The 52964-nt window shown below is 70.7% G+C and carries 74 protein-coding genes (1 of these 74 running past the window's edge); 20 read left to right on the forward strand and 54 right to left on the reverse strand.

Annotated features, from left to right (window positions below):
- The first annotated feature begins 102 nt into the window (after positions 1–102).
- The gene (locus Van01_RS19515) at positions 103–981 is read left to right on the forward strand and encodes a PDDEXK family nuclease (RefSeq protein WP_239099171.1); all 879 of its coding nucleotides are present in this window, start codon (positions 103–105) and stop codon (positions 979–981) included.
- Between the two features lie 8 nt (positions 982–989).
- Here Van01_RS19515 and Van01_RS19520 read toward each other — a convergent pair whose 3' ends face one another.
- Positions 990–1493: a (deoxy)nucleoside triphosphate pyrophosphohydrolase gene (locus Van01_RS19520; protein ID WP_204009284.1), complete on the reverse strand. Its 504-nt coding sequence runs from the start codon at positions 1491–1493 to the stop codon at positions 990–992.
- 183 nt (positions 1494–1676) lie between these two features.
- Between Van01_RS19520 and Van01_RS19525 the strand changes: the two genes are divergently transcribed.
- The 4 genes from Van01_RS19525 to Van01_RS19540 all read left to right on the forward strand — a co-directional run bounded on the left by Van01_RS19525 (position 1677) and on the right by Van01_RS19540 (position 4200).
- Positions 1677–1982 (forward strand): 4a-hydroxytetrahydrobiopterin dehydratase, encoded by a 306-nt coding sequence (locus Van01_RS19525; protein ID WP_164447772.1) that lies wholly within the window; start codon positions 1677–1679, stop codon positions 1980–1982.
- Positions 1983–2021: 39 nt separating this feature from the next.
- Positions 2022–2384, forward strand: coding sequence for a PH domain-containing protein (locus Van01_RS19530; RefSeq protein WP_093405480.1), 363 nt, complete (start codon positions 2022–2024; stop codon positions 2382–2384).
- Between the two features lie 230 nt (positions 2385–2614).
- Positions 2615–3349 (forward strand): class I SAM-dependent DNA methyltransferase, encoded by a 735-nt coding sequence (locus tag Van01_RS19535; RefSeq protein WP_204009287.1) that lies wholly within the window; start codon positions 2615–2617, stop codon positions 3347–3349.
- Positions 3350–3477: 128 nt separating this feature from the next.
- On the forward strand, positions 3478–4200 hold the full coding sequence (locus Van01_RS19540; protein WP_204009295.1) for a SanA/YdcF family protein: 723 nt from the start codon (positions 3478–3480) through the stop codon (positions 4198–4200).
- A 9-nt stretch (positions 4201–4209) separates the two neighbouring features.
- Here Van01_RS19540 and ychF read toward each other — a convergent pair whose 3' ends face one another.
- Together ychF and Van01_RS19550 are read right to left on the reverse strand one after the other, a co-directional pair.
- Positions 4210–5295 (reverse strand): redox-regulated ATPase YchF, encoded by a 1086-nt coding sequence (gene ychF, locus Van01_RS19545; RefSeq protein WP_204009297.1) that lies wholly within the window; start codon positions 5293–5295, stop codon positions 4210–4212.
- 11 nt (positions 5296–5306) lie between these two features.
- On the reverse strand, positions 5307–5780 hold the full coding sequence (locus tag Van01_RS19550) for a hypothetical protein (RefSeq protein WP_204009299.1): 474 nt from the start codon (positions 5778–5780) through the stop codon (positions 5307–5309).
- 142 nt (positions 5781–5922) lie between these two features.
- Between Van01_RS19550 and Van01_RS19555 the strand changes: the two genes are divergently transcribed.
- The 3 genes from Van01_RS19555 (at position 5923) to Van01_RS19565 (ending at position 9391) form a co-directional block, all read left to right on the forward strand.
- A complete protein-coding gene (locus tag Van01_RS19555; protein WP_204009301.1) occupies positions 5923–7359 on the forward strand; it encodes a DNA-3-methyladenine glycosylase 2 family protein in 1437 nt (478 codons plus the stop codon).
- Positions 7360–7400: 41 nt separating this feature from the next.
- Positions 7401–7916: a methylated-DNA--[protein]-cysteine S-methyltransferase gene (locus Van01_RS19560; RefSeq protein WP_204009303.1), complete on the forward strand. Its 516-nt coding sequence runs from the start codon at positions 7401–7403 to the stop codon at positions 7914–7916.
- 647 nt (positions 7917–8563) lie between these two features.
- A complete protein-coding gene (locus Van01_RS19565) occupies positions 8564–9391 on the forward strand; it encodes a tyrosine-type recombinase/integrase (RefSeq protein ID WP_204009311.1) in 828 nt (275 codons plus the stop codon).
- A gap of 52 nt (positions 9392–9443) precedes the next feature.
- On the opposite strand, the gene Van01_RS19570 is transcribed toward Van01_RS19565, so the two are convergent.
- Positions 9444–9743, reverse strand: coding sequence for a hypothetical protein (locus Van01_RS19570; protein WP_204009313.1), 300 nt, complete (start codon positions 9741–9743; stop codon positions 9444–9446).
- Positions 9744–10108: 365 nt separating this feature from the next.
- Positions 10109–10513 (reverse strand): GntR family transcriptional regulator, encoded by a 405-nt coding sequence (locus tag Van01_RS19575; RefSeq protein ID WP_204009316.1) that lies wholly within the window; start codon positions 10511–10513, stop codon positions 10109–10111.
- 264 nt (positions 10514–10777) lie between these two features.
- Here Van01_RS19575 and Van01_RS19580 point away from each other — a divergent pair, with 264 nt between their 5' ends.
- Both Van01_RS19580 and Van01_RS19585 read left to right on the forward strand, forming a co-directional pair.
- The gene (locus Van01_RS19580) at positions 10778–12013 is read left to right on the forward strand and encodes a helix-turn-helix domain-containing protein (protein WP_204009318.1); all 1236 of its coding nucleotides are present in this window, start codon (positions 10778–10780) and stop codon (positions 12011–12013) included.
- A gap of 438 nt (positions 12014–12451) precedes the next feature.
- On the forward strand, positions 12452–12715 hold the full coding sequence (locus tag Van01_RS19585; protein WP_204009320.1) for a hypothetical protein: 264 nt from the start codon (positions 12452–12454) through the stop codon (positions 12713–12715).
- Positions 12716–12730: 15 nt separating this feature from the next.
- Here the strand turns inward: Van01_RS19585 and Van01_RS19590 are convergent, their stop codons facing one another.
- Entirely contained in the window at positions 12731–12967 is a 237-nt protein-coding gene (locus Van01_RS19590) for a hypothetical protein (protein ID WP_204009321.1), read from the reverse strand.
- A gap of 106 nt (positions 12968–13073) precedes the next feature.
- On the opposite strand from Van01_RS19590, the gene Van01_RS19595 reads away from it, so the two are divergent.
- The 5 genes from Van01_RS19595 to Van01_RS19615 are packed head-to-tail and all read left to right on the forward strand — an operon-like array spanning position 13074 to position 16618.
- Positions 13074–13238 (forward strand): hypothetical protein, encoded by a 165-nt coding sequence (locus tag Van01_RS19595; RefSeq protein ID WP_204009323.1) that lies wholly within the window; start codon positions 13074–13076, stop codon positions 13236–13238.
- Positions 13235–13678, forward strand: a complete 444-nt coding sequence (locus Van01_RS19600) for a DUF3307 domain-containing protein (RefSeq protein WP_204009326.1) — start codon at positions 13235–13237, stop codon at positions 13676–13678. The genes Van01_RS19595 and Van01_RS19600 overlap by 4 nt, the downstream gene beginning before the upstream one ends.
- A gap of 11 nt (positions 13679–13689) precedes the next feature.
- A complete protein-coding gene (locus Van01_RS19605; RefSeq protein WP_204009329.1) occupies positions 13690–13923 on the forward strand; it encodes a hypothetical protein in 234 nt (77 codons plus the stop codon).
- Positions 13920–14843 (forward strand): ABC transporter permease, encoded by a 924-nt coding sequence (locus tag Van01_RS19610; protein ID WP_204009332.1) that lies wholly within the window; start codon positions 13920–13922, stop codon positions 14841–14843. The genes Van01_RS19605 and Van01_RS19610 overlap by 4 nt, the downstream gene beginning before the upstream one ends.
- Complete coding sequence (locus tag Van01_RS19615) at positions 14843–16618, forward strand: helicase HerA domain-containing protein (protein ID WP_239099172.1); 1776 nt, start codon at positions 14843–14845, stop codon at positions 16616–16618. Before Van01_RS19610 ends, Van01_RS19615 begins: the two co-directional genes overlap by 1 nt.
- A gap of 341 nt (positions 16619–16959) precedes the next feature.
- On the opposite strand, the gene Van01_RS19620 is transcribed toward Van01_RS19615, so the two are convergent.
- The 7 genes from Van01_RS19620 to Van01_RS19650 form a co-directional block, all read right to left on the reverse strand.
- On the reverse strand, positions 16960–17310 hold the full coding sequence (locus Van01_RS19620) for a hypothetical protein (protein ID WP_204009335.1): 351 nt from the start codon (positions 17308–17310) through the stop codon (positions 16960–16962).
- Positions 17311–17544: 234 nt separating this feature from the next.
- The gene (locus Van01_RS19625; protein ID WP_204009337.1) at positions 17545–17928 is read right to left on the reverse strand and encodes a hypothetical protein; all 384 of its coding nucleotides are present in this window, start codon (positions 17926–17928) and stop codon (positions 17545–17547) included.
- Entirely contained in the window at positions 17925–18914 is a 990-nt protein-coding gene (locus Van01_RS19630) for a peptidoglycan-binding domain-containing protein (protein ID WP_204009339.1), read from the reverse strand. The genes Van01_RS19625 and Van01_RS19630 overlap by 4 nt, the downstream gene beginning before the upstream one ends.
- Before the next feature lie 10 nt (positions 18915–18924).
- Entirely contained in the window at positions 18925–19398 is a 474-nt protein-coding gene (locus Van01_RS19635; protein ID WP_204009341.1) for a hypothetical protein, read from the reverse strand.
- A gap of 9 nt (positions 19399–19407) precedes the next feature.
- Positions 19408–20700 (reverse strand): alkaline phosphatase D family protein, encoded by a 1293-nt coding sequence (locus Van01_RS19640; protein ID WP_204009344.1) that lies wholly within the window; start codon positions 20698–20700, stop codon positions 19408–19410.
- A 2-nt stretch (positions 20701–20702) separates the two neighbouring features.
- Positions 20703–22907 (reverse strand): hypothetical protein, encoded by a 2205-nt coding sequence (locus tag Van01_RS19645; protein ID WP_204009346.1) that lies wholly within the window; start codon positions 22905–22907, stop codon positions 20703–20705.
- A gap of 3 nt (positions 22908–22910) precedes the next feature.
- Complete coding sequence (locus Van01_RS19650) at positions 22911–24872, reverse strand: phage tail tape measure protein (RefSeq protein WP_204009349.1); 1962 nt, start codon at positions 24870–24872, stop codon at positions 22911–22913.
- Between the two features lie 92 nt (positions 24873–24964).
- On the opposite strand from Van01_RS19650, the gene Van01_RS19655 reads away from it, so the two are divergent.
- Positions 24965–25330, forward strand: coding sequence for a DUF732 domain-containing protein (locus Van01_RS19655; RefSeq protein WP_204009351.1), 366 nt, complete (start codon positions 24965–24967; stop codon positions 25328–25330).
- Here Van01_RS19655 and Van01_RS19660 read toward each other — a convergent pair whose 3' ends face one another.
- The 16 genes from Van01_RS19660 to Van01_RS19735 all read right to left on the reverse strand — a co-directional run bounded on the left by Van01_RS19660 (position 25331) and on the right by Van01_RS19735 (position 36849).
- On the reverse strand, positions 25331–25585 hold the full coding sequence (locus Van01_RS19660; RefSeq protein ID WP_204009789.1) for a hypothetical protein: 255 nt from the start codon (positions 25583–25585) through the stop codon (positions 25331–25333).
- Positions 25516–26088, reverse strand: coding sequence for a DUF7426 family protein (locus tag Van01_RS33130; RefSeq protein WP_239099173.1), 573 nt, complete (start codon positions 26086–26088; stop codon positions 25516–25518). The genes Van01_RS19660 and Van01_RS33130 overlap by 70 nt, the downstream gene beginning before the upstream one ends.
- Positions 26088–26846, reverse strand: a complete 759-nt coding sequence (locus Van01_RS19670; protein WP_204009354.1) for a phage tail tube protein — start codon at positions 26844–26846, stop codon at positions 26088–26090. Before Van01_RS19670 ends, Van01_RS33130 begins: the two co-directional genes overlap by 1 nt.
- Before the next feature lie 16 nt (positions 26847–26862).
- Positions 26863–27309 (reverse strand): minor capsid protein, encoded by a 447-nt coding sequence (locus Van01_RS19675; RefSeq protein ID WP_204009355.1) that lies wholly within the window; start codon positions 27307–27309, stop codon positions 26863–26865.
- A gap of 14 nt (positions 27310–27323) precedes the next feature.
- On the reverse strand, positions 27324–27623 hold the full coding sequence (locus Van01_RS19680) for a hypothetical protein (protein WP_204009792.1): 300 nt from the start codon (positions 27621–27623) through the stop codon (positions 27324–27326).
- A gap of 42 nt (positions 27624–27665) precedes the next feature.
- The gene (locus Van01_RS19685) at positions 27666–28007 is read right to left on the reverse strand and encodes a hypothetical protein (RefSeq protein ID WP_204009356.1); all 342 of its coding nucleotides are present in this window, start codon (positions 28005–28007) and stop codon (positions 27666–27668) included.
- 4 nt (positions 28008–28011) lie between these two features.
- Positions 28012–28404 carry a hypothetical protein gene (locus Van01_RS19690; protein WP_204009358.1) on the reverse strand — a complete coding sequence of 131 codons (393 nt, stop codon included), beginning with the start codon at positions 28402–28404 and terminating at the stop codon, positions 28012–28014.
- Positions 28405–28478: 74 nt separating this feature from the next.
- Complete coding sequence (locus tag Van01_RS19695; protein WP_204009360.1) at positions 28479–29066, reverse strand: hypothetical protein; 588 nt, start codon at positions 29064–29066, stop codon at positions 28479–28481.
- A 3-nt stretch (positions 29067–29069) separates the two neighbouring features.
- Positions 29070–29417: a cupin domain-containing protein gene (locus tag Van01_RS19700; protein ID WP_204009363.1), complete on the reverse strand. Its 348-nt coding sequence runs from the start codon at positions 29415–29417 to the stop codon at positions 29070–29072.
- Positions 29417–30421 (reverse strand): major capsid protein, encoded by a 1005-nt coding sequence (locus tag Van01_RS19705; protein ID WP_204009366.1) that lies wholly within the window; start codon positions 30419–30421, stop codon positions 29417–29419. The genes Van01_RS19700 and Van01_RS19705 overlap by 1 nt, the downstream gene beginning before the upstream one ends.
- 18 nt (positions 30422–30439) lie before the next feature.
- Positions 30440–31150: a hypothetical protein gene (locus Van01_RS19710; protein ID WP_204009369.1), complete on the reverse strand. Its 711-nt coding sequence runs from the start codon at positions 31148–31150 to the stop codon at positions 30440–30442.
- Between the two features lie 65 nt (positions 31151–31215).
- Entirely contained in the window at positions 31216–33162 is a 1947-nt protein-coding gene (locus tag Van01_RS33135; protein ID WP_239099174.1) for a phage minor capsid protein, read from the reverse strand.
- A 3-nt stretch (positions 33163–33165) separates the two neighbouring features.
- Positions 33166–34740 (reverse strand): phage portal protein, encoded by a 1575-nt coding sequence (locus Van01_RS19720; protein ID WP_204009382.1) that lies wholly within the window; start codon positions 34738–34740, stop codon positions 33166–33168.
- Between the two features lie 24 nt (positions 34741–34764).
- Entirely contained in the window at positions 34765–35016 is a 252-nt protein-coding gene (locus Van01_RS19725) for a hypothetical protein (protein WP_204009387.1), read from the reverse strand.
- Positions 35017–35045: 29 nt separating this feature from the next.
- Positions 35046–36332: a PBSX family phage terminase large subunit gene (locus Van01_RS19730; RefSeq protein ID WP_204009404.1), complete on the reverse strand. Its 1287-nt coding sequence runs from the start codon at positions 36330–36332 to the stop codon at positions 35046–35048.
- Positions 36322–36849: a helix-turn-helix domain-containing protein gene (locus Van01_RS19735; protein ID WP_204009409.1), complete on the reverse strand. Its 528-nt coding sequence runs from the start codon at positions 36847–36849 to the stop codon at positions 36322–36324. The genes Van01_RS19730 and Van01_RS19735 overlap by 11 nt, the downstream gene beginning before the upstream one ends.
- A 98-nt stretch (positions 36850–36947) precedes the next feature.
- Here Van01_RS19735 and Van01_RS19740 point away from each other — a divergent pair, with 98 nt between their 5' ends.
- Positions 36948–37352, forward strand: coding sequence for a hypothetical protein (locus tag Van01_RS19740; protein WP_204009414.1), 405 nt, complete (start codon positions 36948–36950; stop codon positions 37350–37352).
- 177 nt (positions 37353–37529) lie between these two features.
- Here the strand turns inward: Van01_RS19740 and Van01_RS19745 are convergent, their stop codons facing one another.
- From Van01_RS19745 to Van01_RS19860, 25 genes are all read right to left on the reverse strand, one after another.
- A complete protein-coding gene (locus tag Van01_RS19745) occupies positions 37530–37757 on the reverse strand; it encodes a hypothetical protein (RefSeq protein ID WP_204009417.1) in 228 nt (75 codons plus the stop codon).
- Positions 37754–38731: a tyrosine-type recombinase/integrase gene (locus Van01_RS19750; protein ID WP_204009433.1), complete on the reverse strand. Its 978-nt coding sequence runs from the start codon at positions 38729–38731 to the stop codon at positions 37754–37756. Before Van01_RS19750 ends, Van01_RS19745 begins: the two co-directional genes overlap by 4 nt.
- Positions 38732–38919: 188 nt before the next feature.
- Entirely contained in the window at positions 38920–39225 is a 306-nt protein-coding gene (locus tag Van01_RS19755) for a hypothetical protein (RefSeq protein ID WP_204009436.1), read from the reverse strand.
- Between the two features lie 59 nt (positions 39226–39284).
- A complete protein-coding gene (locus Van01_RS19760) occupies positions 39285–39545 on the reverse strand; it encodes a hypothetical protein (RefSeq protein WP_204009439.1) in 261 nt (86 codons plus the stop codon).
- Positions 39546–39561: 16 nt separating this feature from the next.
- On the reverse strand, positions 39562–40224 hold the full coding sequence (locus Van01_RS19765; protein WP_204009442.1) for a hypothetical protein: 663 nt from the start codon (positions 40222–40224) through the stop codon (positions 39562–39564).
- Between the two features lie 9 nt (positions 40225–40233).
- Positions 40234–40626 carry a response regulator transcription factor gene (locus Van01_RS19770; protein WP_204009445.1) on the reverse strand — a complete coding sequence of 131 codons (393 nt, stop codon included), beginning with the start codon at positions 40624–40626 and terminating at the stop codon, positions 40234–40236.
- A 3-nt stretch (positions 40627–40629) separates the two neighbouring features.
- Positions 40630–41478: a hypothetical protein gene (locus Van01_RS19775; protein WP_204009448.1), complete on the reverse strand. Its 849-nt coding sequence runs from the start codon at positions 41476–41478 to the stop codon at positions 40630–40632.
- Between the two features lie 11 nt (positions 41479–41489).
- Complete coding sequence (locus Van01_RS19780; RefSeq protein ID WP_204009451.1) at positions 41490–41843, reverse strand: hypothetical protein; 354 nt, start codon at positions 41841–41843, stop codon at positions 41490–41492.
- On the reverse strand, positions 41836–42048 hold the full coding sequence (locus Van01_RS19785) for a hypothetical protein (RefSeq protein ID WP_204009454.1): 213 nt from the start codon (positions 42046–42048) through the stop codon (positions 41836–41838). The genes Van01_RS19780 and Van01_RS19785 overlap by 8 nt, the downstream gene beginning before the upstream one ends.
- Positions 42045–42920: a hypothetical protein gene (locus Van01_RS19790; RefSeq protein ID WP_204009457.1), complete on the reverse strand. Its 876-nt coding sequence runs from the start codon at positions 42918–42920 to the stop codon at positions 42045–42047. Before Van01_RS19790 ends, Van01_RS19785 begins: the two co-directional genes overlap by 4 nt.
- Before the next feature lie 76 nt (positions 42921–42996).
- Entirely contained in the window at positions 42997–43281 is a 285-nt protein-coding gene (locus tag Van01_RS19795) for a hypothetical protein (protein ID WP_204009460.1), read from the reverse strand.
- A complete protein-coding gene (locus Van01_RS19800; protein WP_204009462.1) occupies positions 43278–43655 on the reverse strand; it encodes a hypothetical protein in 378 nt (125 codons plus the stop codon). The genes Van01_RS19795 and Van01_RS19800 overlap by 4 nt, the downstream gene beginning before the upstream one ends.
- Positions 43652–43873, reverse strand: a complete 222-nt coding sequence (locus tag Van01_RS19805; protein ID WP_204009464.1) for a hypothetical protein — start codon at positions 43871–43873, stop codon at positions 43652–43654. Before Van01_RS19805 ends, Van01_RS19800 begins: the two co-directional genes overlap by 4 nt.
- Positions 43873–44067 (reverse strand): hypothetical protein, encoded by a 195-nt coding sequence (locus tag Van01_RS19810; protein ID WP_204009465.1) that lies wholly within the window; start codon positions 44065–44067, stop codon positions 43873–43875. The genes Van01_RS19805 and Van01_RS19810 overlap by 1 nt, the downstream gene beginning before the upstream one ends.
- A complete protein-coding gene (locus tag Van01_RS19815; RefSeq protein ID WP_204009467.1) occupies positions 44064–44384 on the reverse strand; it encodes a hypothetical protein in 321 nt (106 codons plus the stop codon). Before Van01_RS19815 ends, Van01_RS19810 begins: the two co-directional genes overlap by 4 nt.
- Entirely contained in the window at positions 44377–46032 is a 1656-nt protein-coding gene (locus tag Van01_RS19820; RefSeq protein WP_204009470.1) for a UvrD-helicase domain-containing protein, read from the reverse strand. Before Van01_RS19820 ends, Van01_RS19815 begins: the two co-directional genes overlap by 8 nt.
- Positions 46029–47129, reverse strand: a complete 1101-nt coding sequence (locus Van01_RS19825; RefSeq protein WP_204009477.1) for a Rad52/Rad22 family DNA repair protein — start codon at positions 47127–47129, stop codon at positions 46029–46031. The genes Van01_RS19820 and Van01_RS19825 overlap by 4 nt, the downstream gene beginning before the upstream one ends.
- Complete coding sequence (locus Van01_RS19830; RefSeq protein WP_204009479.1) at positions 47126–47521, reverse strand: hypothetical protein; 396 nt, start codon at positions 47519–47521, stop codon at positions 47126–47128. Before Van01_RS19830 ends, Van01_RS19825 begins: the two co-directional genes overlap by 4 nt.
- On the reverse strand, positions 47518–47862 hold the full coding sequence (locus tag Van01_RS19835; protein ID WP_204009481.1) for a hypothetical protein: 345 nt from the start codon (positions 47860–47862) through the stop codon (positions 47518–47520). The genes Van01_RS19830 and Van01_RS19835 overlap by 4 nt, the downstream gene beginning before the upstream one ends.
- Positions 47862–48134: a hypothetical protein gene (locus Van01_RS19840; protein WP_204009483.1), complete on the reverse strand. Its 273-nt coding sequence runs from the start codon at positions 48132–48134 to the stop codon at positions 47862–47864. The genes Van01_RS19835 and Van01_RS19840 overlap by 1 nt, the downstream gene beginning before the upstream one ends.
- Complete coding sequence (locus Van01_RS19845) at positions 48131–48487, reverse strand: hypothetical protein (RefSeq protein WP_204009834.1); 357 nt, start codon at positions 48485–48487, stop codon at positions 48131–48133. The genes Van01_RS19840 and Van01_RS19845 overlap by 4 nt, the downstream gene beginning before the upstream one ends.
- Positions 48484–49260 carry a hypothetical protein gene (locus Van01_RS19850; RefSeq protein WP_204009485.1) on the reverse strand — a complete coding sequence of 259 codons (777 nt, stop codon included), beginning with the start codon at positions 49258–49260 and terminating at the stop codon, positions 48484–48486. Before Van01_RS19850 ends, Van01_RS19845 begins: the two co-directional genes overlap by 4 nt.
- Before the next feature lie 74 nt (positions 49261–49334).
- The gene (locus Van01_RS33505; RefSeq protein WP_275410374.1) at positions 49335–49466 is read right to left on the reverse strand and encodes a hypothetical protein; all 132 of its coding nucleotides are present in this window, start codon (positions 49464–49466) and stop codon (positions 49335–49337) included.
- A gap of 8 nt (positions 49467–49474) precedes the next feature.
- Positions 49475–49756, reverse strand: coding sequence for a WhiB family transcriptional regulator (locus tag Van01_RS19855; protein ID WP_204009487.1), 282 nt, complete (start codon positions 49754–49756; stop codon positions 49475–49477).
- A complete protein-coding gene (locus Van01_RS19860) occupies positions 49753–49983 on the reverse strand; it encodes a helix-turn-helix domain-containing protein (RefSeq protein ID WP_204009489.1) in 231 nt (76 codons plus the stop codon). The genes Van01_RS19855 and Van01_RS19860 overlap by 4 nt, the downstream gene beginning before the upstream one ends.
- A gap of 101 nt (positions 49984–50084) precedes the next feature.
- Here Van01_RS19860 and Van01_RS19865 point away from each other — a divergent pair, with 101 nt between their 5' ends.
- The 3 genes in view from Van01_RS19865 to Van01_RS19875 are tightly spaced (each overlapping or abutting the next) and all read left to right on the forward strand, a layout consistent with a single transcriptional unit that may run on beyond the window.
- Positions 50085–50369: a helix-turn-helix domain-containing protein gene (locus tag Van01_RS19865; RefSeq protein ID WP_204009491.1), complete on the forward strand. Its 285-nt coding sequence runs from the start codon at positions 50085–50087 to the stop codon at positions 50367–50369.
- Complete coding sequence (locus Van01_RS19870) at positions 50369–52219, forward strand: ABC transporter ATP-binding protein (RefSeq protein ID WP_204009494.1); 1851 nt, start codon at positions 50369–50371, stop codon at positions 52217–52219. The genes Van01_RS19865 and Van01_RS19870 overlap by 1 nt, the downstream gene beginning before the upstream one ends.
- A protein-coding gene (locus tag Van01_RS19875; RefSeq protein WP_204009497.1) for an ABC transporter ATP-binding protein crosses the window boundary here: on the forward strand, positions 52216–52964 show its 5' portion. 1129 nt of this gene lie beyond the right edge of the window; 749 of the gene's 1878 nt are visible here — the first part of the coding sequence; its start codon is at positions 52216–52218; its stop codon lies off the right edge, out of view. The genes Van01_RS19870 and Van01_RS19875 overlap by 4 nt, the downstream gene beginning before the upstream one ends.

Here is a 52964-nt window from a genome sequence, read left to right on the forward strand (position 1 = left end):
AGTTATCCACAGGGACTGCGGTGGGGCGGGGAGGTTCGCCAGCCTTGGGGGGTGGATCGCGACGGGTGGATTCGGCGGGTTGGGGCCGGGCAGGACGGGCTCGTGTGCCGGGAGCAGGCGCTGGGATGCGGCTACTCCCGGCATGAGGTCGACAATCTCGTCGCGTTCGGGCGGTGGCAGTCACTGGCTCGGGCCGTCTATCTGCCGCAGCCGCTCTGGGTGACGGAGCCGTCCCGGCGCCAACTGGTCCGGGCCGCACTACTCTCGCTGGGGCCGGCCGCCCGTGTGGTCCACGGCAGCGCTGCCGAACTCCATGGCATAGCCGGCCTGCCGAGGTCCGACGAGATCCACATCGGCTTGCCGGGAGTAGCCGCCAAGCGGGCTCGGGCGGGGCAGCCCCACGTCGTACTGCACCAACTGGAGCACCCGGCAACGTCCCTGGTCAGTCTGGGCGGGATGCCGGCCACCGATGCCATCACCACGGTCAGCGACGTGATCCTGCGGGTGGGGCGGTACCCGGCCGTCTCGGTGCTGGACTCGGCGTTGAACCGAGGTCTGCTGGTCGCAGACGACCTGACGTCGATCGCGTACCGGATCAGGCGCCGACGGGGTGCGGTCGCGGCCCGTGGATACCTCGCGGAGGCGGATGGGCGGGCCCAGTCCCCGCTGGAGACCCGCACCAGGCTGCGCTGTGTCGACGGCCGGGTGCCGCCTGACGCGCTGCAACTGGAGATGCGCGACGACGACGGACACCTGCTCGGCATCGGTGACCTCGGCTGGCGCGCCCCCAAGGTGATCGCGGAGGCCGACGGTCAGGGGCCACACAGCCTTCCGGAGGCGATCTTCGCCGACCGCCGCCGCCAGAACCGCCTGACCAACGCCGGCTGGAAGATCCTCCGCTTCACCTGGCAGGACACCCTCGACCCGGCCTACATCCCCTGGGTCGTCCGCCAAGCCCTCTGCACTTCCCCACCCCGTTGATCATGAGGTTAGCGGCGGTCTTGATCTCCAAAGCTGCCGCTAACCTCATGATCAACGGGGTCTGACGGGGAGGGGTTGGGAGTTAGGAGGGGGCGGAGGGCGGCGACTATGGGGGCGTCGGCGGGGAGCCAGGTGACGGTGTCCAGGTCGGCGGCGGAGAGCCAGCGCAGGGCGGAGTGTTCGAGGGCCTGGGGCTGGTCGCCGTGCAGCAGGCGGGCGGCGTACACCTTGAGGACCGAGCGGCCGTGCGCCATTCGGACGTCGCGGCCGACCCGCTCGCCGATCTCCACGCGTACGGCCAGTTCCTCGACGCACTCGCGGGCCAGGGCCTCCGTCTCACTCTCCCCGGGCTCCACCTTGCCACCGGGAAACTCCCACATGCCCGCCACCTCGGGCGGGGCGGATCTGGCACAGGCCAGCACCCGCCCGTCCCTGATGATTGCCGCGCCAACGATCACCTTCGGATCGCGTCGTACGGCGTGTCCGCCGTCGTTCGCCCGTTCGGTCCGCACGGGCGTCCAGGGTGCCAGATCAATCGGCGGTTTGGGTAGCTTGGTCGTCCGTCAGGCCAGGAATACCCGGAAGTGTGGGCGTGGACACCCCCACCGTGCGACGTAAGACTAGAGGCACCGACAATGACACGGGGCGGCGACGATTTGGCCACAAGCCGGCAACGAAGCCTGGGAGGTGCGGTGATGCGTGCGCTGTTCGGCGGTCGGACGAAGCACGACTACCTCAGCGACGCCCTCACCCTACTGTCCGGCTGGACGCGTGAGGGTGAGCAGATCCGACGCACTCTCGTCATCGACGACACGCAACACGCGGCGCTGACCGAGCGGGTCAAGGTGGTAGCCGACGCGCTGCATCTGCGCCCGGAGATCAGCCGGCGCGCCGATCACACCCAGATCCGGGTCGGGCACGGCAACGAGCCGCTCTCCGAGGGTGAGGTCCTGCTGGCCGCCCGGATCGAGGACGCGTACCGCGCGGTCACCGAGAGCTGACGGTACGTCAGCTGGCGGATGCTGCCTACCGTGGGCGGCATGGCCAACGCGACATATGACCGCAAGGAACAGTTCCAGCAGATCCAGAGCGGCCTGCTCGACGGCGAACAGATCATCGCCGTCTACGACGCTGTCGGCACCGGCACCGGGTTCATCGGGCTGACCGACAGGCGCGTCATCATCCAGGACCGCTCGTTCGTCGGCAAGAAGTACGCGATCACCAGCATCCCGTACTCGAAGATCACCAGTGTGAGCGTGGTCAGCAACAAGTCATGGGGCGGCTCGTTCTTCTCCACCGGCGCGATCGCCATCCACGTCGGTACGCACACCTACGAGGTGGAGTTCCGCGGCGACCAGAAGAGCCACCACGTGCACAACGTCATCCTGCACTACATCAGCTGACCCGCCCGGGATTTTCAGTTGTCGCCGGAGATCGAGGCCTGTTGACTCACGAGCAGGGCGATGCCCTGCACAGGCACCAGCCGGACGAAGGGAGCGACGACATGAGGCACCTGACGACGCCAACGCAGCGAGCAGGCACCGTCAACCCCATCGAATCGAGGCTTCGTGCGTACGTGGGAATCATCGGACAAGGCGCCGTGCGGCGCCGGTAGCAACGACGGAGGCCGCTGATGTCGGTCTTCGACGATCCGGGACACTTCGGTCGGCTCTGGGCCGACACCTACGACCAGCCGGGCGGGCTACCCGATCCGGCACCGGCTGTGGAGTTCCTCGCCGAGTTGGTCGGCGACGGCCCGGCACTGGAACTGGCCATCGGCACCGGCCGGGTCGCCCTGCCGCTGGCCGCGCGCGGGATCACCGTGGCGGGGGTCGAGGCGTCACCGGAAATGGTCGCCAGGATGCGGGCCAAGCCCGGTGGACAGGGCATCCCCGTGGCCATCGGCGACATGGCGGACGTGCCGGTGACCGGCCAGTACACCCTGGTGTACCTGGTCTTCAACACCCTGTTCAACCTGGTCCGCGCGCAGCGGCAGGCGGACTGCTTCGGTAACGTCGCGCGGGTGTTGGCCCCCGGCGGCGCGTTCGTCATCGAGACGTTCGTGCCCGACCCGGCGGACTTCGACCGGGACGAGCAGGTCCAGATCCGGGAGGTGACCGAGGACTCGGCCACCATCCGCCTGCACAAGTACGACCGGGCGGCGCAGACGTTCCTCCGGCAGACCATCACGTTCCACTCCGCCGGGGTGCACCTGCACCCGTTCGCGATGCGTTACATGTGGCCCGAGCAGATCGACGAACTGGCCGGGCGGGCCGGTCTCCGGCTCGCCGAGCGGTACGCCGACTGGGACCGGTCCTCCTTCGGCCCGGACAGCACCTCGCACATCTCGGTGTACCGGCTCGGGTGACAGTGGTGCGGGCACGGCGGGGGATCGTCGTCGTGCCCGCACCACCGACCGGCCCCGCACCACCGACCGGCCCCGCAGCGGCGGCCGGCTCGCCGGGGCTCTCGCACCGGGCTGGGATACTGGCACGCATGCCGATCCGTTCGTCGCTGGCGACCCGACTTCGACAGGTCCGGGACCGGGGCCGTGGACGTTGGCTGCGCCGCACGCTGCTGGCCGGCGGGCTCGGTGTGGTGATGCTGATGACAGGTGTGTTGGCGAGCGTGAGCTGGATCCGCTCCGGCGCCGAAGGACGCACCCACCCGGTCGCGACCGTGCCCGAGACTCCGGTCGCCCTGGTGCTGGGCACGCGGGTCCAGCCGGACGGCACCCCGGCACCGTTCCTCACCGCCCGGCTGGAGATCGCCCGAGAGTTGTACGCGACCGGCAAGGTGCAGGCGATCCTGGTGTCGGGCGACAACATGCGCCACGAGTACAACGAGCCCGAGGCGATGCAGCGCTGGCTGGTCGAGCAGGGCGTACCGGCTGACAAGGTGGTACTCGACCACGCCGGCTTCGACACCTACGACTCGTGCGCCCGCGCGAAGCGGATCTTCGGGGTGGAGCGGGCGACTGTGGTGACCCAGCAGTTCCACCTGGCCCGCGCCGTCACGGTCTGCCGCCACCTCGGCATCGACGCCTACGGCGTCGGCGACGAGACCGCCCGGGAGCTCAGCCACCGCACCTGGCGGATCAGTTCCGTCCGGGAGTACGGCGCCGGCCTGAAAGCCGCGTTGGACGTGCTCTCCGGCCGCGACCCGGTGCACCTCGGCGACCGCGAGACCGGCGTCGACGACGCCCTCCGCGCCGGCTGAGCGCGACACTCACACGTTGAAGCGGAACTCCACGACGTCGCCGTCCTGCATGACGTACTCCTTGCCCTCGATGCGGACCTTGCCCGCCGCCTTCGCCGCAGCCATCGAACCGGCCTCGACCAGGTCGGTGTAGGAGACGACCTCGGCCTTGATGAAGCCGCGCTGGAAGTCGGAGTGGATCACCCCGGCGGCCTCCGGGGCGGTCGCGCCGATCGGCACGGTCCAGGCCCGCGCCTCCTTGGGGCCGGCGGTGAGGTACGTCTGGAGGCCGAGCGTGCGGAACCCCACCCGGACCAACTGGTCCAGCCCCGGCTCGGACTGGCCGATCGACTCCAGCAGTTCCCGGGCCTCGTCCTCGGGCAGGTCCACCAGCTCGGACTCGATCTTGGCGTCCATGAAGACCGCCTCGGCCGGTGCCACAAGCGCTCGCAGTTCGTCGAGGAACTCGGCATTGTTCAGCTCGGCCTCGTCGACGTTGAAGACGTAGAGGAACGGCTTCGTGGTGAGCAGGTGCAGCTCACGCAGGTGCTCCAGCTCGATGTTGGCCGCTGCCGCGCCCGCGTAGAGGGTGGTGCCGCCGTCCAGGACCTCGACGGCCCGGCGCGCCGCGTCCACCGCGGCGGCCCGGTCCTTGCGGAGCTTCGCCTCCTTCTCCAGCCGGGGCAGCGCCTTCTCCAGCGTCTGGAGGTCGGCCAGGATCAGCTCGGTGTTGATCGTCTCGATGTCGTCGCCCGGGGAGACCTTGCCGTCGACGTGCACCACGTTCGGGTCGGAGAAGGCCCGCACCACCTGGCAGATCGCCGAGGCGTCGCGGATGTTGGCCAGGAACGCGTTGCCCCGCCCCTGCCCCTTGGAGGCACCACGCACCAGGCCGGCGATGTCGACGAACGAGACCGGGGCGGGGATCACCTTCTGCGAGCTGAAGATCTCGGCGAGCTTGTCCAGCCGCTCGTCCGGCAGCCCGACCACGCCGACGTTGGGCTCGATTGTCGCGAACGGGTAGTTCGCGGCGAGCACGTCGTTCTTGGTCAGCGCGTTGAACAGGGTGCTCTTGCCGACGTTGGGCAGGCCGACGATGCCGATGGTGAGACTCACGACGAGCCAGCTTACGCCGGTACCACTCGATCATCGGCAGGCAGGTCGATCCGCAGGACACCGGGGGCCAGCTCGGCGGCGGCGGCCAGCGGCAGCGTGAAGCGGGCGTCGGCGGCGGGCGCGGCGTGCTGCGACTCGCCGAGCATCCAGTGGACCTCGTCGGCTGTCCAGCCCAGCGCCGGTCGGGCCGCGATCGCCCGGAGCAGCCGCAGCGCGGCCCGGGTGTCGTCGTCGTAGAAGCGCATGCACCAGTGGTGCACCCACATTCCGAGCGCACGCACCCCGTCCTGGTCGAGTGAGCCGACCAGTCGGCCGCAGGCGGTGTCGCCGAAGGCGCGGCCCGGGTCGTCGGCGCGGTCCCGTTCGATGGCCCCGACCGCGGCGGGGGCGACGGCGCGCATCCGGTCGTAGAAGCGTTGGACCACTGTCGGGTCGAGCGGTGGGTGCTCGTGTCTCGACGTCGCCCGACCCGCCACGCTAGCCATTGCCGCACCCTTCTGGAGTTGGTGGCCGCACGCTACCCACCACAACCGACACTTCCGTTCCGCACCGCCCGGTCGGTGGCCCGTAGGGTGTGGTCCGAATTCCGCGAGCCGGGCGGGCGGGAGCAGGCGCATCATCGGTGACGTGGAACTGGACTTCGAGCGGTGTTACCGGGCCGTCGACAGCCGTGACCAGCGGTTCGACGGCTGGTTCTACACCGGCGTGACCTCGACTGGCATCTACTGTCGGCCGTCGTGTCCGGCGATGACCCCGAAGCGACGGAACGTACGTTTCTTCCCGTCGTCGGCGGCGGCCCAGCGGGCCGGGCTGCGCGCCTGCCGGCGCTGCCGCCCGGACGCCTCCCCCGGCTCACCCCAGTGGGACGTACGGGCCGACGTGGTGGGCCGGGCGATGCGACTGATCGCCGACGGCGTGGTCGACCGCGACGGGGTACCCGGGCTGGCCGCCCGGCTCGGCTACACCGAGCGGCACCTGCACCGGATGCTGCGGGCGGAACTGGGCGCGGGTCCGCTGGCACTGGCCCGGGCCCAGCGGGCGCAGACCGCCCGCACCCTGATCGAGACGACCGGGCTGGGCCTGGCCGAGATCGCGTTCGCCGCCGGGTTCGGCAGCGTCCGGCAGTTCAACGACACCGTACGCGCGGTCTACGGCGCACCGCCGTCGCAGCTGCGTGCCGTCAACGGCACGGCTGTCGGTGGTGCGGGCACCGTCACCCTGCGGCTGGCGTACCGGCCGCCACTGCACACCGCCGCGCTGCTCGACTTCCTCGCCCGGCGCACGCTGCCCGGGGTCGACGAGGTGGCCGACGGGGCGTACCGCCGGGGGTTGCGGTTGCCGCACGGCACCGGGGAGGCCACGCTCACCCCGGCGGCCGACCACGTGGCGGCGACGCTGCGCCTGACCGACCTGCGCGACCTGGCCCCCGCCGTGGCCCGGTGCCGGCGCCTGTTCGACCTGGACGCGGATCCGGTCGCCGTCGACCAGACCCTAGCCGCCGATCCGGCGCTGGCCGCGGCGGTGGCGGCAGAGCCCGGGGTACGCGTCCCCCGCGCGGTGGACGGTTTCGAGATCACCGTCCGCGCCATCACCACTCAGCAGGTCTCCCTGGCCTCCGCCCGCTCCACCCTCACCCACCTCCTCCGAGAGGCCCGTGGTGATCAGGAGGCTCTGGGGCCTGGGGCACCGTCCGGGTTCGCCACGGCGGAGGAACTGCTGGGGGTGGCGGATTCGGGGTTCCGGATGCCGGCGGGGCGACGTGAGACGATCCGGGCGGTGGCGCGGGCGGTCGTGGCCGGCGAACTCGACCTGGAGCCGGGTGGGGACCGGGACGAGACAGCGCGGCGGCTGACCGCGATCCCTGGCATCGGTGCGTGGACCGCCGGCTACCTCGCGATGCGGGCCCTCGGCGACCCCGACACGTTCCTCCCCACCGACCTCGCGGTACGGCGGGGCGCCGCCGCCCTCGGCCTCACCGACAACCCCAGAACCCTTGACGAGTACGCAGCGCGTTGGCGCCCCTGGCGGTCGTACGCCGTGATCCGTCTCTGGCGATCAGCATGAGTCCGGCCATCCGCCCGATCAGTCCAACCCTGGAGAATCTCATGATCAGCACGAACAGCACGATCGACAGCACGGTCATCGCCACCCCCGCCGGACCGTTCACCGTCCTCGTCGGTCCGGACGGCGCGGTACGGGCGTCGGGTTTCACCGCGGACCCGGCGAACCTGCTGCCACTCGTACACCCGAGCCTGCGCGGCGAACCGCGACAGCGGCCGGAACTCGGCCCGGTCACCGCCGCCGTGACCGGATATCTCGACGGCGACCTGGCCGCGATCGACGGCGTTCCGGTCGAACAGCACACCGGCGGGATGTTCATGTCACACGCCTGGCGGGTGCTGCGCGACGTCAAACCGGGCGAGCCGGTCACCTACACCGCTTACGCCGCACTCGCCGGCCGCCCCGCCGCGGTACGCGCCGCCGCTGCGGCCTGCGCCCGCAATGCCGCCGCGCTCTTCATACCCTGCCATCGGGTGCTACGCACCGACGGCACGCTGGGCGGCTATCGCTGGGGGCTGCCCGTGAAACGCTGGCTCCTCGACCACGAACGACCCAGCTGATGCGGCGTCCGGGACCCTGACCCCGCCCGACCCGATCGCCGGCCATACCTCGCTGTGGCACCACCAGAGCCTCCTGCCACCGCAACGGAGGCCAGCAGTCACCCAGTGTGACCCTCACGCTGGGTGACAGCCATCACGAGTAGCCGCTGGCCCACTGTCTTCCCTTCGCGCGCTTTGCTCTGCTTCAACCCACGCAATAGTCGATGACCAGCGCCGGAGCAGAGCGGCGGTCCGACCCCCGCCAGACGAGGCGGCACGGAGAGTAACCGTTGCGTGGGTTGAAGCAGAGCAAAGGGGCCGGATGGCACATCGGCGGACCGGCGTGGCAGCCACGCATCGTCACGGCCGTGACGGAGCTGCCGCACTCGACAGGGGTGACGGGCCGACGGGACTGACGGCACCGACGGGCAGGGCGGGGTGGCTCTGACAGCAAGCCGACAGCGGCGTCGCTGCCAAATGCGGCTACCGTCGGGTACCGGCGAAACGCCGAACGGACGACCCGCACCGGTGCCGTCAACCGAACGGACAGGGTCCGCGCCGCACGTCCCACCATCGGCCGGCGCCGCCGGCCCAAGGCGGCGACCCTGGAGCCGACCACACGCCGACCGGCCCTACTCTCGCGCCCGATCGCCGCATAGCAGCTACCGGTGACCGAGCCGACGATCGAGGGCATGGCGACCCCCGAGGACATGATCGACGCCCACCTCCGCTACCTGCGCGCAGGACGCTTCGCCGCCCGCACCATCGACGACGCGCGCAAACTCCTCACCCGAGCCCACCGCGAGCTACCTGAAGGGCTTCACGGCGCGACCCTCGCCGAGCTGGAGGACTTCCTGGCCAACCCGGGCTGGTCGACGGAGACAGCCCTCACCTACTACAAGCACCTGCGCCGGCTCTACCGGTGGGCGGTTCGTCCCGCCGACCAGTGGATCTCCTTCGACCCGTCGGAGGAACTGGTGCGGCCGAAGTCCGCGGCCGAGCTGCCCCGGCCGGCGGCGGACGATGTGGTGCGGGCCTGTATCCACGACACCGAGGACCCGTGGCGGCTGTACTGCCGGCTCGCGGCCCTCGCAGGGCTGCGCCCGTGTGAGATCGCGACCGTGCGCCGGCAGGACATCGGCGAGGTGATCCGGATCAAGGGCAAGGGCGGCCGGACGCGTACCGTGCCGACGCATCCGCTGATTGCCGAGCTGGTGGAGCCGCTGCCGGCCGGGGTGATCGCGACCAGGCCGTCAGGGAAGCGGGTTACTGCCTACTGGATGTCGAAGGCGACGGCGCAGTACCTGCGCAGTGTCGGCATCGACACGACGCTATACCCCCTCAGGCACGCCTTCGCCACCAAGGTGGAGGAGAAACACGATGTGCGCGCCGCTCAGGTGCTGCTCGGGCATGCGTCGATCACGACGACGACTCGGTACACGCTGATCTCTCGCAAGCGGCAGCAGGCTGCGATCGACGATCTCGATTTCGGCTGAGCACCGCACGAAGCGGCCCACCCCTTCTGCGGGGGTGGGCCGCTTCGTGCGGTCACCGGATGAGGCGTGGCCGACACACGGGGCGGCCGGTGTAGAGCTGGCGACGCTGCTCGGCCACCACGTCCACGCGCGGTGTCCGCTCGGTCGGCAGCTCGTCGCGGTCGGCGACCACGACAACCTGCACGGTGCCGTCCATGAGCATCTGGGCGACCTCGGGCCACCGGCCACCGTCGAGGTCGTCGACGACAACGGCTGTGAGGTGCAAGCCGAGCCGGTTGCAGTATTCTGCGCAACGATCGGTGTAGCGGTCGAGGTTGGCTGCTGTCACGTAGATCAAAGCGGTCTGCTGCATGAGGTGGACCCCCGTCCCTCTCCTGGTCACTGGCTGTAGGAGGCGTTGCTGGCCAGGGGAGGTGATGGGCGGGGCGGGTCTTGACATGGGCAGGCTCCTTCCGATTCGGGCGCGGGAGCGCTGTGAGTGATGGGCGCACGGTGCCGCCCTTTCGCCTCCCCCCACGGTCGGCCTCCGGTCCCGATCACGGGACCGGAGGGGACATAGTTGCGCATGGGAAAGACTGCCGCACGAAGGGTCGCCTAAGTTAACGGCAGGTTAACGCCCGACTTTGCGCTATATGCAAATTGCTGCCCGCAGCCGTAACGGGACCCGGCCCGCCACCTGGTCAAGATCGCCGATCACATGGCCCACAACGTACCTGGTCACGCGGTGGTCAGCGCCACCCGATCAGCCGGATACACACCCCTCACCCGGCCACCGACACTAACCACCAGGACGTGCACACCCTCCGGGATGCCCATGCCGGCTCGCTCATCCGGCGTGGGCGGCCGAGCCGAGATCAGCGCGCCACGTGGCACCGCCACCCGCTCCGGCTCCACCCGCTCCCGAACGCGCGTACCCCGACCCGACGCTGCATCCACCAGACCCTCCGCCCGCAGCAGCCCCACTGCCCGGCGGACCGTACCGCGGCCCACCTCGTACTCCTGGCTCAGCCGGGTCTCCGACGGCAGCAGGTCACCCGGGACGTACTCGCCGGTGGCGATCCGGGCGCGCAGCACGTCGGCGAGCTGCCGGTGCCGGGGTACGCCGGAGTGCGGGTCGATCACGCCCGGACGCTATGAGTGGACAAGCGAACGTCCGCTGGGGGCAACGTTCGAACGTTCGCCCCGGATCACCGGGAAGGGTGGCAGTTCGAGGTGTTGATCATTCCCGAACGGTACGGCTCATAGATCCACATCGGATGGCCAGGCCCGCCTACCGGCGCGCGTACGAGCATGCCGCCACACGCAGGCGTACCGTCGGATGCGGCGGCCCTGTCGGTTGTAGCGGTCGGCGGGCCGCCGCCCAGACCGCTACCTGGGAGTCCTGCCATGACCCGAACCACCGGCCAGATCCTCGCCGACCACCGAGTCCGCGCCAGCCTTACCCAGGAGCAGCTCGCCGAGCGCTCCGGGATCTCCGTCGAGACCATCCGCAAGCTGGAACAGGGCATCCGCAAGAGCGCCCGCATGGACACGCTGCACGCTCTCGCCCGCGCCCTCGGGCTGCCCACCAGTGCGCTGATCGGCGACCAGGCCGAGGCCGCAGCTCGCGCCGAGCCGGACCACCGTCCACTGTCCCTCGCCGAGATCCGCCGGGCGGTCGCGCCTATCCGTGGCCTGGGCGGCACCGCTCTGGCTGCCCCGGCCGGCGAGCCACCGGCGCCTGAGGTGCTCCGTGCCCGACTGCACGCCGCCGACCGGGCGTACCAGGCCAACGACTACGCCACCGCGCTGTCGGCGTTGCCGCCCCTGCTGCTCGACGCCCGCGCCGCCGCCGGCCTCGCCGTCGACGACGCCCGACCGGCCGCGCTGGTCCTCGTCGCCCGCACCCTCCACCTCACCGGCAACCTGCTCATCCAGCTGCGAGCCGGTGACCTCGCCCAGACCGCCCTCGCCGACGCCCTCCGGGCCGCAGAGGACGCCGGAGACCAGGTCGTCGCCTCCACGGTCGTGCAAGGCATGGTGTGGCTACTGATGCGGCAAGGCCGGCTCGCCGAAGCGGCCGAGCTGGCGGTGACCACTGCCGACCACATCGAGCCCCGATTCTCCCGCGCCGCACCGGCCGAGTTGGCGGCGTGGGGCTGGCTGGCCATGGGTGCCGCCGCCGCGTACGCCCGCGACAACCAGCCGGACACCGCGGCCGAGCTGGTCGACGCAGCCGCCGCCGCGGCGGTCCGGATCGGCGAGCGGGCACCCGAGCCGGGGCACCTGATGATGGTCGGCGGATTCGACGCGGCGAGAGTGCAGATGCAGCGCGTCGAGTGCGCCGCGGTGGCCGGCGACCCGGGCCGGGTGCTGGCCCTGTCCGAAGCGGTGCCGCCCGGACCGACGCCCGTCGGCTCGTCGTGGCAGCGGCACCGCCTGGACGTGGCGTGGGCGCTCGCCGAGCGGCGCCAGTACGTCGACGCCACCGGGGTGCTGCTCCAGCTCCAGGAGCGGGCTCCTGCGTGGCTGCGGCACCAGCGGTACGCCCGGGACATCGTGCGGCAGATCGCCGCCGGCCGGCGGCGGGCGATGTCGACGGAGCTGGCCGAGCTGGCGGCCCTGGTCGGCTGCACACCGTAGCTGGTACGCCACGTACTAGTTACCGGACGGTACCTGGTGGCTGGTCGCGTGCGTCCCTGGAAGATCGCCGATCTACACACAACCCTCATGGTGTGAGCCGCTAATTACCCTGCGCTTCCCCCGATGCGTACGGCGCGGCTCACCGCGACGGCCAGGGCCTATCCATGGCAGGAGGCGGGCCGCCGTCGCGATCGGTGAGACCGGCGGTCGGTGCAGGGTGTGGCCCGGCCGCCGGGACCGACCTCCGGGAGGTGCCGTGCGCTGGCGATGGTGGCAAACCGAGGAACGGCCCGAAGCCGAACCCACGCCGCCCCAGCCTGCGGCAGCATCCAGCGACGGCCTCCGCCCCCAATGGGCCGGACCGACCGAACTGATCCCGCTCCCACCGCTGGCCACCCGCGCCGAGCGGTACCGGGGCCACGGCGGGCGGACCCGACCGTGACCGGGCCTGCCGTGGCCCCGGCCGAGCCCACACCCGTCGTGCTCCGGCTCCTGCGGCGCGGCACCTGGACGTTCGTGCGGGTGGACTACGCCGCCCTCTACTGCGACGACCTGGTCGAGATCGCCGGGCAGCAGCTTTCGGCGGTCAGTGGCGGTCCGGTCGCGTCGGTGTGGGTGACGGTGGACGTGCGCGAGCTGCCTCAGCTGGTGGTCGGCACGGTGGATACCTGGGTGCCGCCAGCCGGGTATCCGGCACCGTAGCGGCTTCCGTCTGGGCTACTGGTCGCCGTGGACCTGGCGGCGTGCGGCCAGCTCGCGCCGGACGTCCTCCGGATGGCATTCGCGGTACCCGCCCGCGCCGGCACGCCGCCGAAACCGGATCTTCGGCGGCTCGGGGAGCAGGTACGCGCGGATCACCGTCGACCGGTCGACGTCGAGCAGCTTGGCCACCTCGCCGGGCAGCAGCCACGCACCGTCGCGCAGCCGGGCTTCTAGATCTTCCACGGTGGCCATTGTGGCGATCGTAGCGGCTGTAGCCAGCGTGGCGGGTAGCGGCACGATCAATCTCCCGTAGCGCGGCAAGTGTGGCATCCGTTGTAAGTGTGGCACACTGGCGGACATGCGCTACGTCCTCCTGATCGTGGCCGGCGGCACCGCCACGCCCCTGGCCGCCATCGCCATCGCCCGCCGACTCGTCGAGGGCCACGCCGACGCCACGGCCACGGCGATCCGCCGCCAGGCCGCCCGCCAGACCCCGGCCCGTTCGAGGGAGCTCGCCCGATGACCGGCACATCCGCGGCAGTGTTCGCCGCCCTGTACGCCGCACACCAGGTCGGCGACCACTGGATCCAGACCCAACACCAGGCAGACCACAAGGGCCGCCCCGGGTGGGCGGGACGGTGGGCGTGCGTCAAGCACTGCGCCACCTACACCGCTACCGGCGTCGTCGCCCTGGTGCTGCTCGCCGGATTCACCGGGTGGCGACCCGCCCTGGCGCCGCTGCTGGCGGGGCTCACGGTCAGCGCGGTGAGCCACTACATCGCCGACCGGCGCACCCCGCTGTTCCGGCTCGCCATGGCCACCGGCTCCGGCCGGTTCTGGCGACTCGGCGCACCCCGCGCCGACCGGGACGACAACCCGAGCCTGGGCACCGGCGCGTACGCCCTCGACCAGTCGTGGCACGTCGGCTGGCTGTTCATCTCCGCCCTGATCATCGCCGCCTGAGGAGGCCCACCATGGCGATCTCGTCCTGTTCCACCTGCGGCACCAGCACCTTCAAGAGCCTGTCGATCGACGAGACGGGCGCGCTGGCCATCTGCGACAAGGGCCACCACACCTTCGACGCGTCGACCACCGACGGCGGCGGTATCGAGACCGGCCAGATCACCGTGACCGGCCAGTCGGCTATCGGCAACGGTGCCATGGCCATCGGCGAGACCAGCAGCAAGCGGAAGCGAGGGAACCGATGACCGCGCCGACCGTGAACGGGGTGAAGTACCCGCAGCCGGTCGACGCGCTACTTCCTGCCGCTCGCGAGCTCACCCAGGAACTCGGGACGGTCCCGTCTCGAAACCGGCTGATGCGCGAGTTTCGCATCGGCGCACCGAAGGCAGACGAGCTGCGCTCAATGCTCGTCGGCGAGGCAGCGGCGCTCAGGATGGACTACGCCGAACCGATCGGCCCTGACCCGGCACCGGTCGAATCAGACCCGGGTACGGATCCAGTCGACATCCCGCTCGACGGCGGGTCCGCGCCGTCCGCCGGGTCAGACCGGGTGGAGACGCTGCGCGCCGCGATGGCCGTCCGTGGTGCGCTCCTGGAGCCCCGACCGGCCCCGGCGGACACCCGGATTCAGCCCGTCGCCGAGCCGGTTTCGGCACCCGTCACGCCGCTGCCGGCCGTTCAGCCGGACGAGCAGGCCACGACCATCGGACACCCGGGCACGCCCACCGTCGACAAGCCCCGCAAGCCGGTCGCCGTCTGGCCGGTCGTGCTGCTGTCGCTGCCCGCCTTCGTCGCCGTCTGGTCCGGGTGGGTCGGACTCGGCGGACTCACCGGGTTCGGGGTGGTGTACCCGCTGCCCGGCATCTGGGACAGCCTGGCCATCAACACCGCCATCACCCTGCCGATCGGCGTCGAGACGTACGCCGCGTTCGCCCTCTACGTGTGGCTGTCCGGCCGGGTACCGCCCCGGGCCCGCCGCTTCGCGAAGTACTCGGCGATCGGGTCACTGCTTGTCGGCGCGGCCGGCCAGGTCGCCTACCACCTCCTGGTCGCCGCCGGGATCACCGTCGCCCCGTGGTGGATCACCACCGCCGTGTCCGTCCTGCCCGTCGCCGTGCTCGGCATGGGCGCCGCACTCGCCCACCTCGTCCGGGAGGACCACTGATGGCGCAGGTCCCCGCCGTGCGGATCGTCGGCCTGGAGCGGCTCCTCGGCCGCCGCAAGCACCGCGTACTGCGGCTCACCTACCGCTACCTGTCCGGACGCCCGATGACCGGCCGCGACGGCTACCCCTACCGACAGCGCGGCAAGGGACGCCTCGCCGGCTGGCAACGCCAGGCGCTCCGTCTCGGCGTACCGACCGCGACCGCCGTCACCGCGGTCTACCCGGAGCAGGTGGCCACCGGCGTGACCGGTGTCGCCCTTGCCCTGGCCTACCGAGGACAGCGGCGGTTCGTGCAACGGCGCTTCCACGCCGCCTACGTCGCACCGACCTTGGCCGCTGTCGGCCCGCCGCTGGGTTTGGCCAACGGTGTCGGGGTGACGCTGCACGTCGACCCAACTCTCGGCAGTCTCACTCCCCGCCTGGCCAAGCCGCTGTCACCGGCCGAGCAGGCCGTACGCCTGGTCTACGGCGAGCGGGTAGAGCCGATCATCCGATGGCTGCCGGAGCAGCTGCAACGGGCGGCGTGGGCAGCGCAACGGTGGGGCAAGCCGGCCACGGACCGGTTGAAGGTGTTCCGCCGGCCGGCACCGCCCGACCACGGGCCGCGCATCGAGCTGACCATCCGCACCCCGTACGTGACGAAGGAACAGCGGCAACTCGTCTCGTCCATCATCTCCAGCAAGATTCCCGTCTCGGGCCTGGTGGAGTCGTGGGATCAGGTCGGGCCGCGCGTGGTGGCCAGGTGGACGGTGCGGGCCCGGCCGCCCGCGCAGGTCGGCCACGAGCGGGTCGCCGAGCAGCTGCCGCGCCTGGCGGAGTGGGAGTTCTACGTCGGTGACGGGGTCGGGGGCCAGGCCGTCACCATCAGCCTGCACGACGACTCCCCGCACATCGCCGTCTCAGCCGGCTCCGGTGCCGGCAAGAGCGTGCTCGCCGGGCTCATCGCCGCACAGGTCCTCGCCCGAGGAGGCCGGGTGTTGATCCTCGACCGGAAGGGGTCGCATCGGGCGCTGCTCGGCCTGCCCGGCGTGGACTACTGCACCCGGCCCGAGCAGATGCATGACGCGCTGATCCGGACCGCCGCCTTGGCCGACGAGCGGAACACCCTGGCGCTGCATGAGGCCGAGGATTGGGATCCGGGCCAGCGGGTCCTCGTCATCTGCGAGGAGATGAACGCCACGATCGGGCAGTTGGCGAACTGGTGGGCCGAGGAGCGCGTCAAGGGTGACCCGAAGCGGTCGCCGGCCATCAGCGCGTTGGCGGATCTGCTGTTCATGGGCCGGAGTGCGAAAGTCAACGTGATCGCGATTGCGCAGATGCTCACCGCCCGGGCAATCGGCGGCCCGGAAGCGCGCGAGAATTTCGGCATTCGCTGCCTGGCAAGGTACACGGCAAACAACTGGAAAATGCTCGTCCCCGAGGCGTCGATGCCGAAAGCATCGCGCACGCTCGGCCGCTGGCAGGTCGTCATCGGCGGTCAGGCGACCGAGGTTCAGGTTGCGTACCTCAACAAGGCGCAGGTGCGGGCCCTCGTGTCGCCGGAAGTCCCTGATAGCGGCGTGACCAGGGATGTCCCCGAGGACGGGGACATGATGACCTTGCGGGACGCCGTCGACGCCGGAATCCTGCCGTGGGGCTACGAAGCGGCTAAGAAGCGCATCCAGCGGCGCGTCGGCACCATTCCACAGTCACGGGGTAAGCGCGGCAACGCAGACCTGTACGCCCGCCAGGATCTCGCGGCGTGGGCGGGCAGCAAATCGTCGGAGAGTGTGTGATGTGGGGCGGCTGGGTCGGCTGGGCAATAGTGATCGCCGTACCGCTGGGATACGTAGTCTCGTGCATCGACCACCCGCAACGAGACTGCTACTGGTGCAAAGGTCGCGGGGTACACCGCTCGGAGTCGAATTCGGCACTGTCACGGCGCTGCTGGTGGTGCAAGGGCAGCGCTCGACGGGATCGGTTCCTGACGCGGTTATGGAAGCGGCGTCGCCGCTGATCCCGGACACGCAGACAGGGCCCCTCCCGCCGCCGAAGCAGCAGGAGGGGCCCTGTCGTTGAGGCTGGTCGGCACCACCGTGACGTCACCGGCGGCACCGCACGAGGAATCCTACCGAGGTCAGGCCCGAATCGACTGGCGTGGGTCCGACGCCGGAGTCACCTGCGTACGCGTCAGCAACGCCAGCACCGCGACCACTGTCAACTGGACCGCGCCGACGGTCTCCTGCGACACGTCCAGGCCGTACGCGGCCACCAACACCGCGAAGGCGGTCACCAGCCCGGTGAACGCGGCCGGGGCGACCGGTCGGACGAGGGCGGCGTTGATAGCGGCGAACACCGCGCTGGTCGCGGCGACGATCGCGGCGGCCTGCGTGGCGGAGAGACCCGGCACGCCGAACGTCACGGCGACGCCGAGGAACGCGGACAGGGCCTGGATCCACAGGGTGGGCTCACGGCCGAAGATCTTCACAGGTGCCTCCTGGGTACGGTCTGGTTGTGACGAGGTACAGGCAGAGCCGCGGCGGGATCGCCGAGGTGCCCGAGGTGTGCCCGGCCCGCCATCGCGACCCGGACGGCAACCCGACCACGACCCCCGCCAGGGGGCAGTGCCAGGTGTGTCACGAGATGAGCCGGCAATGGCGCTGCCAGGAACCCGGCTGCCGGTGGGTGGTGCAGCACGACCACCCGTGGCAGTGGCCAGCTGCTACCGGACAACCGCAGTGATGATCAGCGGATACAGCGGGGCGATCAGACCAGCAACCAGGCCGATCATCCACCGGCGGGCCGTCTTCTGTTCCTGGGCCGCCTGCGCGTGCATGCCCTCGTGTGCTTCCAGATCGGTGCGCAGTTGCCGCAGCTCCAGCCGCATGGCCTCTACCCCACGGGAGCCGTGCTCGTCGAGGCGGTCGAGGCGGCCCGAGGTGCGGTCCAGGTCGGCGGCAAGGTCGGCGCGGGCCTCGGCGATGAGCCGTTCGGCGCGGGCGGTCAGCTCGTCGACGCGCCGATCGAGCCGATCCACCTCCCGCCACAGCAAGAAGTTGCCGCTGTCGCCTGACGGCGGGCGGGCGGCCTCGGACGCTGCCGTCACGGCGCCGGCGCGACGGCGACGAGTCGCTTGAGCAGCTCGTTGACCAGGTGCAGGGTGAGCGTCTGGTCGGCGGCCAACATGGCGGCCAGCTGCGGCAGGGGTATCGCCCCCGCGAGACCGTGCAGGTCGAGGGTGCGGGCCAGCTGCCCGTAGTCGATCGTCGGGGCCGGCACGGTCGACGGCTTCGGGGCGTGCTGGGCGATCAACTGCCGCCAGTAGGCGTCATCGAGGCGCGTCCAGGTGGCGGCGGTGACCCGCCTGCCGTCCTCCTTGGAGTCCTTGTTGACCGACAGCTCGAACGCCTTGACCCCGGCCGCCGTCCGGTCCTTGTAGACGCCGTCCGCCGGGCCCACGATCTTGTCGTAGCCGAGGCGGTTGAGGCGGTACTGGAGCCGGTACACGCCCGGCCCTTCGTCGCCGTACTGCACGTAGTCGCTCACGTTGCCCTCCGCGTCGAGCAGGCCGATGGTGGTCAGGTAGCGGCGGAACAGGGGCCGCTGGTCGCGGCCCGCCTTGATCGCGTCGCGGAAGAAACTGAAGTGGGTGTGCCACAGATGCGACCGGTCGCCGGTGCCTCGTCGGCCGAGCCGGTCCCAGCGCCGGACCACCTTGCCGTCGGGGCTGTAGATGATCTCGCGGATGTCCCGGGTGTCCGGGGCCCCGGCCACACACTGCGCCACGCACCAGGTCGAGAACGTGAACAGGTTGTGGGTACGGCCACCGGAATTAAGCCGGAACATGCCGACGTCCAGCGCGGCGGCGTCGAGGGTCAGGCCGTTGCGGTCGCGCGGCGACTCGACCACGGAGTAGTCGTTGGTGACGACCCGGTCCGAGCCGCAGTGGTAGCCGCCGCGGTGGTTGGCGTCGCCGACGATGCCGACCTCGTTGGGTTCGAGATCCTCGTCGCGCGCCCGGTTGGGGTCGCGGTTGAGGTGGTCGAGCAGTAGCCGGCGGACGGCCATCAGGTTCTCAGGTGCGCGGGTCATCGGGGGCCTCCTACCAGCTCGCCTGGACAGTGATTTGCCGTCTCGCGACCCGGCCGTTGCCGCCACCCACCACTCGATGCATGGTGACCGCGTTGTAGACGCTGCCCGCAGTAAGCCCCTCCAGCAGGTGCCCGACGCCCATCCGGTCCCGGGCCGTCGCCGTCTTCGACAAACAGACGTTGTCGGACGCACCAAAGACCTGCGTACCGAGCCCGAGATCCTCACCGGTACCGACCCGGAACGCCAGTAGCGTCTCCCGCGAGGCGGTGTCGTGATCGAGCTGGCCGGCCCAGAAGATCCACACCCGGCCCGACGGTGGCGCGGTGAACGCGACCCCACAAGGCGTGCTACCGGCCGCGTACGTCGTCGACGTGATACCAGTGATCGCCGTGTCCTGGCGGTTCGTTACCGACGGCGGCAGCACCAGCGCCTGCAAGTCATCCGGGTACAGCACCTGCCCGGCGAAGAACTCGGGGATCGACACAGAAGCCTCCTACAGCGGCAGGACGTGAGAGGCCGGTGGCTGATGCCGGCGAGTCAACCGGGCCAGCGGCAGCGTGGATGTGTGCCACCTCCACGGCTGGTCCATCACCCAGCCGGTGCCGGTGACGGCTAGCTGGCTGCCGATGTCGTGGATCTGCACGGTGCCGTACTGGCCCCGGCCGCCTTGAGTTTGCCCAAGGTCGTACTGACTGGTGCCGCCGGACGGGGTGGAGTCGAGCGAGCTGAAGCAGTAGACGGGGAAACCGCCCCAGGAGTTGCCCGTGCCGGTGTCCATGCCCAGGGCATGCACATCGCCGCTGACCTGGCACATGCGCGATAACCAACCGGTGTCGCCGAACAGCTGCACCAGCTCGTCACGCTCGGTGCCGAACACGCTCCAGGTGTCGACACCCGAACCCATCCACTGCCGGGACATCACCCACACCAGGTACTGGGCGTCGAAGCCGGGAGCAGACAGGACAGACTCCATCCAGGATTTCTGGGCGCTGCCGAGCATCGTCTTGCTGGGCCCGTCGGTGTCGGTACCTGGTGACGATTCCGACCGGGCGTCGGACACGATGTACAGCACCCGGCCGGCGCCGAACGAGTGGTAGATCGCCCCGGACTCGGCGAGCGGATAGTGAGGCACCCGCTCGCGGTACACCTGCCGGGCCGCGGGCCGTCCTGTTGCGGTGGCGTCGCTGTCGTTCGTGGCGTAGCAGTGGTCGTCCCAGGTGAGGACGAGTGGCCGGTTCCGGTAGAGCAGGCCCTGGCGGGCGGTCGCCCCCAGGGTGCCGTTGTAGGTGAGGACGTCGTCGTAGGCGGTGCGGTAGCTCGCCGGGGTGTTCGTCGCGATGTCCCGGTAGTGCAGGTCCCCGCCGTGGATGAAGAACAGCGGATCCAGCACGTGTTGCCTGATCACGTCGAATACCGGGTGGTTGGACACCTTGCTGTCGGTGTACCCGCCTGAGGCCGTGTTATTGATGCTGCCCGCGCAGGTGGCCATCGCGAACGCGTACGACGCAGGCTCCCCCAGCACCGGATGGGTGCGGAAACTGCCCTGCCAGGCCGTATCCACAACGCTGTCGTGCTCAAACGCGTAGTGGTACTGGGTGTCCGGATCCAGGCCGTCCGCCTCGATGCTGGCCACCAGCTCGGAGGTGGGCGCCACCGGCCCGAAGTAGGCCGGCGAGGTCAGCGACGGCGACTCGGACACGACCAGCCGGGCGTTCGCCGACGACGACACCCTGCCCCGCACCCACGCTGATGACTCCGTGACCGCACCCACCCACAGGTTGCTCACGCTCACGTCGGTACCGCCTGCCGGCTGATCCGCACGCCGATCCCCTCCGGCATGTCCCACCCCAACGGCGCTGCCAGCGTGAACGTCTGCGGAGACACCGTTCCGCTGATCGCCGTCACCTGCACCGGCACCCCCGCCACACTCACCATCAGCGGGAAATCGTCTGGCCGCTCCGCCGTGGTGATCCACCGCCGGTACGGACTCGTCGTGGCTACCAGGAGTTCTGTATCCGACGCCGCCGCCGCGGTGGCCAAAGCCGATCCCTTGGTATCCAGCCGTCCGAACACGGAGTCACCTAGCACGAAGACGAACCACGGGCTGGCAGGCTCGACGTTGAGGACCGCCCGCCAACTCCGGCGGCCCCTGAACGTCTCGGTCGCGCCCACAATCAGCTGGTCGATGACACCCGGCACCGCCTGCCGCGGCGGATTGATCACCTGCATACGTGACCCCGGCCGGCACTGCACCCAGGACACGGCCAGCTCGCGACGGCTCGACAGGTTGATCGGCACCGACGGGTAGCGGGGCTCCCGAACGGTGGACAGGTGCAGCCACCACGCGGCGATCTCGGCGAGACCGTCATCGGTCGGGGTGTTGACAGTGACCGGCCGCTCAATCTCCCCCTGGCGTACGACGCTGTCCTGGTCCTCGGCCGTTTCCGAAGCCCCACCAACACGCTCCACCGTTACCCGGTTGCGTAGCAGCTGGTCGTCGCCGGCCGGTTCGAACGGCAACCCGAGCTGCCCCTGGCTGGCGTCGAGGAGGAGCGCCACCTCGGGGTTGTAGCGCAACACCCGAGGCAGATAGGCGAGCCCGAAATCCGCCTCGTAGAGCAGGCCACCGTCGGTGGTTTCACACTCCTGGTACAGCTGCACGGGTGTGCCCGCCCGCTGTGACCCCATCCGGGGCGTCTCATCACCGGCAGGAAGCGTCGGGACGGCGATCCGGACCCCGTCCTCCTCGCCCAGCCGAGGCAGCCGCAAATCCGCTGGCTCATACAGGAAGCCGGCGAACGTCCCGTAGTGAAGCCCCACTCCCGAGTTCGAGTCAACCTGGGAGACGAAAAACGGCGTTGGATGATCGGCGTTGATGGCCAGGTGTCCCACGGGTAGCGGAACCGTGCATGTGGCCCCGCTGCGGTTGATCCAGACACGGGTCGGTGGGGCTGTCGTCCCGGAGATCGTGCCTGTCACGGTCCACGACGAGGTGGGGTGCCACCACCATAGGCCGGCGCGGATGGTGCCCGGCGACTCCTGCCACACGCTCAGGTCGTAGCCGAAGAGGCTGGTGAAGATGCCGGAGTCGCTAGCCACGGTCGTGGCCGCCCCATCTTGGTCGATCGCCACGATGTGCGTGCCGAAGGTCGGCGAGATAGTCGGGTCGACCACCACCTGCCATCGCACGTAGGTGCCGCCCGGGGTTTCGACCTCCATCACCACGATCGGGCCGGACAGCGTGGAGGAGTCCTGCACCTGGATCCACGTGTTGGCTGTCCATCCGTCCGGTCCCGAGCAGGCCGCGATCACCTCTGGGGCGAGCACTGCGGACATCCGTGCTCCGCCTGAGATGTCGGCGAGACGGCCGGTACCGAACTGGAGGTCGCCGTTCGTGAGCTCCAGCTGCTCCAGGTCGGCGAACGCCAAGGTGCCGCCCTGTACGGTCAGCGGTGCATGGCCGGAGAAAGCCGATCCGGCGATCGTCGCGCCGGAGCCTTCCTCCATCGGCCAGTACGCGACCGATGCCCGCCGGATCGTCCGGTACATCGCCGATCGGGCCGGCGGGTTGCCCCTACCGAGGCGGGCCAGCACACCTACGGCCTCGATCTTGGCGAGTGCCATCCGTGACGAGCCGCCGGGCAGCGTGAGCGGCCACTTCTGGACGAAGCCGCTGAAACGATTCCGCCACCCTGCGCCGTCGCCGAGGTCGATGTCGAAAGCGATGGGCACCCACGTCTCCACGTACGGCCAGTACGGGCTCATCCCGTTGTACGCGGTGAAACGGCCGTCATTTTTCAGCGTCAAACTGAGCGTGGAATGCTCGGCCTGACCAGCACCCGACGACCGGCCCCAGGTAATCGTCACCTCGTCCGGAACATGCCACCACTCGGTGACATCTGTCCACTCCCAGGTGTCCGGATCGTCGGCCACGGCCGCACCGAAAGCGATCCGGATCCGCACCGCCAGAGGGTCACCGGTCAAGTACGACATGGCTCACCCATCCACGAGCTTGACGATTCCGCCGGAGGTGGTCTGCGCCATCTCGCGCAGCACCAGCACCAGATCACGGCCCCGGACCTTGAACTCGCCGGTCAACCGACGCTCGGCATGCTGGCCGCTGCTGAAGCTGCCGCCGCCGGTCAGCGGCTGGACTGCCGCCCCTTGGCCGAGGTGCACCAGCTCGGGGCCGGCCTCGCCGACCACCGCCAGGCCGTCACGCAGGATCCGGCCGCCCTCGGCGAGCATCGGGATGTTGGGGGTGTTCAGGGTGACCGAGGGAATGCCGATGCCCGCGATCGAGCCGCCGCCGATCGTGAAGCTGAGGCGGTTCCACCGGCCGATGATCCAGTTGATCGCGTTCTTGAAGCCGGACTTCAGCGGATCGAACATCGACCGCAGTTTGCTCGCCATTTTGCCTGGGAGTGACGTCATGAATCGGTTGAATGCGATCGCTTTGTCGATCACCCATTGGAAGATTTCGCGGCCGTATCGGCCGACCTTTCGCCAGGTGCCGGAGAACAGCGCCCACCAGGCTTTCGCCCCGTCGACGAGCAGGCCGATGAGCCACGACCAGCCGCCGACGATCCAGTTGATCGCCCACTCGACGAGGGCTTTCCCGCCGTTCCACAGGGCCGACCACAAATCCTGGAACCATGTCGTTTTGGTGGCGATCAAGACGATCGCGGCAACCAACAGGAGCACACCCAGAACGATCCAGGTAATCGGGGATGTCCATAGGGCGAGGTTGAGGATGGCCTGGACGACCGCCCACACCTTCAGGGCAGCGGCTACCACGCCGATCACAACCGCGAGGGCACCCAGGCCGACCGCCAGCGGACCAACCACCTCGGAATGCTCGCTGAGGAACCCGACGACCTTTTCGAGGTAGGGGATCGCCTGGGCCATCGTGTCGGCGAGCGCCGCCATGGCCTGCCGCTTGAACGACTCCAGCTTCTGCGAGCTGGACTCCTCCAGCGTGTCGCCGAGTTTCTCGGCAGCGCCGGTGACGGTGCCGAGCCGGTCAGCAGCCGTTTCGACGTCGAGAGCGAACAGCGCGTCGCCGAGGTCCTCTGCCTTCGTACCGAACAGAGCGACAGCCGCGGCGTCCTGGGCTACCGGGTCCTTCATCGCCTTCAGCCGTTCGAGGACGACATCGAGGCCGGCCTTCGCGCCCTCGCCGCCCTTGGCTATCTGGGCGGTCATCTTCTCCGCGTCAAGGCCGAGAGCCCGGTAGCCGTCGGCGGCGGCCTCGCTGCCGTCGATCGCCCGGATCGAGAACTCCTTGAGCGCGTCGGCAACGGTGTCGGCGTCCCGGGCGCCGGCCTTCAACCCCTGCTGGAGCAGGCCGAGAGCCTCGGCGCCGTCGAGACCAAGGTCGCGGAACTTCGTCGAGTACTCGGAAACGGTGTCGAGCAGGTCACCAGCGTGGTCACCGGACTGCTGGAAACCACGGGTGAGCAGGTCGAAGGCTTCCTGTCCGTTCTTGGCGAGGCCGTTGCGGATCATCTGCCCGGCTGCCCGGGCGGTCGCGGTCACGTCCTGGTCGAAGACCTGCGCCAGGGACTGCGCCTTGACCGTCAGTTCCTCGATCACCTCGTCGGAGTCGTCCTCCGACACCAGCCCCGAGGAGAGCACGGCCCGGACGGCGTCGCCGATCTGCTGGGCGCTCTCCCCGAAACCGCGGGCGTAGATCGAGCCGGCGATCCGGCCCATGTCCTCGGCGTACTTCGCGTCGCCGCCGAGCTGGGCCGCGAGCCGGGTCTTGGCCGCATCGACATTGAGGGCGTTGACCAGGCCGCCGCCGAGAGCTGCGGCGATGGCCACGCCGGCTGTCGCGGCAGTGGCCTTCATCTGATCGCCGTGTTCCTTGAGGTACCGCTTGCCCTTGGCCAGGTCACGTCGGAACGGGTCGAGATCGGCCTTGAGGATCGTGTTCAGCTCGCCGAGCTTGAGCACAGTGGCCCTCCCTCCCGTGTCAGGTAGGCGACGGATCGTGTTGACCGAGGTCGGTACGGTGCGCCGGTCACCCACCGAGAGAGGGAGCAGAGATGAAGCAGCAGGCGAAGCGGAGCCCCATACCTGGCGTGATCGGGCTTCTCGTGCTCACCGGGCTGGTCCTGATCGGCGTCCTGTTCGTGGTGCTCCCCGACGCTGACGAAGGCGCCCCGGTGGCCAGCACCCCGACGGGCACAGCCGTCGACGAGGCCGCCTACCTGGAAGCTCTGGCCGCCATCGATCCCGAGTTCGTTGACAACGAACGGTCAGCGATCGGCGCCGGAGAGAACATCTGCCAGGAGATCGAAACCGGCAAGGAGGCGGACATCGTCGAGACGAACGCGGCCAAGCGGTTCGATGCCCCCGCAGCCGAGGGCGCCGCCATCGTCAAGGCCGCCCGTACGCACCTCTGCCCCTGATCAGCGACGAGACCCCTTCGGAACCTCCGGCATCTCCGGCTCCGGGGCGAGAGCCCGATACAGCCGGGTGTCCGCCGCCAGCAGACCCAGGATCCGCGTTTCGAGCCACCGCCACGACCTGGAGGCCAACAGCCGCGGCTCCGCCTCCAGGTCGAGGCCGTACTCGCTGGCCAGGTCGGCCTCGATCAGCCGCCACCGGGAGAGGATCGCCGACCACGCGACCGGCTCCCCCCGCCGCCGCTCCTCTGCTGGGATCTCGTACCAGTCCCAGAGCCCCGAGACGGGGTCGTACTGGCCTCGCCCGTACTCGTGGTCCGGGAGGATCCGCCCTTCGCCGCTGCCCTGCGTTGCGCCCGGTTCGCCGCCGGGCGCAGTGCTTCCGGGCGGCCTCCACTCCGCCACCAGCGGCCGGCCGTCTCCTCATCGGAGATGATCCAGATGTAGGCCGTGGTGGCGCAGTACTGGATGTAGTGATCGGGCACCTCGGCCGTGCGCATCTGCTCGTACACCGGCCCGAGAACCCGCTCCGCCAGGGACATGTCGCCGGGCATCTCCGGGACCGCCTCGACGCGGGCGACCGCTGCGCGGATCTCCTGCTCGCTGCTGGCGTTGTGGATCTCGCCGGTGGCGATGGCCATCCGCCGACACCACAAGCCGAGGTCGGCGGATGGCAGCGGGATCGTGTACTCCGCGCCCAGCACGGTGAGGACCAGGCCAGGCTGAAAGTACTGGTCGAGATCGTCGAGGCGAGTTGCCATCAGGTGTAGACGTAGTTGTCGGCCGCGGTGTCGGCGGACTGTCCAGCGTCGGTCGTGACCCGCACAGCGACGGTGCCGGCGGTGCCGGCCGGGGCGACCGCGACGATGTGCGAGTCGTTGACGATGGTGTACCCGTCGGCGGGGTTGGCGCCGAAGTCGACGTCGGTCGCACCGGTGAAGTGGTTGCCGTACACGTTGATCAGCTCGCCGCCGGCTTCGTCGCCGGTCGCCGGAGACAGCCCGGTCACGACCGGCGTGAGGTCGGCTTCCGGGTTGGTGATCTCGGTGAGTGGACCCTGCCCCTGGATGACGAGGGTGACGTTCTCGACGTCGCCGCTGGCGTTGCCGTCGCGGGTCCACGCCTTCACGTAGGCGCGGCCCTCGTACTCGTAGCCGCTGTCGAGCCCTTCGCGGTCGTAGATGCGGATGCCGAACTCCCCGGCGGTCACCGGTCCAGTGACGGAAGCAAGGAACTTGGTTCGGAGGAACCGGTGGACCGTGTCGAAGGCGGACCCGTCCTCGTTCAACGAATACTTGATCTTCGGTTCGAGGCGCCACTGCGCGCCGGTCGTCGCCTCCCGCAGCCAGCCCTCGTCGTCGTACACCTCGTCGTCCTGGACGCGGGGCTCGATGATCGGGGCCAGCTCGTACACGCCGCGCAGGATCTGGTACTGGCTGGCGGGGTAGGTGGCGGTGTCGATGTCGATGCGGAGCCGCCGGGCGAGGGCACTCCTGCGGTCGGTGGGGGTCGTCGACATGGGACGCCTCGCTCTCTCAGTCGTGACGGTGGATCGTCGGCCTCATGGCCTCGACGTAGTAGTTGCTGCTGGTCTCCCACCGGCCGTTGTTGTCCTGCCCCATGGACGTGTAGGAGCGGTGAGAGATTTGGACGACTGCGATCCCGCCGACGGTCAGGTTGCTGGCGGAGTCGAGCAGGTCGAGGCAGGCGTCAGCGATGTCCTCGGCGACGCGCGGGTCTGTGGTGCCCCGGGTACGCAGCTGCACGCCCTGCACGAAGTCAGCAATCCCGATGGGAGACGGCACCCGGTACGGGGCGAGGGTGATCAGCCGGTCGGGTTGCTGGGGGATGCCCCGGACGACGATGGCGATCTCCTCGGCGGTGTACCCGCCAGTCGGCCGCCAGGTGCCGACGTCGGCGGCGTCGAGCAGTTCAGCGAGGCCGGTGATGAGTCGGGAGGTCCAGCCGTCACCGGTCGCCATCGGGCCTCCTGGGGCTACTGGAGCGGCTTACCGGCCGCCTTGGCCTGGATAGCGAGCATCGTGTCCTGCTCGCTGTTCATCGGGTCTTCGAGGTACTTGGCCTTGCGGCCCTGGTCGTGCCGCAGCGTCATGTCCTCGTGTTGACGGACCGCGTAGGGGCGGTCGTAGGACACGGCGACGGCCATCTGCTGATCGTCCCGGGACACCTCACCAGACCGTTCGAGGTCGCCTTCCTCGTGGGGCACTTCGCCGCTGGAGACCTGGAGGAGATGCTCGGCGGACAGTTCCAGGCCGTCCATGGTGGCGCTGGCCATCACCGCGAGGATCTTCTCGTCGTGCCACTCCAGCTCCACGGCTTACTCCAGCGCCAGCTCGACGTGTTCGGGCAGGGGTAGCCCGTGCGCGGACACGTCCGAGCGGGCCAGCACCCGCGACGTGCGGCCCGCCCAGGTGACCCGGGAGCCGGGCGGGCAGGTGATGCCAGGCGGGGCGTAGACGGTGGTGCTGGAGACCTGCTCGCGGCCGGCGGCGTCCTGCGTCTGCACCCGCACCAGGCGGCGGGACTGCTCGACCACGCACGGGGTGACATCGGCCGCCGTAGCGTAGACGTCGCCGTACGCGCCGGAGCCCTGATACGCCTCCACGCTGACCGTGGCCGGGGTCGGGATGTGCGCGGCGATGAACTCTGCCCAGGTCACGGCGTCACCATGTCTGCGGTCCGTGGCCGGTCAGCCCGGCGGCCTGGAGGATCTGCCAGGCTTGCGGCCACAGTGGTCCGATCCGCGACGCCTGAGCCGCGGAACCGCCGGCTCCCTGACCACCCCGCACCACCGACACCTTGCCGATCGAGAACGATGCGGTCGGGGCCGCGGCGCCGGTACCCGTGCGGTCTCCCGAGTCGAGGATGCCGGCGACCTGCTCGCACGTAGCCTCCATCAACGCGGTCACCACGTCCGGATCCTCCGGGTCGTAGACGGCGGTGAGGAGCGCCCGGTCGACGTCCCGGGACGCCCGGGTGAGCAGCAGCTCAACGTTGACGCCGGCCGGCACCGTGACCGGGTACGCCTCCAGCTGCTCAGGTGTCGCGTACGCCATGCTGCCCTCCCCTCGATGGTGTGGCGGGGCCCGGCCGGACGGGGGGCCGGCCGGGCACCGTGCTCACTCGGTCGTCAGGTGAGGACGACGTACGGAACGAACTGCTTCGCCGTCGGCGTCGCGATCGTGGCCGGGGCCGTGGCCGCCAACGACGAGCCGGACGACTGGGACAGGTTCCGCTCGCCCGTGACGATCGCCGGTGCAGCCACGCAGCCCAGCAGCGTCGGCACCGCGGTCGCCTTCACCATGATCCCGACCCAGTAGATCCCCGACTCGGGGATCGTCTGCGCCGCCGCCAGAGCGAGGGTCTTGGTGGTGTTGGCCGCCCACGCGGTCGACGTCTGGTCGGCGGTCTGCGCCAGCAACGCGGGCGTGGCCGCGTTGCTGTACAGGGCAAACCAGTAGTTGGTCGGAGTGTTCGCCGCCGTCGCTCCGGACCGGGCGGAGATGTTGGTGATGACGTCCCCTGCGTGCAGGTAGATCGGCACCGACGTCATGACCTCGGTCGTCAGCGCGACCTGGCCCGTGTCGCCTGCCGAGTCGTACAGGCCAGTTCGGGGCAGGTTGCGGCGAAAGAACCGGTCCGGGCTGGACGGGTCCGCCGCGTTGAGGTGCGCGAGGGCGTCACGGACGTTGCGCGTGTAGCCGCCGTGGACCGTCATCGGTCAGTCCTCCTTCGGGCCGAGGACGTGCTCGGCCAGCTCGTCGCGCTTGAGCGCGGTCGCCTCGTCGAGGGTGAGCCGCTTGTCGGCGGCTGCCTCGCTGGTCACGTACGCGACCCAGGTGTCCTTGAACGCCCCGCGAGGCGGAATGTCCGTGGCTGCGCCGGCGGCCGGGGTCGCGTCCACCGAGGGTTCCTCGGTGGACGCGGTGATCTCTTCGACCTTGTAACCGTGCCGACGGAAGTACGCGAGAGCCGCCTCGCTCTCCGTCTCACCGACGCTGTCGTTGAAGGCCACTCCGGCGATGGTGGACACGACGTGGGGCACCGGGGCCGTGATCCGGTACCGCATCAGGTGCCCTCCACTCGGATGTTCCGCCAGACCGCGGCGGCCTTGGTCGCCTTCAGCGCGACGGCGACCGGGCCCAGCTCGACCTCGCCGGACTTGACCGCGCCCGGCACCGAAAAGTCCGGCATCCAGGACTGCACGAGCTGGCTACCGACCGTGGTCACGCCGTGGAAGCCGTCGAGTGCGACGCGGTAGGCGTACAGGTCGGTGAGACCCGTGGTCGAGCCGCCCACGTTGCGAGTCTCGACCGGGATGATCGGAGTGGTGGAGCCGGCCTTCTCGCCCGGGTCGGCGAAGAACACTCCGCCGTACGACTCCCGGTTGATCGGCCGCCCGTTCGGGCCGAGCAGGCCGTCGATCGGGTCCCGGACGTACAGGCCGGTGCCTCGCACGATCGAGCGGACCTTGGCGAGGAGCTTCTTGTTGCCGAGGAGCACGGTCGGCGTGCCGTCCAGCAGGCTGAGGAACTCGTCGAGGTCGTCGAGCGCGGTCAGGCGCTTCTCCGTGGTGTCCAGGGTTCGCCAGTCGGTGACCGACGACGCCCGGAACTCCGTGCTGGAGCCGGCGAGGGCCTTGTCGAGGCCATCGAAACCGTGGGCGTCCACCGCGGTGTCCCCGTTGATGACCTCGTCCTGGAACTTGGTCCGGGTGGCCTTGATCTTCTGGGCCATGTTCAGCGCGACGGCACCCGAGGCGGCCGGGCCGATCCGGGCGATCACCCGGTCAACGGTGAATGCCCCACCCATGACCGCCAGCTCCACCGTGTGCTTGGTGGTGGTCACGTTCTGGGCGGCGTACTCGGTGTTCAGCTCACGCGTCGCCGCGGTGGGCTGGGTCGCGAGCCGCCGGTAGCCGTACTCCATGGTGGCGCCGCCACCAGCCGGGTTGACCGCGTCATCGAAGATCAGCGTGTCCAAGACCACGCTTTCCTTGCGGAACTCGTCGATGACGGTGGCGTCGAAGTCTTCCTGGGCGTTGTTGCTCGCCTCAGCGAGGGTTACTGGCATGACACCCCCTCCAGGGTGTTAGCCGCCGAGCTTGCGCTTGACGGCGTCGGTGAGGGAGGTCGAGCGGCTACGGCCGCCGGTTCCTCCGGTGTGGTCGGCTCCCTGGCGACCGGTTCCGGACCCTTGGCCGGCGGTACCTGCGGCGAGCTTGGGGTTGGCCTTAACGGCCTTCTTCATGGCGGCCACGACCTGGTCGTCGTAGTCGTCCGCGTCGGGATCCAGCTCCTTGACCGTGTCGCGGAAGCTGGCGGAGTCGATGACGGCCACCGGGTCAGCGCCGGCCTTGCTGGCGTTCTCCCGGATGGCCAGGCGGAGACTCTTGTCGCGGAGCTTCTGCTGGGCCTTGTCTGCCGTCTCGCGGGCGGCTTTGAGCTGCTCGGCGGGATCTTCTTTGCCGTCGGGGGTGAGTCCGGCGGCCTTGAGGATCGCGGCGACCCGCTCATCGGCGGCTTTCTTCGCCTCCTTGGCCTTCTTCTCACCCTCGCGGGCGGATGCGAGTGCCCGGGCGTGCCGCTCGGGATCGAATTCGCCCTTGATCTCCGGAGTCTTGCTGCCGGAGTCTTCGTTGCCCTGGCCGCCCTCGTTGCCCTGGCTGCCGTTGTCGGCGGTGCCGCTGCCACCCTCGGTGGAGCCGCTGCCGGTCGGGCCGCCGGGGTCGTCTCGGCGCGCCGGCCCACGGTAGGCGAGGCCGCCGATGGCGAGGAGAGTACGGCGTCGGGTGCGGTGCATGACGTGGCCTCCTTGAGGCTGGTCGTGGTGGGGTGTTGCTGGCCCGGCCTTGCCGGGTGGCCTGGTCAGCGGCGCGGTAGGTTGCCGGCGCCGGGCTGCTCGCGGTAAGGGAGTCGCTTCAGCTCGGGGTTGGCGGCGAGGTGATCGCGCATTGCGGCCTGCCACCGGCGGACCTTCGCCGCAGCTCCAGCCCTGGCCTCGTCGGTCAGGGCCGCAGCCTCGCGCTCTTTCCACTTGCGGATGCCGCGCTCGATCTCCCGCTGCCGCTCCTTGGCCTCGTACCCCTTGGCGTTCGGGGTGAGCCGGGCCGGGCGGCGGGTCGCACCGGGCAGGTACGCCCTGAGGCTGTGCGTGCAGTTGTGCACTACAATTCCACTTGCGACATACCAACCGTCGCCAGTCTGGAGGTTGTACACGTGCCCCGCGTACTCACGCCTGACCAGGTCGACCACCTGATCCGCCTCTACCATTCCGGCGAGCGCCAGTACGACCTCGCGGCCCGCTTCGGCATCAGCCAGGCCAGCGTCAGTCGCTGGATCCGCGTCAGGGGTGCCGCCATCAGCCGCGGCCAGGCCGCCGAGCGACGCGCCGGCCGGATGACCAGCGAGGAACGCAGCCAGCTCGCCGCTGCCGCCCACGATGCCGTCCGCGGCATGGCCCGAACCACCGACGACCTCGAACGGCGCGCCCGAGGCAAGCAGCGCACCCGTGCCCACGCCACGGCGGACGAACTCGCCGTGGCGGCACTTCTGCCAGGCTCCATCCCCCAGCAGGCCATCGGTAAGTACAACATCGACATCGGAGCCGAACCCGTCGCCGTGGAACTGTTCGGGGGCAACTGGCACGCGGATGGGCGCCACCGGGCTCGCCTGCCGCAGCGCGTCGAACACATCGCCGATGCGGGCTGGAACCTGCTCATCGTCTGGTCCACACTCGGCCGCACGCTCGACGTCGCCGCGGTAGCGGAGGACGCTCTGGCCTACGTGGAGCTGTCCCGCCGCGACCCAGCCTTCCGGCGTCAGTACCGGGTGATTTGGGGTGACGGGCAGCTCATTGCCGCTGGCTGTGTGGACGACGACGATCGGACCCTCATACCGCCGGGCGTCCGCCGCTACGACACCGCTGGGCGCTAAGACCAGGACGTCACCGGGGAAGCAGTTGGGGTGCTGAAGTCCCGCCGCGCGGGCCTCGTCGACCGTGCCGGCGATGTCCACGGTCACTGTGCCGTCGCCGACCATGCTGGGCAGCTGCACCCGGCCCCGTACGCCACCGGAGACGGAGAGGATCTTGCCTTCCCAGGGGCGGCAGCGCGGGCACTCGCGTGGGCTGTCGGAGACGATGACCGTGTCGACCCCGAGCGTCGTGAGCCGGTCTGTTTGGCCCTGGACTGCGGCGCGTTGGGTGACCGTGCGGACGGCCATCTCCACGTAGCTGGAGAGCCGCCAGCGGCGCCCGGACACGTCGGTGAAGCTGACCACGCCCTGGTCGACGAACCGGGCGTACGCCCACTGGCTGGCCTGCCTGCGGGTCATCCCACCTGCCACCGACACACCGGTCGCCTGCGAGATCACCAGCCGGTACACGTCCAGGACGTGGCGGAGCACGTTGGAGTGCTTCGCGCCGACGTCGGCCGCCAGGGCTGCCGCAAGGTTCTCGACGACGGCGATCCGCGGTACGGTTCCGGCCGCCCGAGCCGCGCCGGCCGCGTCCAGGTCGCGGGGTAGCAGCTGGGCGGGCAGGTCGCGGGTGGCAATGCCCTGTCCGGTCCGGTACGCCCTGGCCAGCAGCTCCCGTAGCCGTTCCGCGTTCTCGTCGGCGACCAGGGCGAGGATCCGCTCGACTGCTGTGCGCAGCTGCGCGAGGGCACCGATGCGGGTGACGGCCCAGTCGGGGGCGTCTTGGCCGGCGGCGAGCCTGCGGGTGACCTCGTCGAGGATCGCGGACTCGGCGGCCCGGTAGAGGTCGACGGCGTTGCGGCTGATGGCCTCGATCTGGTCGCCGGTCAGCGCCATGGGCTACTCCTCGGCCGGCGGTGGCTCCTCGTCGCCCTCGGCCCGGTTGGGCTGGTTGCCGGCCAGTGCACCGAGCGCACCGCCGACCTCGATCGGGGCCGGCTGATCGCCCCGGATCTTGTCGACCTCCTCGCGGACCTGGTCGTCGTCCCAATCCGGGTGGACCATCCGCACCTTGGTCTCGACCGATACGGCGGTGGCGGCGTCGAGGAGCTGCACGGTGCGGGCCACCTGCTCCGGCGACTCCGTGATGCTGTCGCCGAACTCGACGTTGGGCCGCTCCTCTTCCGGACCGGCGAAGTGCGCGCGCTCCAGGGCGAGATGCAGCTCGACATACTCCGCCAGGGCTGGGGCCCACGTGGTCACCCGGTCACCGCGGCTGACGAACGTCTGCCGCTCCCTGCTCTGCGCCTCGGTCGCGGTCATGGCGACGTCGCCTTCGTCGCCGAGGGTCTGGGCGGAGAGACCGGCGTGGCGCATCGCGGTCTGCATCAGCTCGTCGAGGGTGGCCTTGTGTTCGGCGGTCCGGATCGCGAATTGGCTGACGGTCAGGCCGGTGCCGGCCTGCTGGCCGGGCATGGCGTTGATCGCCGAGTACACCTCGCGGTCGGCGTCCCAGACGGCGCCCTGGCCGGGCCCGTTGGATTGGAGCATGTACTCCGGCACGGTGATCCGGCCCCGGCCGAGGCGGATGTCCTGCATCCAGGACGTCCACACCTCGTCGATGCGGTCGAAGAGCGGCTCGTTGCCGTCCATGTCGGAGCGGCCGTGGTACTTGAGCGGGCCCAGCTTGCGCCAGAGCCGCTGAGGGCCGGCGTTGGGGATGCGGACCACGTCGAGGCGGTCGAGGCCGGTCGGCTGCGATCCGGTCTCGTCGAGCAGCTCGGCGAGGTGGGCGACGTCGGGGTGCTCGGTGAGCGGTATGGGCCGGCCCAGTTCTTGGTCGGTGCCCTGGTGCAGCGCGTACGTGATTCGGCCGGCGCCGTTAATGACGTCGTGGTGCTCCAGGAGCCGCAGCACCGTGCCGCTGCTCTCGTACACAGTCGACCAAAAGGTGACCTCCAGCAGGCGGCCCCAGCGGATGACGGGGATCGCGGCGTCGGCCGGCACTGCGGTGGCGATGGCCCGGTCCGCAGCGACGTCGCGGTCGATGACGGGGCGGAGGTAGACGTCGCCGAGGGTGGAGCCGATCTCCGCGCCGTGGCGGAGCACGGTGTAGAGGCCGTGCTCGATGAGCCGGTCAACTGCCTCCTGAGCCGCCGTGTTGTCGCAGGCCAGGGCCGGGGGCTCGGCGAAGAGCAGCCCGGCGGACGTGGCCGCGAGGTCGGCGGGCACCGGGACGTGGAGGCGGGTGTCGCGCTGGCCGGCCCGGGGCGGGGTGCCCCACAGGAAGCGGGACAGCATGCCGACCACGCCACCCGCCAGCTGCGAGGGCCGGACCTTGGCCGCGGGGCGTTCGGTGTAGACCTTGACCAGCTCGGCCGGGTCGCCGACGTACCAGGCGTCCCAGGTGCGGTAGGCGGAGTAGGCGGGGGCGTGTGCGGGTGGCGGCCAGGTGCCGCCGGTGGGGATCGGCACCAGGCCCTCCTCGGTCGGTGGTGGTTACGTGCGCCACGCCCCGCGTTCGCGGAGGATCGCGCGGGCCGGTGCCGCCCAGTCCTGCGGTCGCGTGAGGATCCGCATGGTCGGTGGCGGGCGGAACAGGCTGAGGTCCAGCTGCGGCGGGGGCTGCTCGATCGGCGGCGGGGGTGGCAGGCAGCCGGTGCACGACCCGACGCGGCAGGCGGGGAAGTGCAGACTGTTGCCGTACTGCGGCGGGTTGAGGGCCGCAGCGGCGTCGTCGAGATCGTTCATCAGACCCGCTCCACGGGAGTCCTCTCGGGTCAGGCTGCGAACGCGTGGACGGACCGCAGCAGCGGGCGCCACAGCACCTCAGGGGTCTTGATCGCGTACCTCGCGGCGTCGATCGAGTGGTCATCGGCCTTGATCGGCGCGTCCTCGCCCCGCTCGGCGGCCTTGTCGTCCCAGGAGTAGCCGGGGATCTCGTCGATCAGCCCCCGGCACGACTGGTGCACCTTGAGCTGACCGTTGCCGAGCAGCGACGACATGAGCCGGATCCCGTCCAGCACGCTGTTGTCGGCCAGGGCTGGTGTCATGCCGTCCTCGTGCAGCTGGAGCCGCAGCGAGGCCGCCGACGGGTCCACCACCGTCCACTCCGGCCGCAGCCCGCGCAGGCCAGCGCCGCCGGGCACCTCCAGGCCGTCCAGCCAGGCACGCAGCTCGCGGGACAGGCTGGCATCGGTGAGCTGTCGGCGGGCGGTGGCCGGGTCGTGCCGCCACTCGTGGGTCAGGTACAGATGGCCATCCGCGCCGACCGCGAGGACCAGGGCGGCGGTGGCATTGCGGGTACCGTAATCGATGCCCAGCGAGATCCACCGGTGGATCTCGGGCAGCACCGGCACGACGTGGCGGTCCTCGTCCCACATGTCGAAGACAGCGCCTTCGGCCTGGACCCAGCGGCCCTCGATAAACCGCTTGTACCAGAGCCCGACGTACTCGACCTTCAGGTCGGCAACGTACTGCGGGTCGAGGTGCGGGTTGTCGTCGAGCGTGGAGTGCCAGGTGCGGAGGTTCAGCTCACCGACCCGCAGCAGGTACTTCTTGCGCAGCCAGTGGTTGGGTGCGTCCGGGTTGGTGGTGCCGAACAGCTGCGCGCCGGCCACGCTGAGCCGGGCCAGAACCTGGGTGAAGAACGCCTCGGGCACAGTCGTCAGCTCATCGCCGTACGCAAGGCACAGCGTCAGCCCTCTGACCTTGGGCTCGGCCTTGGCGTCGTTCGCGCCGATCACGTCGACCAGGCGGCCGAGGATGGTGCCAGTCGGTGCGCCGGGGGTGTACTTCGTGAGCCGGGCAAGCGGGCCGAAGATCGCCGGGTCGGTGAGGACCGCGAACACGTTCCGGCCAACGCTCTCCCTCGTCTTGCCGAAGAGCAGCACCCGGCCGGAGGTTGGCGCGGTGGCGACGGCCAGGAGGAACCGGAGCAGGCTCGACACCGTCTTGCCGGACCGGACGCTGCCCTGCCAGATGTTCAGGCGGGCGGTGGACTCGACCACGCTCCGCAGGTGAATCGGCGAGAGGGTACGGCTGATGGCGTCGAGGTCAACCGCCATCGCTGGCGGCCTCGGCCTGGGTCAGCTGGTCGTACGCGGCGCCCAGGCCGCGGGCGAGGGCGCCGAGCATGCTCTTGGCGGCGTCGATGCCGGGGTCGGCGTCGTACTCGTCGAGCTTGACCGCACGGTCGACGGCGATGCCGACAGCCTGCATGATCTTCGTCTTGTCGGCGAAGGTCGGCTCGGGCGTCGTCCAGTCGACGCGGATGAACTCCTTGCCGCCGTGGTCGACGTAGTCCGCCGGCTGCCAGAGCTGCCGGCGCATCCGCTCGGCGTCGTCGAGGAGAGCGTTGGCCAGTGCTGCCCGCTTGGCCCGGGCGTCGATTTTCCGGGCCTCGGTCGCGGCCTTCACTAGATCGCCGCGCTCGAAGGTCAGGCCCAGATGGTCGGCGATCCGGGAGACGGTGCGGCCGGACCGGCCGATGCGGCGGGCGATCTCGTTGCGGCTGAGGTGCTGGGCGTGCAGCTCGCGGACCAGCTCGTGGTCGTCGGGGCCGACGGGCTTGGGTTTGGTCATTGGTGGCCTCCGGCGCCTTGTCCGGTGGTGATGGTGGCGACGCCCGGGTTCGAACCGGGGACGGGGCTCAAACTGCGCTGCGTTGCTATGATCCTTGGGTGCCGTACGCCAACCCCGAAGACCAGCGACGACTAGCGAAAGCCCACTACGAGGCCAACCGCGAGATCTACAAAGCACGGGCCGCCGCACACCGGAAGAAGAACCGTGAGGCGATAAAGGCTCTACTCCGCGAGGCCAAGAGCAAGCCGTGCGCCGACTGCGGCATCCAGTACCCGTATTACGTCATGCAGTTCGATCACTCGCCGGGCGAGAAGGCGTTCACCATCGGCGACGCTGGCCGGCGGAACATCGCCCTATCGCGCATCGCGGCGGAGGTTGCCCGCTGCGAGGTGGTCTGCGCGAACTGCCACGCCGAGCGAACGCACCAACGAGGTCAGGCGTACAGCGTCCGCGTGGTACCTGCTCCTGCGGCAACGGAACTGACCGAAGCCACCCTGTTCTGAGCTACCAGCTGCTCCACGTCGCTTCGGGTGCGGGCAGACCGGTCGCACCTCCGGCCTGCCCGCTTACCCGCACCCCTTGCGCGCCGGCCGTCCCCCGGACGCACGACAGCCCGGCGGACCCTGGGGGTCTCCGTCCGGGCTGTGGGCACACTCCGCCTGTACGGCCGAGTGAACAAATCATGCGACCAGGGCGGCTCCAACGTCAACTCGACGCGGCCGACCGCGTCCGCTGAGTCGCGCGTCACGCTCGATGCGGGCCGTTTCGTCCAGGGGTGAATAGCCGGCGACGGTGGTCAAGCCTTTGCGGTCACGCCACCGGCGGATCATGCCCTCGGTGACGTCGGAGCCGAGGGCTGCGGCCAGCTCGGCGGGTGTGCCCCACTCGCGACCCTGGATCGTGATCACGTCTCGACGGTACCGCTCCCGAACCTGGTCAACAGTCGGTAGGCCGGGCTGCGATCCGGGCTGAGTGTCGACCGGTCGTACCCCTCGGTGGTTACCGGGCTGGCGTGGCCCATCGCGTACTGCACGTCGCGGACGGGCACTCCGGCGTCGAGAGCGGAGGTGGCGAACGTGGCGCGGGCTGAGTGCGGGCTGATCCGGTCGGCGAGCACCTCGGGCAGACCGGCCTTCCGGGCCAACCGGCGCAGGAGCCGACGGATTTCCTTGCGGTCGAGCGGCCGACCGTTGGCGGTGGCGACCAGGGGGCGAGGCCCGCCGGTGCCGGCCTGCTCGGCGGGCACCAGTGCGGTGCCGGCGATGTCGGGGCGTTCGGCGAGGTAGGCGTGGAGTCGCAGCATCACCGGCGGCACCAGCGAGGCGACCCGCAGCTTGCCGCCCTTGCCCCGGATGTGCAGCACGCTGTGCCCGCGGTCTTCGCCGAGGTCGGCGGTGGTCGCGCCGAGCAGCTCGCCCACGCGGATGCCGGTGTAGAGCAGCAGGTAGACGATGGCGGCGGCGCGGCGGCTGTCGAGGTCGGCGGCGGCGAGTAGTGCGGCGGTTTGCTGGTCGGACAACGCCGGGGCCTTGCGGGGTGCGCGGACCGGCCGCTCTTCGCGTTCCAGGAGGGCGGGGTTGCGGGGTGCGGCTTGGTGGCGGATGAGCCAGCCGTACCAGCTGGAGACGGCGCCGAGCCGGCGGGCGCGGGTGTTGCCGGCCTCGCGGCGCTGCTCGGCGAGGTGGGTGAGCCAGAGTTGGATGTGGGCGGGCCAGGCGTCGAGCGGGTCGACGGCGTTGGTGTGGCACCAGCCGAGCCAGCTGGTGAGGTCGCGGGCGTACGCCTCGGCGGTGAGGCGGGATCGGCGGCCGGCCAGGAATGCGGCGACGAGCCTGCCGAGGTGGTCGGCAGGCTCGTCCAGGGTGGCGAGAGCGTTGGTCACAGCGTCCATTGTAGGCCAACAGAACGGAACTTCTGGTGGCATCCGTCAGGTCCAGTACCGGCCGCAGCGGGTGCACCAGAAGTGCTTCGCGCGGCCAGCGTCAACGATCTGGTCAGCAATCCACGACTCCCCGGTCCGCCAGTCGTGGTGGAAGCAAGCGCGGCGTTGCCGCCACCGTCGGAGCCACCTCACGATTCGGCTCCGAGGAACTCGGTGTTCGCCACGGCCCAGGCGATCGAATCCTGGCGGAACGCCTTCGCCTCTCGGGCGAGCTTGCGCCTCAACTCTTCGGCGTGCATGGGCGCGATCTGGATGCACCAGCACGCGTTCTGCCAGGGGTCGGACGGCACTGACTGCCACCGGCCGTGAATCTGCTGGGCATGGTCGCGGATGTGGTACTCCACCAGTGCGTAGAAGTGCGCCCACAAGTTCTGGGTGAGCTTGTCGTCGCTGTTGCCGATGCTGATGTAGACGGTCTGCGTCGTGTCGTCCATCGGTCGGTCCTCTCGGTCGGGGTGGCCCGGGGCGGGTGCACACCCCGGGCCAAGGGCGGTCAGGCGGGCTCGTACGTCGCCTCGAAGATGTCGGGCTTGCACGGGTAGAACTCGCCCTTGACCCCTCGGATCACGTAGTCGCCGATGTCGGCGCGCATCCGGCCTTCGAGCGTGTCGATGTACAGGAACGGGTCAACGGCCGGCATGACCACGTTGCCGCCGTGGCTGCGGATCCAGTCAGCGATGGCGACGTGGTTGCCGAGGTCATCGATCAGCTGCATGGCTTCGATCTCCACGGGCTTCTTGCGGAACTTCTTCACGCTTGGTCCTCTCGGGTCAGTTGGTTGCTCGGGTCGGTGTGGCCCCCGCGACCGCGCCGATCACCGCAGTCCGGGGCCAGATGTGCGCCACCCCTTCGACCGCGCCGGCCATGCCGCACGGGCAGCCGGCACCGACGCACAGGCACACGCAGGTGACGGTCCAGCCGTCGACCGGGCCGGCGCAGTGGACGGTGAGCTGCCGGACGCCGCAGCGGGGGCAGGCGACACCGGGCAGCGGCCGGGTGGATGGCGGGACGGCGATGGGTAGTGCGCGCACCCACGTGTCCTCGTCGGCGAGGTGTCGGTGGACGACGCGGGCGGTGCCGGGTTGGAGTGCGGGCAGGGTGTCGATGACCCACTCCAGTTGGGTCCAGATGCTGGGGGTGGCGCCGATCTGCCGGGCGAGCCAGCCGAGACGGCCGTCGAGGCGCGAGACCAGCTCGCCCCATCTGGTGACCCTGGCTGGGGTGTGGTCGAGCGTCAGTGTGGCGCTGACCGGGTCGCCGTGGCCGCCCACGGGGTGGCGGGTGCCGTAGACGGGGGACGAGATGGGGCCGGCGGCGATCAGGTCGTCGCCGCGCTGTCGGGCTTCGGCGATGGCGCGGCGGACGAGGGCGGCGCGTGCCGCTTGGAGGGACCAGGCGGCGGCGGTGGCGTGGAGGTGGTGCGGCGACAGCACGGTGACTCCTCAGGCGGTGCGGGTGGTGGCGTTGCGTTCGGCGCGACGGCGTTGCACGGTGCGGGCGGACAGGCCGAGGCGGATCGCGACCTGGCGGGCGGACGCACCATGCCGGTCGACGCGGTCCATCGCTTCGTCGCGTTCGCACTTGGCGAGCACCAAGGTCCGGTCACCGCCGAGGGCACGCTCGACGGCAACCCAGTCCGGCTCGGTGACGGTGGTGCGGTGCGCGCCCTTCTTGTTGTGCTCGCGCCCGGGCACGTAGCGCCCACGGGCCTTCTTCGGCTTCGTCGGGGCGGGCCGGTAGGGCTTGCCCCACTCCTCAGGGCAGACGCAGCCGGCGGCGCGGGCCTCGGTGGTTTCGTGGTCGACGGCGCGGCAGATGACGCTGAGGACGATCACCGGTCAGCCCTCCGCCTGCTCGCCCAGGGCCTCGACGGCGGCGACCGCAGCGACGGCGGCGATCTGGTCGAGGAACACTTCGTCGCCGAATGCGGCCACCGCCCGTCCAGTCGCCGGCCATGCCTTGCCGAGCCGCGCGCGGATGGCCTGCTCCATCCGGTTCCGCAGCTGCTGGTCGGTCTCCTGCGCGCGGGATGGCGGAACCGAGGCGACGGCGGTGACGTGCGGGGGGCTTCCGGCCGGTCGGGGCTCGATGTAGCCGCGTAGCACCTGGTCGGCCCAGAAGCGCAGGTTGGTGGCGGTGCCGCGCCAGGTGGCGAGGGTGATGGCGTGCTGCTCGTCGAGGGGTTCGAGGCGGTCGCTGGGGTCGATGTGGTTGGCGGCCCAGTTGAGGGCGTCGGCGGCGATGCGGTCGCGGGTGGTGGTGTCGAGCGGGGTGGCCTGTTGCCGGAGTCGGGCGTTCTCGTTGGCGTAGGCGGTGTTGGCTTTGCGCAGGCTGGTGTTGTCGGCGGTGAGGCCGTCGATCTGGCGGCGCAGGAGGGTGCGTTGGTCGGTGAGGTCGGCGATCTGGTCGCGTAGGTGTTCGGCGTGGGCGGTGGCCTTGTCGAGCTGGGCGGCGAGGTTGTGGGCGGCGTCGTGGGTCTCGGCTGCGGCGGCGGGGAGGCCGTTGATGACGGCTTTGGGGTGGTGGAGGGCTTCGGCGGTGGCGTGGAGGATCGCGGCGTATCGGTCGCGGTCGGTGCGGGCCTCGCGGAGCTCGTCGAGGGCTTCGCTGAGTTCGTCTTCGGCGGTGGCGGCGCGGCCTTCGGCCTGGGCGTAGTCGTCGGCGTGCATGGCGTCGAGGAAGGTCATTTGCGGGCTCCTCAGGCGATGTCGTGTGCGGGGAGGTGGACGTCGACGACGGGTCGGTGGAGGCGGGGCTCGTCGACGTGGCGGCGTGCGGGGCGGTGCCGGGCTGCCCGGGTGCGTGGGCGCCGGGCGCGGGTGGTGGTGTCGAGCGGGGTGGCCTGCTCGTCGATGGCGGTGCCGTACTGCTCGGCGCAGGGCTGGCAGATCTTCACGACCCACCAGCCGGTGTTGCCGAGTTCGCTGTTGGGTGGCATGGCGGCGATGAGGTACCGCTGGCCGGGCTGGATGGTGGTGCGGCAGCGGTGGCCGGTGTCGGTGTCGCAGCGGTGGGGTTTGCGGGCGGTGCGGATGGTGCGGATTTCAGCCATGGCGGTTCTCCTCGGCTTCTTGGCGGATTTGTCGGCAGCGGGTGCGCCAGGCGGCGGGGCTGGGTGGCCATGCGCCGGCCCATGGGTCGGTGGGGTCGGGTGCCGGGGGTGGGGTGGCTCGGGCTTGGGCGCGGGCGATGGCGGCTTGGGCGGACTGCTGGGCGCGGCGTTCGCCGGGGGTGCGGTGCCGGGGCAGGGTGCTCATCCGGCGCTCCGGATGTGGGAGAGGCAGGCGTCACCGCTCACCGGGTCGACGGCGAGGGTCGTGTGGCCTTCGGCGTGGCAGGCGAGGCAGAACCCGAAGCCCTTGCCCGGTGCAGCGTTGTCGACGACCAGGCGGAGGTTCGGCGGCCCGGCCGGTTCGGTCTCGCGCGCGCGGTCGTGAGTTGCGGTCTCAGGCTGAGGTGGTTGCTGGCCGTCGTCAGAGAGTGAGCTTTCAATCCCGTTCCCAGGAGCCGTAGGCGACTGGGGTCGCAGGGGGTCTGGGGGCAGCGTGCCCCCAGAGGAGGGTTCCTGGGTGGTTTCTCGGGTGGTTCCCGGACGGTTCGTGGGTGGTTCGGGGGGCGTTCCGTCCACACGTGTGGAGTCAAAATCCACACGTGTGGACGGAGAATCCACACGTGTGCTGTTTCCGTGCACACGTGTGGACGGAGAATCCACACGGTGGTTGTCGTCGGCGGCGGTCCGGGCGGCCCGCTGACGCTCCCGGCGGGCCCGTTCCCGGGCCGCGTTGTCGGCCTTCCGCTTCGCGATGGCGGCCTCGATCTCGGCCCGCTCCGACTCGTCACGGACCTTGGTCATGTCGAGGTTCCACCGGATGGTGCCGAACCGGGTGACGCCGTCGCGGACCAACAGGCCGGCGGCCTCCAGGCGCTCCTCGGCGCGCTGGACGGTCCGCTCGTCGTAGCCGGTGCGCCAGATGACGTCGGCGATGGCGGCGTGGGAGTCGCGTCCGTGCTCGTCGGCGCGCTCGGCGCGGGCGACGAGGACGGCGCGGGCGGTGGCGTCCGGCTTGCCCTTGTCGGTCCGCAGCATGGGCGCTCTGTCGAGGGCCCATTGCACGGCCTGGTAGCTCACCCGGTGGCTCCTGATCTGTTGTGCGGGTCGGTGCGGTGGGCTGGCCCGGGCCCAGGGGTAGACCCGGGCCAGCCGGTCAGCGGGGTTCCGCGTCGGGGAAGCAGGCGTCCTCGGTGCACGCCTGAGCGCCCTGGTGGTCCGCCCAACCGCCGGAAAGCTCCACGCACGGGTCGTCCTCCGGTGCGCAGGCGGCGAGCGGCACCAGCGAGGTCTGCTCCTCGCCGCGGTAAAACCGGCCGTTGGGGCGCGGGTCGTACTTGACGCGGTGAGCGACGGACCCCTCACCGAAGGGCAGGCGGACGGCGACGCTGGCTCCAGCGCCGAACGTCTTGGGGATGCGGGGCAGGGATGTTGTGCTCATGCGGCTTTCTCCTCGGTCGTAGGTGCGGTGTCGGCGGTCGCCTCGCGGCGACGGCGGTAGTACTCGGCCCAGTAGCGGCGCCGGTCCTGCCGCCACGCCCGCACCTGCGGGACGTGGCACCGGCGGCACAGGACGGTGGTGCGCCGCGGGTCCGGCCGCTTGTCGTCGGGGTAGCCGCACTGGCAGATCGGGGCGATGCCGCCCCGCTCCAGGTAGGCGACGCCAGCTCGGATGACGCCGGCCTCCGCCTCCGCCGTGTCGGCCGCGCACGCGCCCCGGGCGGGGCAGACACGGCAGATGGCGAGAGCGAGCCGGTTGCCGTCGTCGCCGAGGTCCCACCAGTCGGCGGGGAGGGTGAGGCACAGGCCGGTCATCGGTCGTCTCCGATGCGGCGCAGGTGCTCGGCCTGGGCCTCGGACGTGTCGGGCAGGGTGTGCCGAACATGCCGGTAGGCCAGGCCGCAGACGCACAGCGGGTGGTCGGCGTCGGTTGGGTCGGGCAGGGTCGGCTCGGCCCGGTAGATGCAGGGGGCGAGCCGGGACTTGACGGTCTGGCGGCCTCGGCGGGGCCGCGGGCGTGCACGGCGGGCCATCAGGCACCACCGGGCTGGTCGGCCGCAGCGTCGGCGCGCTGCTTGCACTCGACGTGCGACAGACCCATCGGCCGGGTAAGCCACACCGTGGCCTCACCAGACCGGATCGGGTCGCCGTAGAGCTTGCAGCGGCCGATCGCCATCGGTACGGCGACCCGCTGCCGGGCCAGGTTGGGTAGGGACCGGGCGCTCATCGGCCACCTCCGGCCGGGTCAGCGGGCCAGACCGCGTCCTCGGCGGTCGGTCGGCCGTAGCCGAGCGCCTCCAGCTCCACCGCCGCCAGCGTCAGCAGACCGGCACGCTGCATGGGACTCATCGCCAGCACCTGCTCGGCGGCCCACGGCCCCGCGCAGGGGATTCCGGTGAGTGGGCAGTCGTGGGCGTCGCGGTGGTCGCGGACCAGCTGCACCAGGTCGTGCAGTGCGGCGGTGAGCTGGTCGGTGATGTGGGTGAGGCGGGCGAGGCCCCCCGGGGCCGGCGTACCGGCCCCGGGGCTGCGGTGGCTATCCACGGTGCCCTCCGGCAGCAACCGGGGCGGGCCAGGCGTCACGCAGGGACGGCGTGCACAGCCAGCAGCAGGACCGGTGCCCGCTGACCGCCGGGACGGGCGCCGGAGTCGTACCGGTCAGCTCGTCGGCCAGGTCGTCGAGCGGGTCCGGGGCATCCGGCAGGATCGCGTGCTCCGGATGCTGTCTCGCCCGCACCGGGCGGGCCAGCCAGTCCACCCATGCCAAACCCTGCCGGTCGAGCACCTGCCGGGCCCGGGTCACCGCGACGTACGCGAGCATCAGCTCGTCGGCGACCAGCTTCACCCGTCGCGTCACCGGGTCGATCCGCGGCTCGCGGAAGTCCCCGGCGATCCGGACCGTGTCCCACTCCCGGCCCTTGGCCTTGTGCGCCGTCGAGATCACCAGGTCGGCGCTGCGCTCGTCGACCAGGCTCGCGACCACCCGGATGATCTGCTCCGGGCTGTGGTCGTCGATCAGCTTGACCAGTACCTGAAGGTTGCCGCTGGCGTCGTCGTGGGTGGCGTGTTCGCGGACCTGGTCCCAGTTCTTGAAGGCGACCAGCTCGGGGTGGGTGGTGGGGCGGCCGGCGAGCAGGTCCTGCGCGGCTTCGGCGAGACGGCGGATGTCGTCTCCCCCACCGACCAGCGCCGGCCGTCGGCCGGCGGCGGCGGCGTGCATCACCTGGGCGATGGCACCGGCGTTGGACCGGCACAGGACCGCCCGCGCGTCGCCCGCCATCGACACCACCGTCGAGTTGACCGGCGGGAAGCCGCGGAGCCTCAGCGGGGCGTCGAGCAGGTCGAGCCACTTGTTGGCCTCGTCGGCGATGGCCGCGCCGAACCGGAACGACTGGCTGAGGGTGAGCCGTTGGTCCGCCACGAACTTCTTCATGGCGTCGATCGCGCCCCGGAAGCCGTAGATGGCCTGGGCGGAGTCCCCGACCATGATCCGCTGGGCGTGGTCCTGGAAGTGGAACAGGCTGGCCATGACCGGCGACAGGTCCTGTGCCTCGTCGAGGAGGACGTAGTCGACCGGGATCCGCGGCCTGCTGAGCTGGTAGAGCTTCAGGTAGCAGTCGTGGCTGAACTTCAGCTTGCCGCCGGACTGGAGCTGAAGGTCATCCCACGCCTTGCGGGCGTACGGCACCAGGTACTCGGCCAGGGCCTTGTTGTCGGTGCGGGAGTACCCGTCGACGCGGGGGCCGTGGTCGGCGGCCGGCTCCGGGTCGGCGGAGTTGAGGAACTTGCCGACCAGGTCCATCGTGAGCCGGGCCAGGGTGGTCGGGGCGAGTGGGGCCAGCTCACCGGCGATCTGCACCGGGGAGTTGAAGCCGAGGAACTCGGCGGCCTGCTTGGCCGGCACGCGGGGCCCGTTGAGGCGGTCGCGGTAGTGGCGGCCGACCGGCCCGAACGCCAGGGAGTGGGCGGTGCGGCAGTCGACGGCCGGCGGGAAGTCGCCGCGGGCTTCGACGGCGAGGGCCTTGTTGTACGCGACGTACAGGCCCTTGCGGTTCGGCTGCGCCTTGGCGGCCATCTTCAGGGTGCTGCTCTTGCCGCAGCCGGCGCCGGCTTGCACGACGATGGTGGGCCGGTCGGCGGAGGTGAAGGCGTCGATGACCTGCTGCTGCTCGTCGGTGGGCTTGAGGCTCATGCCGGAGCCCCCTGCCCGGCGAGCTGACGCTTCCGCTGCACCAGAGCGGCGATCACGTCCTCCACGTCGGCGGCCGTCAGGTCCCGCGACGACTCGACGCTCCGCTGGAGGACCTTCCCGAGGACGTCGCGGTACTGCTCCGGCTCGCGGTACCCGAGGTCACCGAGCAGCGCGAACATGCGCTTGCGGCGCCGCTCTTCGTACTCGGTGGGCTGTGCCGCCTTCGGCTCCAGCTCCTTGGCGCGGCGGTCCATCAGGACGGACAGCTGCTCGTCGTCGCCGTGTTCGTTGGTGATCCGTGCGGCGGCGACGGCCGGGTGCTCGGCGAGGAGTTTCGTGGCGGCCTGGCGGATGCCGCTGGCGGTGCGGTCGGGGTGCAGCGTCCAGTCGCGGACGCCGTTGGCCGTCGGTGCGGGGCGGGGCTCGGCGGCCGGCGGGTCCGCCACCGGACGCTCGTTGGGCGCGGCCGGCGGCTCGTGGTGCTGCTCGTCGACGGGCGCCGGCTCGGTGCCGGGCTCCGGACGGACCGGGGCGTCTTCGGCGGGCAGCTCGGCCGCCGCTGCCGACACCTCGGCTTCCGGGGCCACCAGCGACCGCAGGACCACCGGAGCGGCACCGCCACCGTTGTACAGGGACAGGCCGAAGCAGTCTCCGAGGTTGACCGCGCACCGCTTCAACGCCTGGCTGAGCGCGGTCTTGGAGGCGTTGTCGTGGCAGTCACCGAGAGACGGCTGGTTGGTGGAGTCGCCGCACGCTCCGTCCTCGAGGACGACCTTGCCGCCGAACTGGTCGTAGACGGTGAGCCGGACCTGCGCCCGGTAGACCACCGTCCACGGGACGTAGGGGTCGCCGTACTCAGTGCCCTTCTTGTCCTTCCGGCGGCGGGCCGGGTGCTCGATCTCCTTGACCAGGTCGAGGCTGATGGTCTCGATGTCGAAGGAGCCGAAGCCGAACACGCGGATCAGCCACCGGCGGACGTCCCACGCCTCCAGGTGGGAGAAGCCCTTCGGGTTCTTCCCGACCCGGTTGGTGTCGAGGGGCATGGTGAGGCGTTCGTACTGCTCGGGGGTGAGCTGGAAGCGGGGTTGCTGGGTCATCGGGTGTGCTCCGTGGTCATGACGTCGGTGAAGATCTGGTCGACGGCGGTTTCGGCCGGGTCGGGCTGCTCGCCGGTGACGGCGGGCAACTGCTCGGTGGGGGCGGTCTGGTCGAGCTGGTCGCGCAGCTCGGCCATCACCTCGCCCCAGGTGACGGGCTGGCCCTGGGCGGCGGCGCGCACGCGCTCGATGGCGGCCAGGTCGTGGTGGGCGGTGCGCTCGTCGGGTCCGGCGGGCAGGTGCCGGTCGGCCCAGTAGGTGGGGGCGAGGGCGGCCCGGTCGGCGGGGTGCAGCGGGGACCAGTCGGCGGCGGCCGGCTGGACGGTTTCGCGGCGGTGCCGGCCGATGTACTGCTCGCTGGTGTGGCCGCGCAGGATGGACGCGATGCTCATCGGGGGTACTCCCGCTCGTCGGTGCCGGGCAGTTCGCCCAGCCAGGCGGTCATCTCGGCGACCAGCCCCGCCCCACCCGGGCGGGTGAGGACGTCCAGCTCGTCGCGCAGCTGCTCGACGCGGCGGGTCTGCCGGTCGCAGGCCGCGTTCAGCAGGTCGACCTCGGCGCGGAGGTCGATCTCGGTACGGCGGGCCTCAGCCAGCTCCCGCTCTCGCTCGGCGAGGTCGTGGCGGGCGGCCCGCAGGTCGAGGCGGGAGTCGACCAGCACGATGACGAGCACGGCGACGCCGACGGCGGCGAGCAGCACACCGGTCACGAGCAGGTGATCGAGGGAGGCCATCACACGCTCCCGAAGCCGCGGTCGACCAGCCTCTGCCAGGTCCGGTGGTGGTCGCAGCCGAACGCGTCCGGGTCGCCATCGATAGCGGCTTGGCACGGCTCGCACGTGTCGTCGCCGACCGCCACCCGGAAGCTGTGTTCTCCCTGGGCCCTGCAGGCAACGAGCGCCTCCCACATGCGGTGGGCGACCTTGCGCAGCTGCTCGATGTCGGTGATCTGGTCGATGGCGTACGACTTGGTGATCGGGTTGTGGGTGCTCGGCCGGGGCGTCACGCGGCACCTCGCCCGTGTTCGGCGCGGTGCAGCTCGGCGGCCGTCACACCCCGGGCCCGCAGGTCACGCAGGTCGTACGGTGGCAGGTGCACCACCGGGGCCGCGTACTCACCGGATGCGACGCCCCGCCAGTAGGCGCACTCGTCGTCGTGGAGGTCGCCCTCGATGTGCCCGCACGCGAGGCCGGGCACGGTGATCGGGGCGTTGCGGCCGGGCAGCGGCTCTCCGCCGATACCGAGCGGCTGCGACCGGACGGCGTCGACGCCTTCGGTGTCGGCGCGGTCGAAGTCCAAGCCGACCGGGTGGTGGATCGGGTGCCAGGGGCCCTGCGGGGTGCCGTCGGGCATCGTCATCGGGGCTCACCCCCGGCGACCTGCGCGCGGAGCTGGGCGACCTCAGCCCGCAGCCGCTCCACCTCGGTGGGCTCGTCCGGCCGGATCTGCGCTCGAACGGTCAGCCACGCCCCGTACGGACGGCCGTCCAGCAGGATCCGGTGCTGCGTGACCGGGATGTTGTTGGCGGGGCCGGTGTCGATCGTGCTGCCGAGGTAGGCGGCCCACTTCTCCAGGTCGGCGCGGCTGGCGAGCACCCCGAGCGCCAGCTCGCCGCACATCGTGTCCTTGAGGGGCAGGTCCAGGCGGACGATGTCACGGGCGAGGCGGATCAGCTCGGCCGCCAGCTTGTGCTGGACGGTCTGCGGGCCGGTGGCTTCGGCCGGCACCGGGTTGGCGATGTGCTCGTTCAGCACCGCCAGCGCCTCCGCCTGGCTGTCGAACCCGGAGAACACCACGCCGCACGCACACCGGGCGGCGGTGTCGCCCGGGCCGCCCAGCGTGCCGCCGGAGTGGTAGTGCTCCGGCGCGGCTTCGGCGGTCGCGGTGAGGCCGGCGGCGGTGATCGCGTCCGCCACGTCCTCCAGCGACAGCCCGGTCATCGTCAGCTTGGTGCTGTCGCCGTCGCGGCTGCTGGTGGCAGTGATCTGCCGGCCCGACGGGTGCAGCAGGATCCGCTCGACGGCACCACCATCGACCTCGGTGGTGGCGTCGTACACCCAGCCGGCGGCGAGCAGTTCGCGGCCGACGCGCGTCGCGGCGGTCAGACCGGGACGGATAGTCTTGGTGGACATCTGGACTCCTTGCTTGGGGTAGGTGGGTCCGGTGGAGCCCTCGGCCGGTGGTGCGGTCGGGGGCTCGCGTCTTGTCAGGCCGCCAGCGGGTGGCGGCGCAACTCCTGCTGGAGCTGCCAGATCCCCCAGGTCGCGATGAGCAGCCCGACCCAGATGAGGGCCAGGGCGGCGCGGCCGGCGGGGGTAGTGCGGGCGTGAGTGGCCATCGCGGCGATCACGCGGCGGCCCTCCCGCGACGCCGGGCGATCCGGCGACGCTCGTTGCGCGTCGTCCCGCCCCACACCCCGTACAGGTCGGAGCCCTGGTCGAGGGCCCACGCCCGGCAGCCGCGCCGCAGCGGGCAGGGGCCGCAGTAGATCCGGGCGGCGGCCTTCTGGTCGGCGTCGGAGCCGAAGAACGCGCCCGGGTCGACGCCCTTGCAGTTGGGCTGTACGTCGGGGGCGAGGAAGTCGGGCGCGCTGCTGCGGGTACCGACGTTTCCGGGACGGGTGATCATGCGGCGCTCGCGGCCGGTGCGGGCAGGAACTGGGCGACCGGCACACCGAGCAGATCAGCGACCTGGATCAGCTCGGAGACCCGCCACTCGACCTCGCCGCGCAGACGGAGGGACACCTGCTGAATGGAGATGCCGAGCCGGTCGGCGATCTCCCGCTGCGGGCGGCGCTGCCTGGCAAGTTCAGCCCGCACCTCAGAAGATATGGCGTTGACGATCGTGTTGCTCATGACCGAGATAGTGTCAGGCTCAGCCTGACATTGTCAAGGCACGGGAGATCCATTGATGTTCATGCCTTGACCGTTAAGGGTGAGCCGCTAAGATTCAGGCCATGACAGCACCGGACGGGGCCGCCAGCCTCTCGGCGGACGTAGCCACCGAAATCCGCGCCTGGATGGGACGCCTCGGCATCAGCCAACGCGAGCTGGCCAGACGGCTCGGCCAGAACGGGCAATGGGTGTCCGTTCGTATCTCGCCACGCGCCACAGTCCCCATCACACTGGATGACACACAGCGCATCGCCGAAGCACTGGGAATCCTGGTGCGAGACCTACTTCCGGCCTACACCCTGGAGCGGAAGACATCGACCAAGACCGACGCAGCTACCGTCGGGTAGTGGCTGCGGGGAGCGACGGCGGCCCGGCCGACCGGGGCGAGGTCCGTAGACATCCCCTGCGCAACCTCTGGCGGCTGCGACGTTACCTGCGTCCACACGCGTTCGAGTTCGGTTGGTTGATGGTGGCCGGTCTCGCCGCCACCGGCGCGGGCATCGCCGTACCCCTGGTGGCGCAGCAGGTGGTCGACGGGCCGGTGGCCCGACGTGACCTGACCGGGCTGTTCGTGCTGGCCGGGTTGGCGCTACTGCTGGGGCTGGCCGAGGCCCTGCTGATCTTCATTCGCCGGTGGGTGCAGTCGTCGTCCTCGGTGGCGATGGAGGCGGCGATTCGCACCGACGTCTACGCCCACCTGCAACAGCTGTCGGCCAGTTTCCACGACCGGTGGCCGTCCGGGCAGTTGCTCTCCCGCATCACGAGCGATCTGTCGGTGCTGCGCCGGTTCCTCTCCTTCGGCTTGTTCTTCCTCATTCTCAACGTGGTCACCTATCTGGTCGTGGTGGTGCTGCTGATCCGGCTGCACCCTGCGCTGGGCCTGCTGGTGGCAGCGAGCGCGGTGCCGCTCTTCCTGATCGCCCGCCGCTTCGGCCGGCACTACCACGTCGCGTCCCGTCGCATGCAGGACCAGCAGGGCGACGTGGCCACCCTGGTCGAGGAGACCGCGCAGGGCCTCCGCACGATGAAGGCGTACGGCCGGGGCCCGCAGCTCGCCGCCCGGTTCGCCGCCGGCACCAAAGCGTTGCACGACACCGGGATCGGCAAGGGCAGGCTGCTCGCCCGCACCTCCGCGCTGCTCGACCTGGTGCCCAACCTGACCCTGGGCATGGTCCTGGTCGCCGGTGCCGCTGCTGTCGCCGGTGACCGGCTCACCATCGGCCAGCTCGTCGCCTTCGTCAGCCTCCAGCTGATGCTGATCTGGCCGGTGCAGTCGTTGGGATGGATCATCGCCAACGGCCAGGAGGCGGCCACCGCCGCCGACCGCATCCAGGAGGTGCTGGACACCCGGCCGGCCATCGTGGACCCGCCGGTCGCCGTCGCCCTGGCGCGCTCGACGGTGCGCGGTCGACTCCGCTTCGAGGGGGTGGCTTTCCGCTATCCGGAGGGCGCCGTCCCGGTGTTGCGCGGCCTCGACCTCACCGTCGAGCCCGGCGAGACCCTTGCCGTGGTGGGTGCCACCGGCAGCGGCAAGAGCACCCTGTTGTCCCTGGTACCCCGGCTGCACGACGTCACTGCCGGCCGCATCACCCTCGACGGGCACGATCTGCGTGACCTGCGGCTGGCTTCGCTGCGCGGCCTGGTCGGGGTCGCCTTCGAGGAGCCGACCCTGTTCTCCATGTCGGTGTGGGAGAACCTCACCCTGGGCCGACCCGACGCCGGTGAGGACGAGGTCCGGGCCGCCCTGGCGCTGGCCCAGGCGGAGTTCGCGTACGACCTGCCGTGGGGCCTGCGAACCCGGCTCGGGGAGCAGGGCCTGTCGCTCTCCGGCGGCCAGCGGCAACGACTCGCCCTGGCCCGGGCGGTGCTGATCCGACCGGCGGTGCTCGTGCTCGACGATCCACTCTCCGCGCTCGACGTGCACACCGAGGCGTTGGTGGAGTCGGCACTGAAGCGGGTGCTGCGGAACACCACAGCGCTGCTGGTGGTGCACCGTCCCTCCACCATCGCGCTGGCCGACCGGGTGGCGCTGCTGGAGCACGGCCGGATCACCGCCGTCGGCACCCACACCGAACTGCTCGCCAGCGTGCCCACCTATCGTGGACTGCTCTCCGCCGAGCCGGCCGTACCGTCGATCGCCGGAACACCGGCATCCACCGATCCGGCGCCTGGCGACTCTCCCCTGGTCCTCTCGTGACCGCCACGTCGGCCGTGCCGGATCCACCGCCCGAGGCCGACCCGGACCATTGGCGGGGAGTGGCACCGGATCCGCACGCCGACCGCAGCCTCGCCGAGGACGCCGATCCGGCAGCGGTCGCCCGGCTCCGTGCCCGCAGCCGGGCACTGCTGGCGGACGTGCTGCGACCGCACCGGGTGCGGCTGGGCGGGGCGGTCGCGCTGCTGTTGACCCAGAACGCCGCCGCCATGTCCGGGCCGTACCTGGTCATGCTCGGCATCGACCGGGCGATCGAACCACTCCGGGCCGGCGAGCCCGGCCCGCTGATCACCGTGGCCGTGTCGTTCGCCGCCGCGACGGGCGTCGAGTACCTGGCCCGGCGGGGCTTCCTCGCCCTCTCCGCCCGCATCGGCCAGGCCGTCCTGCTCGACCTGCGTCGCCGGGTGTACGCGCACTTCCTGCACCTGCCTGTGGCTTTCCACGAGCGGTACACGTCAGGCCGGATGATCTCGCGCCTGACCAGCGACATCGACTCGATCGCCGAGCTGGTCGACGGTGGTGTGGAGAGCCTGGTCATGGCCGCCCTGACGATCGTCTCGGTGGCCGGCATCCTGCTCTGGCTGGACCTGCCGTTGGCCTCGGTGACACTGCTCGCCTTCCCGCTGCTGTTCTGGCTGTCCCGCTGGTTCGCCCGGGCCTCGGCGTCCGCGTATCGGCGTACCCGGGAGGCGATGGCGCTTGTCATCGTCCATTTCGTCGAGTCGAT

It is taken from the genome of Micromonospora andamanensis (assembly GCF_016863495.1).
In the GTDB taxonomy this organism is placed as follows: domain Bacteria; phylum Actinomycetota; class Actinomycetes; order Mycobacteriales; family Micromonosporaceae; genus Micromonospora; species Micromonospora andamanensis.

Coding starts and splice junctions, on each gene's coding strand:
- Van01_RS19630 (WP_204009339.1), bottom strand. CDS start 18,914: ATGACCCGCGCACCTGAGAACCTGATGGCCGTCCGCCGGCTACTGCTC.
- Van01_RS19535 (WP_204009287.1), top strand. CDS start 2,615: ATGTCGGTCTTCGACGATCCGGGACACTTCGGTCGGCTCTGGGCCGAC.
- Van01_RS19865 (WP_204009491.1), top strand. CDS start 50,085: ATGACAGCACCGGACGGGGCCGCCAGCCTCTCGGCGGACGTAGCCACC.
- Van01_RS19820 (WP_204009470.1), bottom strand. CDS start 46,032: ATGAGCCTCAAGCCCACCGACGAGCAGCAGCAGGTCATCGACGCCTTC.
- Van01_RS19860 (WP_204009489.1), bottom strand. CDS start 49,983: ATGAGCAACACGATCGTCAACGCCATATCTTCTGAGGTGCGGGCTGAA.
- Van01_RS19595 (WP_204009323.1), top strand. CDS start 13,074: ATGCGCTACGTCCTCCTGATCGTGGCCGGCGGCACCGCCACGCCCCTG.
- Van01_RS33135 (WP_239099174.1), bottom strand. CDS start 33,162: ATGGCGCTGACCGGCGACCAGATCGAGGCCATCAGCCGCAACGCCGTC.
- Van01_RS19730 (WP_204009404.1), bottom strand. CDS start 36,332: ATGGCGGTTGACCTCGACGCCATCAGCCGTACCCTCTCGCCGATTCAC.
- Van01_RS19680 (WP_204009792.1), bottom strand. CDS start 27,623: ATGGCCAGCGCCACCATGGACGGCCTGGAACTGTCCGCCGAGCATCTC.
- Van01_RS19735 (WP_204009409.1), bottom strand. CDS start 36,849: ATGACCAAACCCAAGCCCGTCGGCCCCGACGACCACGAGCTGGTCCGC.
- Van01_RS19550 (WP_204009299.1), bottom strand. CDS start 5,780: ATGGCTAGCGTGGCGGGTCGGGCGACGTCGAGACACGAGCACCCACCG.
- Van01_RS19775 (WP_204009448.1), bottom strand. CDS start 41,478: ATGACCTTCCTCGACGCCATGCACGCCGACGACTACGCCCAGGCCGAA.
- Van01_RS19645 (WP_204009346.1), bottom strand. CDS start 22,907: ATGTCGTACTTGACCGGTGACCCTCTGGCGGTGCGGATCCGGATCGCT.
- Van01_RS19710 (WP_204009369.1), bottom strand. CDS start 31,150: ATGCACCGCACCCGACGCCGTACTCTCCTCGCCATCGGCGGCCTCGCC.
- Van01_RS19670 (WP_204009354.1), bottom strand. CDS start 26,846: ATGTCGACGACCCCCACCGACCGCAGGAGTGCCCTCGCCCGGCGGCTC.
- Van01_RS19560 (WP_204009303.1), top strand. CDS start 7,401: ATGATCAGCACGAACAGCACGATCGACAGCACGGTCATCGCCACCCCC.
- Van01_RS19830 (WP_204009479.1), bottom strand. CDS start 47,521: ATGAGCATCGCGTCCATCCTGCGCGGCCACACCAGCGAGCAGTACATC.
- Van01_RS19700 (WP_204009363.1), bottom strand. CDS start 29,417: ATGCGGTACCGGATCACGGCCCCGGTGCCCCACGTCGTGTCCACCATC.
- Van01_RS19675 (WP_204009355.1), bottom strand. CDS start 27,309: ATGGCGACCGGTGACGGCTGGACCTCCCGACTCATCACCGGCCTCGCT.
- Van01_RS33130 (WP_239099173.1), bottom strand. CDS start 26,088: ATGGCAACTCGCCTCGACGATCTCGACCAGTACTTTCAGCCTGGCCTG.
- Van01_RS19755 (WP_204009436.1), bottom strand. CDS start 39,225: ATGGACGACACGACGCAGACCGTCTACATCAGCATCGGCAACAGCGAC.
- Van01_RS19705 (WP_204009366.1), bottom strand. CDS start 30,421: ATGCCAGTAACCCTCGCTGAGGCGAGCAACAACGCCCAGGAAGACTTC.
- Van01_RS33505 (WP_275410374.1), bottom strand. CDS start 49,466: ATGGCCACTCACGCCCGCACTACCCCCGCCGGCCGCGCCGCCCTGGCC.
- Van01_RS19590 (WP_204009321.1), bottom strand. CDS start 12,967: ATGGCCACCGTGGAAGATCTAGAAGCCCGGCTGCGCGACGGTGCGTGG.
- Van01_RS19785 (WP_204009454.1), bottom strand. CDS start 42,048: ATGAGCACCCTGCCCCGGCACCGCACCCCCGGCGAACGCCGCGCCCAG.
- Van01_RS19825 (WP_204009477.1), bottom strand. CDS start 47,129: ATGACCCAGCAACCCCGCTTCCAGCTCACCCCCGAGCAGTACGAACGC.
- Van01_RS19580 (WP_204009318.1), top strand. CDS start 10,778: ATGACCCGAACCACCGGCCAGATCCTCGCCGACCACCGAGTCCGCGCC.
- Van01_RS19855 (WP_204009487.1), bottom strand. CDS start 49,756: ATGATCACCCGTCCCGGAAACGTCGGTACCCGCAGCAGCGCGCCCGAC.
- Van01_RS19845 (WP_204009834.1), bottom strand. CDS start 48,487: ATGACGATGCCCGACGGCACCCCGCAGGGCCCCTGGCACCCGATCCAC.
- Van01_RS19600 (WP_204009326.1), top strand. CDS start 13,235: ATGACCGGCACATCCGCGGCAGTGTTCGCCGCCCTGTACGCCGCACAC.
- Van01_RS19695 (WP_204009360.1), bottom strand. CDS start 29,066: ATGACGGTCCACGGCGGCTACACGCGCAACGTCCGTGACGCCCTCGCG.
- Van01_RS19850 (WP_204009485.1), bottom strand. CDS start 49,260: ATGTCCACCAAGACTATCCGTCCCGGTCTGACCGCCGCGACGCGCGTC.
- Van01_RS19605 (WP_204009329.1), top strand. CDS start 13,690: ATGGCGATCTCGTCCTGTTCCACCTGCGGCACCAGCACCTTCAAGAGC.
- Van01_RS19795 (WP_204009460.1), bottom strand. CDS start 43,281: ATGAGCACAACATCCCTGCCCCGCATCCCCAAGACGTTCGGCGCTGGA.
- Van01_RS19530 (WP_093405480.1), top strand. CDS start 2,022: ATGGCCAACGCGACATATGACCGCAAGGAACAGTTCCAGCAGATCCAG.
- Van01_RS19540 (WP_204009295.1), top strand. CDS start 3,478: ATGCCGATCCGTTCGTCGCTGGCGACCCGACTTCGACAGGTCCGGGAC.
- Van01_RS19835 (WP_204009481.1), bottom strand. CDS start 47,862: ATGGCCTCCCTCGATCACCTGCTCGTGACCGGTGTGCTGCTCGCCGCC.
- Van01_RS19805 (WP_204009464.1), bottom strand. CDS start 43,873: ATGGCCCGCCGTGCACGCCCGCGGCCCCGCCGAGGCCGCCAGACCGTC.
- Van01_RS19810 (WP_204009465.1), bottom strand. CDS start 44,067: ATGAGCGCCCGGTCCCTACCCAACCTGGCCCGGCAGCGGGTCGCCGTA.
- Van01_RS19690 (WP_204009358.1), bottom strand. CDS start 28,404: ATGGCGTACGCGACACCTGAGCAGCTGGAGGCGTACCCGGTCACGGTG.
- Van01_RS19615 (WP_239099172.1), top strand. CDS start 14,843: ATGGCGCAGGTCCCCGCCGTGCGGATCGTCGGCCTGGAGCGGCTCCTC.
- Van01_RS19570 (WP_204009313.1), bottom strand. CDS start 9,743: ATGCAGCAGACCGCTTTGATCTACGTGACAGCAGCCAACCTCGACCGC.
- Van01_RS19525 (WP_164447772.1), top strand. CDS start 1,677: ATGCGTGCGCTGTTCGGCGGTCGGACGAAGCACGACTACCTCAGCGAC.
- Van01_RS19610 (WP_204009332.1), top strand. CDS start 13,920: ATGACCGCGCCGACCGTGAACGGGGTGAAGTACCCGCAGCCGGTCGAC.
- Van01_RS19725 (WP_204009387.1), bottom strand. CDS start 35,016: ATGAACGATCTCGACGACGCCGCTGCGGCCCTCAACCCGCCGCAGTAC.
- Van01_RS19800 (WP_204009462.1), bottom strand. CDS start 43,655: ATGACCGGCCTGTGCCTCACCCTCCCCGCCGACTGGTGGGACCTCGGC.
- Van01_RS19655 (WP_204009351.1), top strand. CDS start 24,965: ATGAAGCAGCAGGCGAAGCGGAGCCCCATACCTGGCGTGATCGGGCTT.
- Van01_RS19780 (WP_204009451.1), bottom strand. CDS start 41,843: ATGGCTGAAATCCGCACCATCCGCACCGCCCGCAAACCCCACCGCTGC.